Raw genomic sequence first — 57,671 nt, 5'->3', positions numbered from 1 at the left:
ATGGTTTCTGAATTGATTGGTCAGCAGGAAATCGTCATGAAACCGTTAGGAAGTTATCTTGAGGGAATTCGTGCGATTTCAGGTGCGACGATTCTGGGTGACGGGCAAGTTGCGTTAATCATTGACAGCAATGCACTGTTACGAAAGTGAGGGAATGAAAAATGGAACAGAAATGGGTCGTCTTTCAATTAGAAGAAAATGCATACGGGATTGATGTACAATCGGTCCGTTCAATCGAGCGTGTCATTCCGATTACACGCATTCCGAACGCAGCATCTTATGTCAAAGGTGTCATTAACCTGCGTGGCGTCGTGACACCCGTGATTGATTTGCGGACACGTTTAGGATTTGAGGCCGTTGAGGAAACAGAAGAAACACGCATCATCATCGCGACACTGGAGCACGGGGATGCAGGATTCATCGTAGATTGTGCAAACGAAGTCGTGGAAGCAGCAGATGTCCGGATTGAACCGCTGACAGATCAAAAACAAGACGAAACGACTTATTTGACGGCCATCGCTAAAGGAGAAGATCAACTATTCTCTTTACTTGAACCAAACCGTTTATTTGAAGAGATCATCCATGCTTAATCGGATGGAACAGGATGTCTTTCGGGAAATCGGCAATATCGGGGCAGCGCATGCGGCGACCGCATTATCCACTTTACTCGGACAACCGATTGAAATCGCAGTGCCTTCAGCGGACTTAGAAGGATTCACGACTATCATCGAACGGGTGGGAGGTGCTGAAGCGTATACAGCAGGAGCACTCCTTCGGTTTTCCGGTGATATTAAAGCATCCTTACTGTTTTTGATGCCGCTTCACGATGCTGAAAAACTGATTTCACAGTTGTTGCAACAGCCGTTTCAATTTTTCTCGGATCACCATGCGCTCGGCGTTTCAGCATGGGAAGAAATCGGAAACATTTTGATCGGAGCGTATGCCCGAGCGATTTCGGATTGGTTGGATTTATCCGTTCATGTCACGGTTCCGGCATCAGCTTTTGATATGGTGGGAGCAATTTTGGAAGTCGCCTTACTTGAGTCGACAAAATTTGGTAACATGGCAGTATATATCGATACACGTTTATCCAGTTCAGGTAATGATTTGAATGGTCATTTACTGTTACTACCTGAAGAAGGTGCCTTTAGTTCGGTCTTTCAGCGATTGGGTGTGGATATTGATGGATGAAGTCGTTCGGATTGGAATTGCAGAATATGCAGTCAGCCAAAAACCAATCATTCTTCGGACGGCTGGACTAGGTTCTTGTGTCGGTGTCATCATCTACGACCAAGAACGTGGACTGTCGAGTATGGCCCATGTCATGTTGCCGGATTCGACCATCAGCCGGAATATCGCACTGGAAATCGGAAAGTTCGCCGATACAGCCGTCGTCGAGTTGGCACGTCGTCTTCGTCAAAGCGGAGCGATTCGTCTTCGGGCGAAAATTGCCGGTGGTGCACAGATGTTTCAATTTAAATACGAACACGAATCGATGCGAATCGGCGAACGGAATATTGCAGCTGTAAAATTGGCTTTACGAAAAGCGAACGTCCCACTCGTTGCGGAAGACGTTGGTGGAACAAACGGTCGAACGATCGAGTTCCATTCTCAGACAGGCCGGTTAGTCATCCGGACGGTTAACGTCGGAACGCTGGAAATTTAGAGGAGGAATGGTCATGCGTGAGGAATTACAACAACTTTGGAATCAATGGCTATCGACGCGTGATATAGCGGTAGCTGACCGGTTACTGCAGAATTATGAACCTCTTGTGCACTACCACGTTCAGCGTCTCAGCGCGACACTTCCGAAAAGTGTCGATCGTGATGAATTAAAGAGTCTTGGAATGATGGGGCTGTATGATGCTCTTCAAAAATTTGATCAAAATCACAACAATAAATTCGATACGTATGCAGCTTTCCGGATTCGTGGCGCCATTTTGGACGGATTACGAAAAATTGACTGGTTACCCCGGTCGTTACGGGAAAAATCAAAACGGGTCGAAGCCGCTGTCGAGATTTTAGAACAAAGTCTTCAACGGACGCCGACGATTGATGAAGTCTCGTCGATTGTTGACATGAGCCCGGAAGAAGTCAAGACGGCACTCGCTGAGAGTTATTTTGCGAATATTCTTTCGATCGACGAAGCCGTGACGCTTCAAGACGAAGGGAAGGCGATGGCTGTTTCCTACCTCGATCCGGATGCCGCGACACCTGAAGATACACTTTTGATGCGGGAATTGATTTCAAAGCTTGCGGAAGAAGTGGAACAGTTGTCCGAAAAGGAACAGTATGTCGTGTCCCTCTTTTACTTTGAAGAACTGACATTGACGGAAATCGGCGAAGTCCTCGGATTGTCCACTTCACGGATTTCCCAGATTCATTCGAAAGCGCTCAGAAAACTGAAACAAGCACTTGGAAGCGCCTATCTTTCTGACCGCGTCGCGATGTGAAAGGACAGACCATGACACTTTTTTATATTTTACTGGCAGCACTCATTTGCTACGGCCTTTTATTATTATTTAAGCAACAGGCACTGTTGAAGGACCGCGTTACCGACCTGGAACGACAGAAGCAGGAAACGGAAGCAATTCTGTTACAATTCATGCAACAAGTGAATGAGTTGACGGACGGGGAAGAAAAATCCCGCCCAACGGCTTCTGTCCAACAGCAGTCTCATGGCGAGGTCGTTTTAGCAGAAGAATCAGGACTACCGGAGCATCCGTCTGATCTGAAAGAAGCGTCTCCGCGAGAAGACGGATCAGACGACCGAATGGAAGAACCGGAACTGTTAGACGTAAAAGACCAGCTCGAAAAAGGTGCTGATTTGGATCAGTTGGCACGTTCATTGAATCGGGGAGCAGGGGAAGTCGCACTGATTGCTAAACTTTCTCGGAAAACGAAGGTTGCCCGGCGTTAAACTTTATGCTATATTAGTCTACGGTGTTAATTACGCACGCATGTATCGCCGGCTGCGGTGCCTTTAATAGGTTAGCTGGAACAACGATCATCGCGGAGGACATCCAAAACCCAAAAGGAGGAATTCATCATGGCAGTAATCTCGATGAAACAATTGTTAGAAGCTGGTGTACACTTCGGTCACCAAACACGCCGTTGGAACCCAAAAATGGCAAAATACATCTTCACAGAACGTAACGGAATCTACATCATTGACCTACAAAAAACGGTTAAAAAAGTAGACGAAGCTTACAACTTCATCCGTGAAGTAGCGTCTGAAGGCGGAAACGTTCTTTTCGTTGGTACGAAAAAACAAGCTCAAGACACTGTGAAAGAAGAAGCGATCCGTGCAGGTCAATACTTCATCAACGAACGTTGGTTAGGTGGAACACTCACGAACTTCTCGACAATCAAAAAACGTATCAACCGTTTAAAACAACTCGAAAAAATGGAAGAGAACGGTACATTCGAAGTTCTTCCTAAAAAAGAAGTCATCATTCTTAAAAAAGAAATGACTCGTCTTGAGAAATTCCTCGGCGGTATCAAAGATATGCCAGGCGTTCCAGATGCACTCTTCATCGTTGACCCACGCAAAGAGCGTATCGCGATTGCAGAAGCACACAAACTCAACATCCCAATCGTTGCGATCGTTGACACAAACTGTGATCCGGACGAAATCGACTACGTCATCCCAGCAAACGACGATGCGATCCGTGCAGTCAAATTGCTTACTGGTAAAATGGCTGACGCAATCCTCGAAGTTAAACAAGGCGAAGATAACGTAGCACCTGAAACTACTGAAGAAGTAGTAGCAGACGCTGAGTAATTCGTGATGCCAGGTGATAAAGGGAATTGACCTTTTATCACCTTTTTTTTGAAAATAAGGACCTTATAAGGAGGAATATCGAATGGCTATTACAGCAGCTATGGTAAAAGAACTTCGTGAAAAAACTGGTGCAGGGATGCTTGACTGCAAAAAAGCACTCGTCGAAGCTGATGGGGACATGAACGCAGCAATCGACTTCTTGCGTGAAAAAGGAATCGCGAAAGCGGCAGCTAAAGGCGACCGGATTGCAGCAGAAGGTTTGACAGCTGTTGCCGTTAACGGAAACAAAGCAGCACTTGTTGAAATCAACTCAGAAACTGACTTCGTTGCGAAAAACGAACGTTTCCAATCACTCGTTCAAAACATTGCAGACGCAGTACTCCGCAATGGTTCTGAAACGGCTGAAGCAGCACTTGCTTCTGAATACGAAGCAGGAAAAACAATCGACACATACATCTCAGAAGAAGCATCAACAATCGGAGAGAAAATTTCACTCCGTCGTGTAGCACTCTTCGCTAAAGAAGACAACGCAGCATTCGGTTCTTACCTCCACATGGGCGGTCGTATCGGTTCTGTCGTCGTCGTCGAAGGCACAACAGACGAAACGGTTGCAAAAGATATCGCAATGCACATCGCTGCAGCACGTCCACTTTACGTCGATCGTTCTTCTGTCACAGAAGAAGAAAAAGCACGTGAAGAAAAAGTTTTGACAGAGCAAGCACTCAACGAAGGCAAACCTGCTAACATCGTTGAAAAAATGATTGCTGGTCGTATGAACAAATTCTACGAAGAAATCTGCCTCGTTGACCAAACATTCGTCAAAGATCCAGACTTCAAAGTTGGTAAATACGTAGAATCTAAAGGCGGAAAAATCGTTTCATTCGTACGCTTCGAAGTTGGAGAAGGTATGGAAAAACGTGAAGAAAACTTCGCTGAAGAAGTAATGAACCAACTTAAAAAATAAGAATCAGGATTTCCTGATGACAAGAGAAGGAACACGTATGCTTCAATCCACTTTCGTGTGGAAGTGGGTCGTGTTCCTTTTTTACGGAATTTAGCAAGGGGGACATAGTCATGCAACCGAAATATAACCGGATTGTGTTAAAATTGAGCGGAGAAGCGCTCGCAGGAGATCAAGGGTTCGGAATTCATCCTGGTATTGTCAATTCGATTTCGAATCAGATTAAGGAATTAGTCGAATTGAACGTAGAAGTCGCAGTCGTCGTAGGTGCAGGAAATATTTGGCGCGGTAAGACGGGAGCGGAGCTTGGGATGGACCGGGCAAATGCCGATTATATGGGAATGCTTGCGACCGTCATGAACTCGCTTGCTTTACAAGATAGCCTGGAGTCCGTTGGTGTCGAAACACGTGTTCAGACGTCGATTGAGATGCGACAAGTCGCTGAACCTTACATCCGCCGCCGGGCAATGCGTCATCTTGAAAAAGGACGGGTTGTTATCTTTGCAGCCGGAACAGGAAATCCTTATTTCTCAACAGATACGACAGCAGCGCTTCGGGCAGCTGAAATCGAAGCGGAAGTCATCCTGATGGCGAAAAACAACGTCGACGGTGTCTATTCAGCTGATCCAAACGTTGATCCGGACGCGAAGAAATTTGAGACATTGTCTTACCTCGACGTTCTTAAAGACGGGCTTCAAGTCATGGATTCAACGGCAACATCACTTTGTATGGATAATGATATCCCGCTCATCGTCTTCTCGTTGATGGAAGAAGGAAACATTAAACGGGTCGTCACCGGTGATGAAATCGGGACACTTGTAAGGGGGAAATAACATGTCACAAGCAATCATGAAACAAGCAGAAGAGCGGATGGAGAAAGCACATCTGTCATTAAAAAAAGAACTTGCAACGTTACGTGCAGGACGTGCAAACGTCTCAATCCTTGATCCGGTTCAAGTGGACTACTACGGTTCACCGACACCACTCAATCAAGTCGCAAACGTCAATACGCCGGAAGCGCGTTTGATTTTGATTACACCATGGGATAAATCGATGGTGACAGAAATCGAAAAAGCGATTCAACGTGCAGATCTCGGACTGGCTCCTTCTTCAGACGGAACAGTCATTCGTTTGGCGATTCCGCCACTGACAGAAGATCGTCGGAAAGAACTCGTGAAACTTGTCAAGAAGTACACGGAAGAAGGAAAAGTCGCACTTCGGAACATCCGTCGTGATACGAACGAACAATTGAAAAAACAAGAAAAAGACGGCGCGTTGACGGAAGACGATCTACGCGGTTACACGGAAGATGTTCAAACCTTGACGGATAAATTCGTTAAAGTACTTGATCAAACTGCCGCGGATAAAGAACAAGAAATTATGGAAGTATGACACGTTATATCGTCAGGTTGGGGACTCTTTGTCACACGAAGAGTCCCTTTCTTCTTAAACTAAACGAGGGGAGGAAGAAGTAAATGTTTCAATGGTTAAATCAGACTAAAGAAGTAATTGAACAACAAGTTCCTGAACACATTGCGATTATCATGGATGGAAACGGACGTTGGGCAAAAAAACGAGGCCTTCCCCGGATCATGGGGCATCGTGAAGGGATGAAATCTGTCCGGGAAGTTGTTCGGACGGCAAATGAATTAGGTGTGAAAAGTTTGACGTTATATGCTTTTTCGACCGAAAATTGGACGCGTCCTGAAGAAGAAGTCAGTTTCCTGATGAAACTGCCGGCCCAGTTTTTAGAATCCGATTTAAAGGATTTAAATGAACGTAATGTCAAAGTCGAAGTGGCGGGAGAAGTGTCACGTCTGCCGATTTATACGCGGGAAGCCGTTCAACAAGCGAAAACAGATACAGCAAACAATACAGGACTTCGGCTGATTTTCGCCCTCAATTACGGAGGACGGGATGAAATCGTCCAAGTCATGCAGAAAATTGCTGAAAAAGTCCAGGCCGGTTTGTTACAACCCGACATGATTACAAATGAAATCATTGAACAGGAATTGATGACAGGTTCGATGACGGATGTCGATCTCGTCATCCGGACGAGCGGGGAACAACGACTTTCAAACTTTTTATTATGGCAAGCTGCCTATGCCGAATTTTACTTTACTGATGTCTTATGGCCAGAGTTCCGGCGTGACCAGTTCTTAGCGGCAATTGAAGACTATAATCAACGGACCCGTCGTTTTGGCGGAGTCTGACTAAACGAGGACATTTCTTATGAAAACACGAATTATTACAGGAATCTGGGCAGGTGCCATCTTTTTAGGTTTGCTTTATCTAGGAGGACTCCCATTCCTTGCTTTCATGGCAATCTTGACACTCATCGGGTATACCGAACTGGTTAAAATGCGGCAATTGTCGTTTAAGTCGATTCCGGTGCTGTTGTTTGGAGCAAGTACATTACTTCCGTTCATCAGTTTGTACGAACAGGCAAGCGACCAGTTGCTGTCACTGGGACTGACACCGATTGCTTGGGGAATGTTGATTGTCTTGATCGGGTTATTTTGGACAGTCTTCTCAAAGAACGTGTTCACTTTTGACGATGTCGCCTTCCTGTTGCTGACTGCTGTATATGTCGGTGTAGGATTTGCATCGTTTACGTACATTCGTCTGCTTGAAAACGGATTAATCTTTTCTTTACTGATTATTCTGCTGATCTGGTTTACGGATTCGGGTGCTTACTTCGTCGGAAAAAGTCTCGGGAAAACGAAACTGTGGCCGGCAATCAGCCCCAATAAGACGGTTGAAGGGGCACTTGGCGGTGTTGTTCTTGCCATTTTGCTCGGAGTAGTCTTTGAACTAATTCATCCAACAGTCGGCATGGGAACAGTTGTATTATTGGCATTGATCGTTGCCGTAGTCGGCCAACTCGGGGATTTAGTTCAGTCCGCGTACAAACGTCATTACGGCGTAAAAGATTCCGGAGCATTATTACCCGGACACGGTGGGATTCTTGACCGGTTCGACAGTATGATCATTGTGTTTACCGTTCTGATCGTACTCGGTATATTCGGATAAGGAGGAAAAAGGATGAAACAGGTTAGTATCATTGGGGGAACCGGATCAATCGGCACCCAGACGTTAGATGTCATCGCAGCAAATCCGGACCGCTTCCAACTGGTCAGCTTTGCGTTCGGGAAAAACATCGAGGTTGCTTTACCCTGGCTGAATCGTTTACGTCCGGAACTGGTAGCGGTCTTAGACGAGACTGTAAAAGAACAATTGGAAGCGGTTCTTGACTATTCGCCGACAGTGCTTGTCGGAGAAGATGGATTGATTGCTGTTGCGACAGCCGAACAAGCAGATATCGTCATTACAGCCGTCGTCGGTGCAGTAGGTCTTCGACCGACATTGGCCGCAATCGAAGCGGGAAAATCAATTGGATTGGCAAACAAAGAGACATTGGTGACTGCCGGACATCTCGTTATGAAAAAGGCGCGCGAAAAAGGTGTCGCGATTCTTCCGGTCGACAGTGAACATGCTGCCATCTTCCAATGCTTGAATGGTGAACGGCGTCAGGACGTCCGACAAATCATTTTAACCGCATCGGGCGGCAGTTTCCGTGACCAAACACGAGAACAGTTGGCAAACGTGACGGTGGAACAGGCGCTGAATCATCCGAACTGGTCGATGGGGGCCAAAATCACGATTGACTCGGCGACAATGATGAACAAAGGGTTTGAAGTCATCGAAGCGCACTGGTTATTTGATGTCACGTATGACGAAATTGATGTGGTCCTCCACCGGGAATCCATCATTCACTCGATGGTCGAATTCAATGACGGTGCAGTGATGGCACAACTCGGGATGCCGGATATGCGTGAACCGATTCAATATGCCCTTACATATCCGTCCCGCCTTGAAATCAAAGGGGGAGAACGGTTAAACTTAAAACAAATCGGACGCCTAAATTTTGCGGAAGCTTCATTTGAACGATATCCATTGCTTCGTCTTGCGTTTGAAGCAGGACGTGCCGGTGGATCGATGCCTTCCGTGCTCAATGCTGCGAACGAACAAGCTGTCGACCGTTTTTTAAAAGGGGAAATCAGCTTTTTAGAAATTGAAGCGAGCGTCGAGGCGGCTCTTCAAGCACATGAAAACATCGAAGATCCGTCTTTGGACCAGATTTTAGAGTCGGATCGTTGGGCCCGTGCGTTTGTTGCTTCCCTCTCACTCGCTAACTAAGGATGGGATAACAATGACGACCTTTATATCAATCGTATTGATGTTCGGTGTACTTGTTGCCGTACATGAATGGGGTCATCTCGTCATGGCCAAACGGGCAGGAATTCTCTGCCGCGAATTTGCCATCGGATTTGGTCCGAAAATTTTTTCTTTTTTCAAAAATGAGACGTTGTACACGGTTCGTCTGTTACCAATCGGCGGATATGTCAAAATGGCCGGTGAAGAACCGGAATTCGTCGAAGTTAAACCGGGACAGACCATCGGCTTAGGACTTCGTGACGGTGTCATTGAGACGATGTATCTGGATGCTTCCCGTCCGGAAGCGGATCAAGTCGTAACGGTTGAAAAAATTGATTTGCTGCACAAGTTAGAAGTCATCGCCTTACAAGACGAGGTGTCAACACGTTATCCGGTCTCAAAGACGGCTTTTCTTGTCGAGGGACAAACGAAAACACAGATTGCGCCATATGATCGAACGTTCGGATCAAAATCAGTTTTCAAACGTGTCTTAGCCATCGCTGCAGGTCCGGCAATGAACTTTGTCCTCGCGTTTGTTATCTTGTTCGGCTTAGCATTGTATAACGGTTCACCGACCGGAGACAGTGTCATCGGAACGGTACAAAAAGGATCTCCGGCCGACAAAGCAGGTCTTGTCGAAGGGGACCGGATCGTTTCCGTCGATGGAACAGAAACGGACAAATGGACGGATTTACGTGCTGGCTTCCAAGATCAGGCCGGGAAAAAGACGACCGTCGTCTACGAACGAGATGGTCAGGAACAAACGACGTCCATCACACCGAAAGTCCAACAGCAAGGTGATCAGAAAGTCGGAATCATCGGTGTGACGAACGAAACAGAAAAATCATTCGGAACTGCTTTACAGACAGGGGTTTCTGAAACATGGCGGATGTCGACTTTAATCGTCGGAGCGGTCGGAGATCTCGTAACAGGTGTCGTCGGCGTCGATCAATTATCCGGTCCAGTCGGAATCGTCAAGATGACGGATCAAGTCGCGGACAGCGGATTTTCGATGTTGCTCACGTGGACTGCACTGCTCTCGGTTAACTTGGCTGTATTCAACTTATTGCCGTTACCTGCTTTAGACGGCGGCCGATTATTGTTCCTGTTTTTAGAAGCGTTACGCGGGAAACCGGTCGATCCGCAAAAAGAAGGGCTGGTCCATTTTGTTGGATTTGCACTGTTGATGCTCTTGATGCTGGTCGTCACATGGAACGATATTCAGAAGTTCTTTTAAATTATTAGTCAAAGGGGTTCACGACTCACATGAAACAATCCAAACTATTTATGCCAACTTTACGTGAAGTACCATCCGATGCAGAAGCCATCAGTCATCAGCTTTTGTTACGGGCGGGATTCATGCGTCAAAATGCTGCGGGAATCTACTCCTATCTCCCACTGGCGAAACGTGTCCTGTCAAAAGTCGAGACGATCATCCGTCAAGAGATGGAGAACGCGGGTGCACAGGAACTGTTGATGCCAGCCATTCAGCCGGCAGAACTATGGGAAGAGACCGGACGCTGGGACATTTACGGTCCGGAACTGATGCGTCTGACTGACCGTCACGATCGACGGTTTGCGCTGGGTGCGACACATGAAGAATTGATTACGTCCATCGTCCGTGATGAGCTGAACTCCTATAAAAAATTACCGGTTAACCTGTTCCAGATTCAAATGAAATACCGAGATGAACGGCGTCCGCGGTTCGGATTACTCCGTGGCCGTGAATTCATCATGAAGGATGCGTATTCATTCCATTCGACGCAAGAGAGTTTGGAAGAAGAGTATCAAAACATGTTTGATGCCTATACAAAAATCTTCACGCGTGTTGGACTTGAATTCCGTCCAGTCGTCGCAGATTCCGGTGCAATCGGTGGAAGTGGAACACATGAGTTCCATGCGTTAGCTGCAATCGGAGAAGATACAATCGTCTACTCTGATCAGTCGGATTATGCTGCGAACTTGGAAATGGCAGAATCAGTCGATCAGTATACGAAGCAGGATAAAGCACCGGAAGCGTTGGAAGAAGTCCACACAGGAGACGCCAAAACAATTGAAGCAGTCAGTGCAGTGCTTGGATTACCTGAACAGGAGTCCATTAAGACCGTTGTCTTCAAGACAGAACAGGGTCTCGTGATGGCGCTTGTTCGTGGTGATCATGAAGTCAACGACATTAAGCTGAAAAATTACCTCGGAGCACTTGATATCATGATGGCAACAGACGAAGAAATCGAACAGGCCCTCCATTCGACGCCGGGCACGCTCGGACCGATCGGAGCCGACATGAAGGTTGTGGCGGATTATGCAGTTCGGGCATTGACGAATTCGGTTTGCGGCGCAAACAAGTCGGAAACACACTACGTGCATGTCGATTCAAGCCGTGATTTTGAAGCGGAGTATACGGATTTACGATTCGTCGAAGAAGGGGACGTGTCACCAGACGGACAAGGGCACGTGAAGTTCGCCCGGGGAATCGAAGTCGGACAAGTCTTTAAACTCGGAACTCGTTATTCAGAAGGCATGAATGCGACCTTCCTCGATGAAGGCGGAAAAGCCCAACCGTTGATCATGGGTTGTTACGGAATCGGCGTTTCGCGGACGATGTCTGCCGTCGTCGAACAACATTACGACGAGCGGGGAATCATCTGGCCGAAAGCAATCGCACCATTTGATGTTCATTTGATTGCCGTTAACGGTAAAAATGCAGAGCAGTTGGAAGTGGCAGAAACGGTTTACCGTGAACTGACGGCTGCCGGTTTCTCGGTCCTCTTTGACGATCGCAAAGAACGTGCCGGTGTCAAATTTGCCGACGCAGACTTGATCGGACTGCCTGTCCGGATCAATGTCGGTAAAAAAGCACCGGACGGTATCGTGGAACTGAAAGCACGACGCGGCGGCGAAGCAGAAGAAATTCAACAAGCAGATCTTCTTGAAGCTGTTCGTTCGCTTTATGAAGGTTTACAATAAGTAATGGGAACGGTCACTTTTCGTAAAGTGACTGTTTTCTTGTCTCACACCCATTCGCCCCTTGGGCAATCTGCAAGAGGAGGAGGAGTGGCTGTCATGGTGTGAAGCAACAACGACAGCACAAATGCGAGTGGATACACAACAACGCATGGCGCTCTTGATGAGCGATTTAGAATTACCGACCGGCATCGTCGAAGAGTTTTTTACAGATGCTTCACTTGAAAAATTACGGGTCCAAAAAGCAACTGCAACGTGGACTTTCCATATTCGGCTGCCACAAATTTTACCCCAGAACGTCTATCAGATGTTTTACAGTCGGTTGAAGAGCCGTTACCAACAGTTTGCAGAGGTCAAACTGCTGCTTGAATCCGAGCAACGTCCCGATGCCAAACTGTTTATTGATTATTGGCCGTATATCGTTGAAGACCTGGCCGATGCTTCGTCAGCGATGCGGAGTCATCTGAGTCGGGTTCTACCGGAATACCGGGACAATAAATTGTTTATTCCGGTCCGCAGTGAACCGGAAGCCGGATTCCTGAAAAACGATTTGTGCGGTGAAATGCAATTGTTATACGGGGCATACGGGTTCCCGAAATTTGTGTGTGAACCGGTCGTCCAAATGGACCAGACCGAGCAGGAAGAGTTACGGAACCAGGTCAAACAAGAAGATATTGATGAAGCAAAACGGATGCTTGAACTGCAATTCAAACGGGAACAATCCCGTGACGATGATGAAGGTCCGATTGATATCCGGATTGGAAAACCGATTCAGGATGAAGTTGTACCAATCAAGACGATTCAAGATGAAGAGCGCCGGATTGCTATCCGCGGACTTGTTTTTGCGGCGGAAAGCCGTGAACTCCGCAGCGGGAAAACAATCTTTACTTTTAAACTGACCGACTATACGGATTCACTTGTCGTCAAAATGTTTGCCCGGGACGAGACGGATGTCAAAATCTTGTCGGCGATCAAAAAAGGCATGTGGATTCAAGTGGCGGGTCGTGTTGAATTTGATACGTTCTTACGTGACTTATGTATGATGATTGCCCAATTGTCCGAAGTCAAAATGGAATTGCCGGCTGATCCTTGGGCCGGTGAAAAACGGGTCGAGTTGCATGCCCATTCACAAATGAGTCAGATGGATGCCGTCATGAACGTGACGAAATACGTCGAACGGGCGGCTGCCTGGGGACATCCGGCAGTTGCCATCACGGATCATGCCGGGGCTCAGAGTTTTCCGGACGCGTATTATGCCGGAAAGAAAAATGATATCAAGATTTTATACGGGATTGAAGCGAACGTCGTCAATGACGGGGTGCAAGTCGCCTATCATCCGGTGGATCAAGAATTAGAAAAAGCAACATTCGTCGTCTTTGACGTCGAGACGACCGGGTTGTCTGCCATGTACAACAAAATCATCGAGCTCGCTGCCGTTAAAATTTATGACGGTGACGTCATTGACAAGTTTGAAGCTTTTGCCGATCCGAAACATTTATTGTCGGCGACGACGATTGACTTGACGGGAATTACCGATGAAATGGTCCGCGGAAAACCGGATCCGGAACAAGTCGTCAAGGAATTCATGGACTGGGCCGGCGACTCGATTCTCGTCGCCCATAATGCGTCTTTTGATATCGGCTTCCTGAATGCGACACTGCGGTCCGGTAATCATGAAGAATCAACGTTACCGGTCATCGATACGCTGGAACTGGCACGGGTCCTGATGCCGAGTCTCAAGAATCACCGGCTGAATACGCTCGCGAAACGCTTTGATATCGAATTGACCCAGCATCACCGGGCGATTTACGATGCGGAAGCAACCGGGTACTTGATGCTCAAACTACTGCAGATGGCAGATGAGATGTTTAATATGAAAACGCACCTTTCGCTGAACCGGGAAATGGGGAAAGACATATCGCGGGCTCGTCCGTATCATGCGACGGTCTATGCGAAAAACCGGACCGGGCTCAAAAATCTGTATCAATTGATTTCGCTTGCGCATACGAAACACGTTCACCGGGTCGTCCGGACGCCGCGTTCGCAACTGGTCGCACACCGGGACGGATTAATTATCGGTTCCGCTTGTGACAACGGGGAAGTGTTTGATGCTGCCCTCAACAAGTCGGACGAAGATTTAGCGAAGGTCATGCGTTTTTATGATTTCATTGAAATTCAGCCGCCGGCGATGTACGGTCATTTGATTGAACGGGAAATCGTTCAAAATGAACTGGAGCTGCGGGAACTGATCAAAAAAGTTATCCGCGTGGCGGAAGAAAATGATATCTTGCCGGTTGCGACAGGAAACGTTCATTACCTCGATCAACATGATGCAACGTACCGGGAAGTCTTGATTCGGACCCAAGGCGGCGCCAATATGCTCAATATGAGAAAACAACTGCCGCCGGCTCATTTCCGGACGACGCAGGAAATGATGAGTGACTTTAAATTTTTAGGACCGGATGTATCGGAACGACTCGTCATTACGAACAGCCAGCAAGTGGCCGGCTGGTTCGAAAATATCGATATCATTCCAAAAGATCTGTTCACTCCGAAAATCGAAGGTGCCGATGAAGAAGTCCGCTCACTGTCATATGATATGGCGCATCAGATTTACGGTGATGTGTTGCCGGAAATCGTCGAGGCCAGACTGGAAAAAGAACTCAAGTCGATTATCGGACACGGATTTGCCGTCATCTATCTGATTTCGCACAAACTTGTTAAGAAATCCCTTGATGACGGATACCTTGTCGGTTCGCGGGGGTCAGTCGGGTCAAGTCTTGTCGCGACGATGACGGAGATTACGGAAGTGAATCCGTTGCCGCCGCACTATGTCTGTCCGAATTGTAAGGAATCGGAATTCTTTGATGACGGATCGGTCGGTTCCGGATTCGACTTACCGGATAAAACGTGTAAGACGTGTGATGTGCCGTTAATTAAAGACGGGCATGACATTCCGTTTGAGACTTTCCTCGGATTCAAAGGGGATAAAGTTCCAGATATCGATTTGAACTTCAGCGGGGAATACCAGCCGAAAGCCCACGCCTATACAAAAGTTTTGTTCGGAGATGATTATGTCTACCGGGCCGGAACGATCGGTACGATTGCCGAGAAAACGGCATATGGGTATGTCAAAGGGTATCAGTCAGAAAATGATCTCAATTACCGGAATGCCGAAGTCGACCGGCTCGTCAGCGGAGTGACCGGTGTCAAACGGACGACCGGACAGCACCCCGGGGGAATCATCGTTGTTCCGGACTATATGGACATTTATGATATCAGTCCGATCCAGTTCCCGGCGGATGACATGGGATCCGAGTGGAAGACGACTCACTTTGACTTCCACTCGATTCACGATAATTTGTTGAAACTCGATATTCTCGGACACGATGATCCGACGATGATCCGAATGTTACAGGATTTATCGGGACGTGATCCGAAAACGATTCCGGTCGATGATGCCGAAGTCATGAAGATCTTCAGTTCGACAGAATCAATCGGCGTGACGCCGGAACAGATCGATTCGAAAACGGGGACACTCGGAATTCCCGAGTTCGGAACTAAATTCGTCCGGCAGATGCTCGAAGAAACAAAACCGACGACGTTTTCAGAGCTCGTCCAGATTTCCGGTCTGTCCCACGGAACGGATGTCTGGCTCGGTAATGCCAGTGAACTGATTTATAACGGAACATGTGAACTAAAAGACGTCATCGGGTGCCGGGATGATATCATGGTCTATCTGATTTACGCCGGTCTTGAACCGTCGCTGGCCTTTAAAATCATGGAGTCGGTCCGTAAAGGGAAGGGTCTGTCGATTGAGATGGAAGAAGCGATGATTGAGAACCATGTCCCGCTCTGGTACATCGATTCGTGTAAAAAAATCAAGTACATGTTCCCGAAAGCCCACGCCGCAGCCTATGTATTGATGGCTGTCCGTATTGCCTATTATAAAGTCCATCATCCGATGTACTACTATGCTTCTTACTTCACGGTCCGGGCCGGTGATTTTGATATCGGTGCGATGAATAAAGGATCGGCCGCGGTCCGGAAAGTGTTGCAAGACATCAAGGACAAAGGATTTGAAGCGACAGCGAAAGACAAGGGACTCTACACTGTCCTTGAAATTGCGCTTGAAATGATCGAACGTGGTTTTACCTTCAGCAAAGTTGATTTGTATAAATCGAGTGCATCTGAATTTCTGATTGATGGAGACGCATTGCTGCCGCCGTTTGACGCCGTCACCGGACTCGGGACGAATGCGGCGAAACAGATTGTCGAAGCCCGAAAAGGCGGCGAGTTCTTATCGAAAGAGGATCTTCAAAAACGGGCGAAACTGTCCAAAACAATCATCGAAACACTCGATAATCTCGGGTGCCTCGAAGGTCTTCCGGATGAGAACCAGCTCTCGTTATTTGACCTCTAAAGCCTTGCGGATGCTTGCTTAAGACGGTGCATTATGCTATATTGAGTGAGGAAATGTTTTTTATACTACGACTTGGAAGGAGTAGGGGGACCTGCTCCTTTCTTGTTGGTTTTTTGAAGGAGGATGAAGATGACGAACGTAACTGAGAAGGTCGAACAACTCGCAAAACCGATCGTAGAACGTGAGGGGATGGAGCTTGTCGACGTCGAATTCGTCAAAGAGGGGGCGGATTGGTTCCTACGTGTCTCCATCGATAAAGACGGTGGCGTTGACCTGGAAGACTGTGTCAACATCAATGAAAAGTTGTCGGAAGCATTGAACCAGGATGATCCGATCGACGAACCCTACTATTTAGATGTTGCGAGTCCAGGTGCCGAACGACCACTCAAAAAAACTGAGGATTTCGAAAAGGCGATCGGGAAACATGTCTACATCAAAACCCATGACCCGGTTAAAGACGCAACAGAATTCGAGGGCACATTACTGACTTATTCTGAAGAGTTGCTTGAACTCGAAGTCCGTGTGAAGACACGTAAATTGAAAATTGAAATACCGGTGAACAAGATCGCGATGGCGCGGCTTGCGGTAGTGTTCTAAGGAAAGGAAGAGAACGATGGGACCACAGTTACTTGAAGCAATCGAACAAATCGCTAAAGAAAAAGAGATTGATAAGAATATCATCATCGATGCGCTCGAACAGGCATTGATTTCCGCTTACCGTCGCAACTTTGGAAAAGAGTCGGAGGCAGTAAAAGTCGAGTTTGACCAGCAGACAGGAGATATCCGTGTCTTCGCCTTAAAAGAGGTCGTTGAACGCTTGACGCAGCCGGAAGAACAGCTTTCACTCGAGGAAGCACACGAAATCGATCCGACGTATGAACTGGGTGATTTCCACAAAGTTGAAGTGACACCGGGTGATTTTGGACGTGTTGCAGCACAAACAGCCAAACAAATCGTCACACAAAAGATGCGCGAAGCAGAACGGGAACGCATTTACAATCATTTCGCCGACCGGGAAGATGAAATCATGACGGGGATGGTCGAACGTCAAGATGCACGTAATCTCTACGTTAACCTCGAAGGTATTGAAGCAGTCTTGACGACACATGAACAGATGCCGAATGAACGTTTTGGAATTCGGGAATACATCAAAGTATACGTGACGAAAGTCGATCCGATGGTCAAAGGATCAGGCGCATCGATTCTCGTATCGCGGACGCACCCGGGCTTATTAAAACGCCTGTTTGAAATCGAAGTACCGGAAATCGCGAGCGGCGAAGTCGAAGTGAAGTCGGTGGCACGTGAAGCCGGCGACCGTTCGAAAATTGCCGTTGCTTCTGACGAAATCGATCCTGTCGGAGCATGTGTCGGTCAAAAAGGCGCGCGTGTTCAACGTATCGTCAACGAATTAAACGGTGAAAAGATTGATATCGTCCGTTATTCAGATGATCCGAAAGAATATGTTGCCAATGCTTTAAGCCCGGCACAAGTTGTTGCTGTATACGTCAACGAACCGGCTAAAGCAACAATCGTCGTCGTCCCTGACTTCCAATTGTCACTCGCAATCGGAAAACGCGGTCAAAATGCCCGTCTGGCTGCTAAGTTGACAGGATGGAAAATCGACATCAAGAGCGAATCAGAAGCAGAATCGATGGAATTGAAGGATGTCTTCATGAAAGTCGAACCTGCGACAGCAGAAGCAGTTGACGTGGAAACGGTCCAAGTCGAAGGCGAGGAATAATTCGTGCAAAAAAAGGTACCATTACGCAAATGTGTCATCACACAAGAAATGCGTCCTAAAAAAGAGTTAATTCGGGTCGTCCGGACACCTGACAGTGAGGTTGTCGTCGATCTTAATGGTAAAATGAATGGGCGAGGCGCCTATTTGACGAAAGATGCAACTGTCATTGCGACAGCCAAAAAGAAGCGCACACTCGATCATCATCTGAAAGTCAAGACAACAGATGCATTATATGATCAATTGCTTGCGATCGCGGGAGGTACACATGAGTAAATGGGAATCGCTCCTTGGTCTCGCGAACCGAGCGCGGAAAGTGACGACTGGAGAAGAACTCGTACTGAAAGAAGTACGGGGAGGACAAGCCAAACTCGTCCTCTTAGCAGCAGATGCGGGGGCTGCCACGCGTAAGAAAGTGACGGATAAATGTACAAGTTATCGTGTTCCGTACATCGAAGTCGGAGATCGAAACATTCTTGGACATGCACTTGGGAAAGACGCGCGTGTTGTCGTGTCAGTCAACGAAGCCGGATTTGCGAAAAAGCTAACGGAACTCCTCTCGAACGATTAACTGGAGGTGGATCTTTTGGGTAAACGTGTATACGAATTCGCGAAAGAACAGAATGTAACGAGTAAGCAGGTCATCGCCCAGCTCGAAAAGCTGGAAAAACCCGTTAAGAATCATATGGCGGTTTTAGATGAACAGACAGTACAGCAACTCGACAAAGTATTTAATCCCGAGAAACATCGGGTCCAAAAAACGGAGGCTCCAAAACAAGTGAAATCAGACAATAAACCGAACAGACCAGGAACAACTAACAAACCAGCAGGTAACCAATCACGCAATACAAAAGGCGGACGTCCAGAATTCGGAAACCGCAATAACCGCGGTGGAAAACGCCGTCCACAGAAAAAAGTGGAACCACGTAAACTAGAAGTAGCAGATCCAAACTCAAAATCAAGCCAACGAAAAGCAGCACGTCGGGCGCAAGAAGAAGCAATGGCGAACGTCGTTCAATATGCAGACAACTTAACAGTCGGCGAATTGGCTGAAAAAATGGATAAAAAACCAAACGAACTTATCATGAAATTAATGGGAATGGGCGTTATGGCGACCATTAACCAAGATCTTGATGATGAGACAGTTGAATTGCTTGCTTCTGACTTCGGATTTGAAGTCGAGAAAACAGTCAAAGTTGATGAAACAGACTTCGATGCATACGAATTGAATCTCGATAACTACGAATTGTCAGAACGCCCACCGGTCGTTACGATCATGGGACACGTTGACCACGGTAAAACAACATTGCTTGACTCGATCCGAAACACGAAAGTCACAGCAGGCGAAGCCGGCGGAATCACACAGCACATCGGGGCTTACCAAGTTGAAATCGAAGGAAAGAAAATCACGTTCCTCGATACACCGGGTCACGCCGCGTTTACAACGATGCGGGCACGTGGAGCAGATGTCACAGACATCGCAATCATCGTCGTCGCAGCGGATGACGGTGTCATGCCGCAAACGGAAGAAGCCATCAGCCATGCGAAGGCAGCCGGTGTTCCAATCATCGTTGCCGTCAACAAGATGGATAAAGAAGGCGCTAACCCGGACCGTGTTAAACAAGAATTGACGGAATTCGAACTCGTTGCCGAGGACTGGGGCGGCGATACGATTTTCGTACCGGTTTCAGCACTTAAGGGAGACGGAATCGACGAGTTACTCGAAATGATTCTGCTTGTCTCGGAAGTCCAAGAATACAAATCAACACCGGACATGCACGGACGCGGAACAGTCATCGAAGCGAAACTCGACAAAGGACGCGGACCAGTCGCGACATTGCTTGTCCAACACGGAACACTTCGTGTCGGAGATCCAATCGTTGTCGGTCATACGTTCGGTCGTATCCGGGCCATGGTCAACGATATCGGTCGTCGTGTCAAAGAAGTTGGTCCATCGACACCAATCGAAATCACAGGATTAAACGACGTGCCAAAAGCCGGCGATCAATTCTTTGCGTTTGAAGATGAGAAAAAAGCCCGTCAAATCGGGGAAGCCCGCTACCAACGCGAAATCGAGGCACAACGCCGCGATTCAGCGAAGGTCAGCTTAGAAGATCTCTTCGACCGGATCAAAGAAGGCGAAGTCAAAGACCTTAACATCATCATCAAAGGTGACGTTCAAGGTTCTGTCGAAGCACTTGCCGGTTCACTCAAGAAAATCGATGTCGAAGGCGCGAAAATCAACATCGTCCACTCGGGTGTCGGTGCGATTACAGAAGGTGACGTCATCTTGGCTTCAGCAGCCAACGCGATCATCATCGGCTTTAACGTCCGTCCGGATGGTAACGCTAAATCGATGGCAGACCAAGAGAAGGTTGAGATTCGCCTTCACAAAATCATCTACAATGCCATCGAAGAAATCGAACAAGCGATGAAAGGTCTTCTTGATCCTGAATTCGTTGAGAAAATCATTGGTCAAGCTGAAGTTCGCGACGTCATCAAAGTCTCGAAAGTCGGAACGATCGCAGGTGGTTATGTCACAGAAGGTAAGTTAACACGTGCTGCAGGTGTTCGTGTCGTCCGTGACAGCATTGTTATTTACGAAGGAAAACTCGATACGTTGCGCCGCTTCAAAGACGATGTCAAAGAAGTCGCAGCCGGTTACGAGTGTGGAATCAAGATTGAACGGTACGACGATATCAAAGTCGACGATGTCATCGAAGCGTTCATCATGGAAGAAGTAAAACGGAAGTAACAGAACGGATCAGAATCCGAACTGGAGGGATATAGAATGAGCGTACGTTCCAATCGTGTAGCAGAACAGGTGCGTAAAGAAATTACGCAAATGTTGATCAAAGATGTGAACGATCCGCGTGTCAAGGCGGTTACGGTAACTGGTGTTGAAGTCACAGGCGACTTACAACAAGCAACGATCTTTTATTCGGTGCTCGGTGATGAAACAGTGCGCGAAGAAGCGCGCGTTGGTCTTGAAAAGTCAAAAGGGTTCATGCGTAAAGAAATCGGATCACGCATCCGTTTACGCAAGACACCTGAATTGCTGTTTGAGATCGATACATCTGTCGAGTATGGATCACGGATTGATGAGTTGCTCCGGAACTTGAACAAGGATTAACAAGACGAGGGCAACCACAGGTGTGGTTGCCCTTTTTTAGGAGGGAAAAAGATGGAACCCATTGGAGTATTACCGCTGGACAAACCGGCAGGCATGACGAGTCACGACTGTGTCTTTCGACTGCGCCGGCTCTTTCAGACAAAAAAAGTCGGGCATACCGGAACACTTGACCCGGAAGTGACAGGTGTCTTACCGATCTGTCTCGGACGAGCTACAAAACTTGCACGTTTCATTACAGACGAAGGAAAGAGGTATGTGGCAGAAGTGACAATCGGATATGCGACGACGACCGAAGATGCCCACGGTGAAACCGTCCGCGAAACACCGGTCACGCCCGCGTCAATTACGGAGCAACAAGTGGATGAAATTCTACAGCAGCTGACCGGACAGATTGAACAGACCCCACCGTATTATTCGGCGGTCAAAGTAAACGGGAAAAAATTGTATGAATATGCCCGTAAAGGCATCGAAGTGGAACGACCGACTCGGATCGTCCAAATTGATACGTTGGAACGGACATCCGGGCTGACTTTTGCAGACGGACTCTGCCGGTTTCAAATCGAGATTGCTTGCGGAAAAGGAACCTATATCCGAACGCTTGCCGTTGAAATCGGTGAACGGTTGGGTTATGCGGCTCACATGAGTGAGTTGCGCCGGACGAGTTCAGGATTGATGTCTGAAACAGAAGCCGTGACGCTGGCTACGCTTGAAGCCTGTGAGACTGTCGAAGAGCGGATGCAGTACGTCTTACCGATTGAACAAGTCATTCAAAAGTGGCCGCGGTTGACTGTAGATGCCGAGACGGCGGCCCGTGTATTGAATGGGGCTAAGTTATCAGGCATTCCGGTCGAATTTGAACGATTTACTGTCTATAATGAAGAGGGCATCCCTTTAGCGATCTACCGGCTTGATTCCGAGATCAATATGGGACGCGTTGAAGTCATGTTACAAATCGATTAAGATCGGAGCGATCAGGAATGGACATCATTCATTTAACATATCCAGAACAACCAACAGAAGATCCGGCGGTCATCGCACTCGGATTTTTTGACGGCGTTCATCTTGGACACCAACGTGTTTTACAAACCGCAATTGAAAAAAGCCGTGAACTCAATCTGCCAGTAGCAGTGATGACGTTTGATCCTCATCCGAAACAAGTCCTTGGCAACGGAACGGAACAGATTCTCTACATTACGCCGCTTGACCGGAAACTCGAAAAGATGGCACAACTCGGCATCGACCGGGTGTATGTCATCGAATTTACAGTCGCTTTTTCCGAACTGTCTCCACAAGATTTCGTCGATCATTATTTAATTGCTGCCGGAGCACGCCATATTGTGGCCGGATTTGATTATTCGTATGGACGGTTCGGGGCAGGCAAGATGGCGACGCTTGATTTCCACAGCCGTGGACGATTTGATCATACGACGGTTTCCGAACATCAGGCAGACGATGAAAAGGTCAGTTCGACACGGATTCGTCGTTTGCTTGCAGATGGAGCGGTCGCGGAAGCAGCCCTGTTATTAGGGGAACCGTATCAAACGAAAGGGATTGTCATTCATGGTGACGCCCGGGGTCGGCAGATTGGTTTTCCGACGGCCAACATCCGTCCGGAATTTGCCTATGTCATTCCGAAACTCGGGGTCTATGCGACGTTTGTCCATCTTGAAGACGGACGTAAGTTTCCGGCGATGACGAATATCGGACGGAGACCGACGTTTTATGAGACGGGAGAAGTCAGTATCGAAACCCATTTGCTCGCCTTTGACGAGGATTTATACGGACAAGAACTGAAACTCGAATGGATGGCATACTTACGCGATGAACGTGCGTTTGACGGGATTGACAGCTTAAAAGCACAGCTTGCCCAAGATAAAATTCATGCGATGCAGGCATTAACGGTTTGACAGAAGATGACGGGTTCGTTATGATGAGTCAGTACGAATACGTACAGCCGGTTGGCTTGGCATCAGGTCTCACCATCCGATGCTCGGCAACACGGTCATTCAAAAGATGGAGGTGGAGTGACAATGGCACTCACTAAAGAACGTAAAAATGAAATTATCGAAGCTTATGCTACGAAACAAGGCGATACTGGTTCGCCGGAAGTACAAGTTGCTGTTTTAACTGAACAGATCACAACTTTAAACGATCACTTACGTACACACAAAAAGGATCACCACTCACGTCGTGGTCTCTTGAAAATGGTTGGTCGTCGCCGTAACTTGCTCACATACCTTCGTAACAAGGATGTTTCACGTTACCGTTCATTGATCGAGCGTCTTGGTCTTCGTCGCTAATCCGAACAGATCAACAAGGAAGCAGGAGCATCGTCTCCTGCTTCTTTTTTTTTGCCGATTCATGGACATTTGGCGCAAGAACATCCATAATTAGATTTGAATGAAAAAACGGATAGAAGTGAGAGGGGATTTGTGCATGTCACAAACAAAGCAGACGTTTTCGACCGAACTCGGTGGACGTCCATTAACAATTGAAATCGGTCAACTGGCCAAACAAGCAAACGGAGCAGCATTGATCCGTTACGGTGAGACGGCAGTCCTTGCGACGGTCGTAGCATCCAAACAACCAAAAGACTTAGATTTCTTCCCATTAACTGTGAACTATGAAGAAAAACTATATGCAGCAGGTAAGATTCCAGGCGGTTTCCTAAAACGCGAAGGACGTCCGGGTGAAAATGCGATTTTGACATCACGTTTGATTGACCGTCCGATCCGTCCGTTGTTCCCAGACGGTTTCCGTCATGATATCCAAGTCGCAACGACAGTCTTGTCTTCTGACGAAGATAATTCACCGGAAGTGGCAGCAATGATCGGGGCATCAATTGCCTTGTCGATTTCAGACATTCCATTTGACGGTCCGATTGCCGGCGTGACGATTGGTCGTGTGAACGGTGAGTTCATCATCAATCCGACGATGAGCCAAGCAGCTGAAAGTGATATCGACCTTCAAGTTGCCGGAACGAAACATGCGGTCAACATGGTAGAAGCCGGAGCAAAAGAAGTTTCGGAACAAGCAATGCTTGAAGCGATTCTCCTCGGACATGACGTCATCAAGGAATTGATTGCGTTCCAAGAAGAAATCGTCGCAGCGGTCGGACGAGAAAAGTTCGTCTATACGGTTTCTTCGTTTGACGAAACACTCGTCAACCGCTTGAAAGCAGAGGCGCTTGCAGAAGTCACGACAGCCGTTCAAGTCGAAGAAAAACAAGCACGCGATCTTGCTATCAATGAAGTCATTTCGAAATACATTGATCAGTACGCAGCGGATGACTCGATTACGGAAGCGCAATTAGCCGAAGTATCCGGTGTCTTAAATAAATTTGTTAAGACAGAAGTCCGCCGCTTGATCACAGAAGATAAAGTCCGCCCAGACGGTCGTGGTCTTGCTGAAATCCGTCCGCTTGATTCGGAAATCGGACTGTTGCCACGGGCACACGGTTCAGGTCTGTTCACACGCGGTCAAACACAAGTCTTGTCCGTCGCAACGCTCGGTGTTGCGGGAGATGCGCAAATCATTGACGGTCTTGGACTTAAAGCAGAAAAACGCTTCATGCACCATTATAACTTCCCGCCGTTCTCTGTCGGGGAAGCCCGTCCGATGCGCGCACCAGGTCGTCGTGAAATCGGTCACGGAGCACTCGGTGAACGTGCCTTGTTACCGGTTCTTCCGTCAGAAACAGATTTCCCGTACACGATTCGTCTCGTCTCGGAAGTCCTCGAATCAAACGGTTCGTCTTCACAGGCGTCAATTTGTGGATCGATTCTTGCGATGATGGATGCAGGTGTGCCGCTGAAAGCACCGGTTGCCGGAATTGCAATGGGCTTGATCAAAGAAGGCGAAAATTACTCCATCTTGACAGATATCCAAGGAATGGAAGATCACCTCGGCGATATGGACTTTAAAGTTGCTGGAACAAAAGATGGTGTGACGGCCTTACAAATGGATATGAAGATTGGTGGAATCACGCGTCAGATTTTAGAAGAGGCGCTTGAACAAGCACGTCTTGGTCGTTTACACATCCTGGAACACATGAATTCAGTCATTGCTGAACCACGTGTCGAGTTGTCTAAATATGCACCGAAAATCGTCACGTTGAAAATCAATCCGGATAAAATCCGTGATGTGATTGGACCCGGCGGTAAAGTCATCAACGGTATCATCGATGAGACAGGTGTCAAAATCGATATCGATCAAGACGGTACAGTCTTTATCGCGTCAACGGATCAAGACGGTATCAACCGTGCGCGTCAGTTGATTGAAGATATCGTTCGTGAAGTCGTCATCGGAGAAGAATTTGACGGTACAGTTCGTCGCGTCGAAAAATTCGGAGCTTTCGTCGAATTGTTCAAAGGGAAAGATGCCCTCGTGCATATCTCGGAACTCGCGCTTGAGCGTGTCGGTCAAACCGAAGACGTCGTCAAATTAGGCGATAAATTGAAAGTACGTGTCACGGAAGTCGATGATAAAGGACGTGTCAATGCGTCGCATAAAGTCCTTCTCGTGGAAGGTATGAGTCCAGAAGATCGTGCTGCATACGATGAAAAGAAAAAAACAGAGCGTGACAACCGCCCGCCGCGTCGGGATACCGGATCTCGCCCACCACGTGACGGACAACGTCCACCACGTCGTAACTAATGAAAACAAAGGTGGCTCAACGGTGCGAATACGTGCACCGCGGGCCACCTTGTTTCATATTTCAAGGAGGAATGAACGATGGTCGAAAGACTCGTATTAGAGAACGGCGTTCGAATCGTCAGTGAACGGATTGAGAACGCGCGAAGTGTGGCAACCGGGATTTTCATTAAAGCCGGTTCACGGACGGAAACAAAAGATGAGCATGGAATCAGCCATTTGATTGAACATATGATGTTTAAAGGAACAAAAAAACAATCGGCAAAAGAAATTGCCGTTTATTTTGACCGCTTGGGTGGTAATATTAATGCATTCACGAGTAAAGATCAGACCTGCTATTATGTGAAGACGTTAGACGAGCATGCCATTACGGCATTTGATGTTTTAGCAGACATGTTTTTGGAGTCGACCTTTGATGAAGAGGAACTCGAAAAAGAAAAACGGGTCGTGATTGAAGAAATTAAAATGTATGAAGATACACCGGACGACTTGGTACATGAACTGTTAGCGGTTGCGGCTTACGGAGAAGACGTGATGGCCCGCCCGATTCTCGGGACAGAGGAAAGCGTCAAACAACTCAGCCGGAAAATGATTGTCGAGTATCTGCAAGAAGCCTATGCGCCGGAACAAATCGTCATTTCGGTTGCGGGTCATGTGACAGAGGAACTGATTACAAAAATTAAAAATCGATTCGGTTCGCTGCAGTCAAGTGGCACGATCCGACAAATTACTGAACCTGTCTTGAAAAGTGACGCGTTACGAAAAGAAAAAGACACGGAACAAGTGCATGTCTGTTATAATTTCCGGGCGATTCCGTCTGCCGATGACCGTTTACCGACGCTTGCTTTACTCAATAATGCGTTTGGGGCGACGATGTCGAGCCGTTTGTTCCAATCGATTCGTGAAGACCGCGGATTGGCGTATTCCGTCTTTTCGTACTATACGACGTTTGATGATCATGGAACGTTTACGATTTATGTCGGAACATCAAAAGAAACGCTGGAAGAAGTCGAAACCGTTCTTTCGGCGGAAATTAAACAGTTGCTCGAACACGGTCTCTCAACGAAAGAGCTGGAAGACGGCATCGAGCAGCTAAAAGGATCATTGATTTTAGGAAATGAGAGTATATCGAGTCATATGAACCGTAATGCCCGGAATGAACTCCATCTTGGTATGCATCCGACATTAGAAGATGTCCTTGCAGAAGTGGAGCAGATTACGCCTGCTGACGTTCAGGAAATGATTGCGTATATCTTTAGTGAACCACCGGCGAAAGCGTACATCCTGCCGGAAATCGATGAGGCAGACCTTGAAACCGAGTGAGGCTTACCCTACACTGAAATAGCATGTAATTGAAAAACAAGTTGTTGAGAAAGAAGGAATACCCTTGAATTTAGCTGAACTAATCGAAGTCATTCAGACTCAAAAAACGGAACGTATGGTAGAGGCAGTCGTGACCTCCTTAACAACCGATTCACGTGATGTGAAGCCGGGGACGTTATTTGTCGCCATTAAAGGTTATACAGTGGATGGACACGATTATGCCAAACAGGCCGAAGCACAGGGGGCTGTCGCCATCGTGTCAGAACGTTTGCTCGATGTGACGATTCCTGTCATTCTTGTCCGGAGCACGACCCGAGCGATGGCAGAACTTGCCGGGAAGTTTTACGATTATCCTTCTGAAAAGATGCGGATGATCGGAATCACCGGAACGAACGGAAAAACAACGACGACGACCATCGTACGTGATGTCTTGGCTCAGCTAGGGCGGAAAACGGGAATCATCGGTACCGTTGAAGTCAAAATCGGGGACCGGGTCGTTCCGAGTCGCAACACGACACCTCAAAGTTCGGAATTACAGGCCTTTTTCCATCAGATGCATCAAGAGGGCGTTGAAGACGTCATCATGGAAGTTTCTTCGCATGGATTAGAGCTCGGTCGTGTGACCGGAACGGATTTTGATGTGGCTGGGTTTACGAATTTGACGCACGACCACCTGGATTTCCATAAGACGTTCGAAAACTATGCACGAGCAAAAGGTTTGCTTTTCGCACAACTCGGACAACGGCTGTCAGATAAGAAAGTAGCGGTCTTGAATGCAGATGATGAGATCAGTCATTTATTTGAGATGATGACGGGTGCCCGCGTACTGACATACGGCATTGAGCAACCGGCCGACTTACAAGCTAAAAATATTACACAAACCCTTCAGGAAACGACCTTTACGATGGTCTATCAAGAGCAGTCAGTCGAATTGACCGTTCAGTTTATCGGTCGATTCAATGTCTATAATTTACTGCTTGCAACGGGTATCCTGCTGTCAATCGGCTACAGTTTAACTGAGATTTCGAATGCGATCACTCAGATACAGCCGGCAAAAGGCCGGATGCAACGATTGCCGATCGACGGGTACAACATTTATGTGGATTATGCCCATACGCCGGACGGCATTGAACAATGTCTGAAAGCACTGGTCGATGTTCCGAAAGAAAACATCATCTTCTTGATCGGAACAGGCGGTAATCGCGATGTGACGAAACGACCGATGATGGGGCAACTTGCATCGACGTATGCGGGAACTGTCGTCATCACGACGGACGATCCCCGTTTTGAATCGTATGAGTCAATTACATCCGGCATCGCATCCGGGATGCTCCACGATCAATTCGTTGAAATCGGAGACCGGGAAGAAGCGGTCCGCTATGCAGCGAGTCTTGCCCGCCCGGACAACATCGTTATCCTGGCAGGAAAAGGGCATGAAAAATATCAAATCATTGGGGATGAGAAAACACCCCTCGACGAAGAAGCACTCGTCAAAGAGATGATACGCCAATTGGAGGAAAAGAAGTGACTTATCAACAACTTGAAATTGAACAGGCTCAGTTTGAACAGTTTGTAAAAAACCATCCTAAAGGAGACCTCTTGCAGTTACCGGCTTGGGGATCCGTCAAGGCAGCGACCGGTTGGACACATGAACGGATTGCGGTCGGGACATCGAGTGGTCAACTGGTCGGCGTTGCACTGTTATTGTTTAAAAAAGTTCCGAAATTACCGTTTACGTTATGTTATGCTCCGCGCGGGTTTGTCGTCGACTATACGGATCAGGCAGCCGTTGCGGCATTACGGGATGCAGCGATCCAAGTCGCGAAAAATCGGAAGGCGATCACCATTAAACTCGATCCAAACGTTGATCGGACGGAATATCCGAATTTACTTCAAGAAATGAAGGCGTTAGGGTTTAAGCACAATGGATTCGGAGGCGGATTTGATTATGCGCAACCGCGTTTTACGATGGAGACAAGTCTTGAAGGGTCGGAAAAAGAAATCTTTGACCGCTTCCATTCGAAGTTCCGTTACAATGTCCGTTTGGCTGAGCGAAAAGGTATCGTTTGTTACGAAGCATCACGGGAAGAGTTGAAAACATTCGCCAATCTGATGGTCGAAACGGGTGAACGTGACGGATTCTCCATCCGCGGTCTTGATTACTTTGAAAATCTATACGACCATCTTCGTCCGACCGGAGACGCGGCATTGTTTTTGACGAAATTGGATGTCGTCCGGGCGCTTGAAAATACGGAAACGGCCTTATTACAAGCAGAGAAGGAATTGGCGAAGATTCATCGTCAACTCGAAAAAGAAACGGTCGAGAAAAAAATCAACAGTTTGAATAATCGACTGGAACAAACGACTGCTCAGATTGAAAAAGCAGAGAAGTCGAAAACTGAATTGATGGACATCGCGGCAAAACACCCGAACGGAGTTATTCTGTCGGGGGGCTTGTTGACGTTAGCCGGTCGACGGTCGTATTACCTGTACGGTGCGTCGTCAAACGAATACCGTGAGTTCATGCCGAACCATTTAATGCAGTGGACCATGATGCGTCATGCGAAAGCGCACGGCGCCATCTCATACGACTTTGGTGGTGTCAGCGGGTCAACGGATCCGGATGACCATTATGCCGGATTGTATGCCTTTAAGTCCGGTTGGGGCAGTGAAATGATTGAAAAAATCGGAGAGTTTGACTATGTCCTGAACAAGCCGTTGTATCTGTTACTTGAAACAGGATTACCGATTCTTCAAAAAATCCGGAAGAAGTTACGCCGCTAATGAAGCGGGGAACAATCTTCATTTGGATTTTGTTCCTGCTGGTCATGTTTGCCATCGGCTCCTTTCTGGCAGCATCGACTAATCGAATGCCGAGCATTTTGATCGATCAGCCGGAGCTGGGACTGGAGAGTTGTCCCCGAGACCGCGCCGGTGAGAACCGTCTCATCAACGACAGTGCGGATCAGTTAAAGCAACTTCATCCGGCAGTCCGCGCAGGTGCCAAGGATTTGATTCGTCTCAGTCATTCCTGCTACAACATCGACATCCGGATCACCCAAGGATACCGGACGAAAAAACAGCAGGATGCATTGTATGAACAAGGACGCTCGCAAGCCGGAGAAGTCGTGACGAACGCCCGGGGCGGGGAATCGATGCATAACTATGGTTTAGCGATTGACTTCGTTCAAATGATAAACGGGGACATTTCTTACGATTTAGAATATGACGGAAATCAATCGGGTAAAAGTGACTGGCGTGAGGTCGCTGCTGTTGGAAAGGCGCTTGGCTTTGAATGGGGTGGGGACTGGAAACGTTTTGTTGACTATCCGCACTTCGAGATGACATTCGGCTATTCCTTGAATGAACTTCAAGCAGGTGAAAAACCAAGCAGACAGGAAAAAGCGAACCGAACAGAAGAAATCGAGAAGCTGTTGAATCCGTAAAACGAACATCGTGTGGACCGAAAGAAGGTCCGCGCGATGTTTTTTTTCGTTTTCACCATCCCTGTTGTTGGCAGAATGGCAAAGTTCGGCTAGAATAGTGATAGTGATAAGTGGACGGCTCACGAAAAGTGAATACAAATAGGAGGTCATATCGTGTCAAAGAAAAAGACGGAAAAGGTAAGCGTCTTTGCTCTTGGTGGCGCCGGTGAAATCGGTAAGAACATGTACGTCGTCGAACTCGACGAGGACATCTTCGTAATCGATGCCGGATTAATGTTCCCAGGAGATGAGATGCTTGGAATCGATAAAGTCATTCCAGACATTAGTTATTTAAAAGAAAACAAAGAGCGGATTCAAGGAATTTTCATCACGCATGGACACGAGGACCATATTGGTGCTCTCAGTTATGTCTTACGGGACTTAAAAGTGCCGGTGTATGGAACACGCTTAACACTTGGTTTAATTGAAATTAAATTAAAAGAAGCCGGTTTATTGAAAAAGGCAGATCTTCGTCCAATTGATGCCAAGACGAAATTAACCGTAGCAGGTCATTTCATTACATTTTTCCGTGTCAATCACTCGATTCCGGATGCAGTCGGGGTATGTATCCAAACATCGCAAGGGGCAATCGTACACACGGGAGACTTTAAATTTGATTACACACCGGTTGACGGAAAACAAGCTGATTTCGGAAAAATTGCCGCAATTGGTCAGCGGGGAGTCCTTTGTCTCTTATCAGACTCAACTAACGCTGAACGTCCCGGAATGTCCGGATCGGAATCAACGGTCGGGTCGGAACTCAACGACGTCATCTACGAGGCACCGGGTCGCGTGATCGTTGCGTCATTCGCATCAAACGTCCATCGTCTGCAACAAGTCTTTGCAGCGGCAGAAGCCAACAACCGTAAAGTAGCTGTTGTTGGTCGCAGCATGGTCAACATCGTCGAAGTGGCACAACGCCTGAACTACTTGCGTTTCAAACAAAAGACGTTGGTCGAACTGTCGGATATCAATCGACTCGATGACAATCAAGTCGTGATTTTAACAACTGGCTCGCAAGGCGAACCGATGGCAGCACTCACACGTATGGCACGGAATGCGCATAAGCAGGTCAACATCCGTTTAAACGATACAGTCGTCGTTGCGGCATCTCCGATTCCCGGAAACGAAAAATCCGTTTCGAAAACGATTGACTTGTTGTTCCGCGCCGGTGCAAACGTCATCTATAACCAGCGGAAAGTGCATGTATCCGGTCACGGACATGCCGAAGACTTGAAGTTGATGCTGAACTTGATCAAACCAAAATTCTTTGTTCCGATCCATGGAGAATTCCGGATGCAGAAGGCACACAGCCGTTTAGCACAAACAGTTGGTGTCAATGCAAACAACATCTTCATCATTGAAAATGGGGATGTCGTCGAGTTCGAGAAACGTAAAGCCCGGATGTCACGTAAAGTGAATGCCGGAAACGTCTTGATTGACGGAATCGGTGTCGGTGATGTCGGAAACATCGTGTTACGTGATCGTCGTCTTCTGTCGCAAGACGGTGTCGTCCTTTGTGTCATCACAATCAGCCGTAAAAACAAAACGATTGTCTCCGGACCAGAAATCATTTCACGTGGATTCGTCTACATGCGTGAATCAGAAGATATGATCAACGAAGCGAACCGGATTGTTGCCAAGCAACTGCAAGGTAAATTAACAGGTGAGCTTGACTGGACGGAAATGAAGTCATTGATTCGTGACAAGTTAAGTTCGTATCTCTATGAACAAACAAAACGTCGTCCGATGATTTTACCGATCATCATGGAAATTTAACAAAAGGAGCGACTCAGGGAGGCCGATGGATGGTCAGCTGAGTCGTTTTTTTATCAGGAGGTCAGAAAAAGATGGCAACGACAAAAAAAGGACCGGTCCGGAAAACCCCGCCGCGAAAACGCACACCGGCAAAAAAACGGCCACCAGCGAAAAAGCAACGTCAGCCGATTCAATACCGTACATATGCAGCCATCATTGCGGTCCTATCGCTGCTTTCGTATGTATTGGCACTTGGACAGTTTGGACGTGTCGGAGAAGTACTGGCCGAGTTTGCGAAAGATCAAGTCGGACAGTTTGGTTCACTCCTGTACGGATTGATTGGCGGACTGCTGTTGCTGATTTTGTCGAATCAACCACGGTTAAACAAATGGGCCTGGTCGTTTTTGATTCTCGGCGGGTTAATCTGGATTGACTTGCTGCTTGGTCAACCGCGCGGAGCTGTGAATGCATGGTTGTATCAAGGTTCGTCCTATTATATTTCGAGTTTTGGCGCCTTCATGATTGGTTTATTTCTGATTGTGACAGGGATTCATTTGCTGCACCCGACGTTTTTCAGTGAGCTGGCTTTAGGAATCAGAGAACGGATTCAAGAATTCCAGCAACGTGAACGGCAGACCGTCGCAAAAGAACGTCCTGAGAAAAAGAAACCGGTCCAGTCAGAAGCGGTGGCACAACCGGTCAATGACAAGAAGACACTGAAAAAACAAGCCATTGAAGAGATTGTGTCGGAAGAAGCCCCGGTCAATCTTCAGGACGTTCCGATCATCGGCTTTGCAGACCATGTCGAACCGCAAGCAAAAGAAACACAAGGACCGTTGACGATGACGGAGACGCCGGACGGCTATCAGTTGCCGTCGCTTGATCTACTGGCAGAACCTGTCACAAAAGATTTATCAGGAGAAAATAAACGATTAAAAGATAATGCGACAAAATTGATTGCGACGTTAAAATCGTTCGGAATCGGAGCAAAAGTCTTAAAAATTCATCTCGGTCCCAGTGTGACAAAATATGAGATTGAACCGGATCAAGGTATCAAACTGAGTCGGATTACCGGACTGGCCGATGATTTGGCGCTTGCGCTCGCGGCAAAAGATATCCGGATCGAAGCACCGATTCCCGGTAAGGCTGCCGTCGGAATCGAAGTTCCGAACCGGGAAGTTGCCATGGTTTCCTTACGGGAAGTGTTAGGAGCAGAGAGTGTCCAGGCCGACCCGGACCGCTTGCTTGTGGCACTTGGTCGAAGCATTTCCGGTGAGACGGTCACGGCGAAACTGAATAAGATGCCGCACGTCTTAGTCGCCGGTTCAACCGGATCAGGAAAATCCGTCTGCATCAACGGGATGATTGTCTCCATTTTGATGCGGGCCCGCCCGGATGAAGTCCGGTTGATGATGATCGATCCGAAAATGGTTGAATTGAATGTCTACAACGGTATTCCCCATCTGCTGGCACCGGTCGTGACCGATCCGAAGAAAGCGGCTCAAGCATTAAAACAGGTCGTATCGGAGATGGAACGGCGTTATGAAATCTTCAGTCAGAACGGGGCGCGGAATATCGAAGGGTACAATGCCCTGATTGATAAGATGAACGCTGAAGAAAAAGTCCATCAACGTCTGCCGTACATCGTCGTCATTGTCGATGAGTTGGCCGATTTGATGATGGTCGCCTCAAACGAAGTCGAAGATGCCATCATGCGTCTTGCCCAGATGGCACGGGCAGCCGGAATTCATATGGTCATTGCGACGCAACGGCCGAGCGTTGACATCATTACCGGTGTCATCAAGGCAAACATCCCGTCGCGGATCGCCTTCAGTGTCTCGAGCGGGACAGATTCCCGGACGATTCTCGATACGAGCGGGGCAGACAAACTGCTTGGACGGGGAGATATGCTGTTGCTTGGAAACGGCATGAATAAACCGGTCCGCGTCCAAGGGGCGTTCTTGTCGGATGAAGAAGTCGAAACAATCGTCAACCATGTCATCTCCCAGCAAAAAGCCCAGTATGTTGAAGCGATGATTCCAAAGGATCTTCCGGAAGGGGAAACGGAAGTCGACGATCCACTATATGATGAAGTCGTCCAGTTCATTTTGACGCAAGGAACAGCGTCAACTTCGATGATCCAACGGAAATACCGAATTGGTTACAACCGGGCCGCCCGTCTGATTGATGCACTAGAAGAAAATGGTTTAATCGGTCCGTCGGAAGGCTCAAAACCACGGCGCGTCATGGGTCACTAATCATCGGAAAGAGGATAAAGCCGGGTGCTTTATCCTCTTTTTGACGGTGAAAACCAAAAAAAGAAAACTTAAACCGTTTTCATGAAAATAGTTGTCAGACGTCTGTTGATTTTGCGCGCAATATTTGTCATACTCAGTCATATGAGTTGGCGTACCCGATAAAAGGTACGTGAGCGACTTTTTCACAAATAGATAATGAAAGCGCTCACATAATAGGAAGAGGAGTTGGCGATGATGAAAAAACAGTATGCATTCGTATCAATGATGACTGTTGCGACAGTCGGATTAGCAGCGTGTGGAGGTTCAGCAGACAAAGATTCGAGTAAAAAGGATGAATTTTCTGTAGCAATGGTTGCCGATAAAGGCGGAATCGACGACAAGTCGTTTAACCAATCAGCCTGGGAAGGTCTTCAGGCATATGGAAAAGAAAATCAACTCAAGAAAAACGAAGGCTACTCTTATCTTCAATCGAAATCCCAACAAGACTACCAACCGAACTTGTCTCGACTTGCACGAAGCGGGGAAGACTTAGTATTCGGAATCGGGAATACCTTTAACGAGGACATCGAAACGGTATCAAAACAATTCAAAGACACACAATTTGCAATCGTGGATAATGTCGTTCCGGGTAAAAACGTCACATCGATTACATTCAAAGAGAATGAAGGCGCTTATCTTGCGGGAATCGTCGCCGCAATGCAGACGAAAACGGATCATATCGGTTTTGTCGGCGGCATGAAGATGGATGTCATTGAACGGTTCCGTGCCGGATTTGAAGCAGGTGCAAAATCCGTGAATCCGAAAATCAAAGTCGATGTACAATACGCGGAAGACTTTGCGGCTCCGGAAAAAGGACAGGCAATCGCAGCCGGAATGTACGGAAAAGGCGCAGACATCATTTTCCCGGCAGCTGGCGGAACAGGAAACGGTGTCTTCACAGAAGCGAAGAACCGTAAGAAAAACGGGGAAGACGTTTCAGTGATCGGAGTCGACCGAGACCAAAAAGAAGAAGGTATGCCGGAAGACGTAACGCTGACATCGGTCATCAAACGAGTGGACCGTGCAGTGGAAGATACAGCGAATGCAGCCAAAGACGGAAAACTAACGGGTGGAAAAACAATCCGTTACGGTTTAAAAGAACAAGGTGTCGATTTAGTGGAGTCAGACAAGTTGTCAAAAGAGACGTTGAAAAAAGTTGAACAAGCGAAAAAAGCGGTTGTTCAAGGGAAAACAGTTGTTCCTGAACAATAAGCGGTAAGAGAAAAGAGGGTGTTCTTAGGTAGAATGCCCTATTTTCTTCCAAAGTTATTTACGTTATGAAAAGGGTTACAAAAGCGCCAGAAGTCAGACTTCTAACCTGTTACAAAATGATTGCAGGATTGAGTCCGGCATCATATACTTATCTTGGCTGGAGTTCTCATACGTCAGAAGTCTGAGCACTGGTTACAACTAGATAGAGGATGGAGATGCGTCATGTCGATTAAATTAGATCATCGTTTGCTTTATTTACGTGTGATTGAAAAAATCAAGTCTGACATCGATGACGGCGTTTACAAGGAAGGCGAAAAGCTACCTTCAGAGTTTGAACTTTCAAAGCAACTTGGCGTTAGTCGAGCGACTCTTCGAGAGGCTTTACGAATTCTTGAAGATGAGAACATCGTCATCCGTAAACACGGTGTCGGTACGTTTATCAATGCAAGACCACCGTTTACTTCAGGGATTGAGGAGCTTTACAGTGTTACGGAGATGATTGCACGTGCAGGTATGATTCCGACCTCAGAAGTATTGTCATCAGAAATGGTGCAACCAACTGAACGTGATCGAGAACGTTTTCAGTTAGGACCGGATGAACTGGTTTATCGAATCGAACGAATCCGACTTGCGGGAGATGTTCCTGTCGTCTATTGTGTCGATAAGATTCCGAGCCATTATATTAAAAACGAAGAACAGTTTACGTCCTCGACGTCCCTGTTTGACGCACTAGAAAAAGAATTAGGACGCCGTGTCACTCATGCGGTTACGCATATCGAGCCGCGGATTGATCCAAAGATCGCTGAACAATTACATACGGACCAACCGTTACTCGTACTGCGCCAGACGCATTATGATGAGCTTGACCGATCCGTTCTTTATTCAGCGAACTATTTCCGTGCGGACAAGTTTGATTTCCATGTCATCCGTAAGCGTGTTTAACCACTCGTTTTAGGGGTTTTACTGAAAGCGCTTTCCACCTACCTACGTAACGCTCCTCATCACCAGCCTCAGGTGCTTGACGTAGTCAGGAACTTTGTATGACCATATTCGAAAGGGGATTATTTCAGATGAAAAAGAAGTCACTTCTCGCATTAGCAGCAACAGGTTTAGCAATGAGTTCGGTACTCGCAGCATGTGGTGGTAACGATGATTCGAAAGATTCAAGCGGCGGGGACGACAAAGCAGGCTTCAAAGTAGGTATGGTTACAGATACAGGCGGTGTTGATGATAAATCATTCAACCAATCAGCGTGGGAAGGAATTCAAAAATTCGGTAAAGACAACGACTTAAAAGAAGGTACTGGCTACAAGTATCTTCAATCAGCAAAACAGTCGGATTACCAACCGAACCTTCAGCAATTGGCGCGTGCGAAATATGACTTGATTCTCGGTATCGGATTCTTGATGGCAGAAGATATCGGTAAAGTTGCCGATCAATTTAAAGATAACAACTTTGCACTTGTTGATATGGTTGTTGACAAACCAAACGTCGCGTCGATCGTCTTCAAAGAAAACGAAGGATCATTCCTCGTGGGTGTCGTAGCCGGTTTGACTACGAAATCAGACAAAGTTGGTTTCGTCGGTGGTGTTAACTCAGACTTGATCAAAAAGTTCGAAAGTGGATTTAAAGCCGGCGTTAAGGCCGTCAATCCAAAAGCGGATATCCAAGTTCAATACGCAGAAGATTTCAATGCTGCTGAAAAAGGACAAGCGATCGCTTCAGGTATGTACGGTAAAAAAGTTGACGTCATCTATCACGCTGCCGGTGGAACAGGACAAGGTGTCTTCACTGAAGCGAAAAACCGTAAGAAAAACGGCGAAGATGTTTGGGTAATCGGTGTTGACCGTGACCAAGTAGAAGAAGGTATGCCGGAAAACGTTACATTGACTTCGATGGTCAAACGTGTTGATACAGCAGTTGAACAAGTAGCAAAAGATACAAAAGACGGCAACTTCCCAGCGGGTAAAGTCGTTGAGTTTGGTCTTAAAGACGGCGGAGTTGACATCGCGCCATCACAAGACAATATTGCGAAAGACGTCTTGACGAAAGTGGAAGACTACAAAAAACAAATCATCGCTGGTGACATCAAAGTTCCGTCTACTGACGACGAGTACAAAGAATACGAAGCGTCACTGAAATAAACTGGAAGCGGGGGTCGCTAGTACTGCGGCCTCCCCTTTTAAACTAAACATGGGAGTGGATTTTCTTGGAATACGTCATTGAGATGCTAAACATACGAAAAGAGTTTGGCAGTTTCGTCGCAAATGATAACATCACGCTCCAGCTTCGGAAAGGTGAGATTCACGCTTTACTTGGTGAAAACGGTGCCGGAAAATCGACGCTGATGAACGTCTTATTTGGTTTGTATCAGCCTGAGGCTGGAGAGATTCGTGTACGTGGTGAAAAAGTGAATATTACGAGTCCGAACGTTGCGAATGATCTGGGAATCGGAATGGTACACCAACATTTCATGCTCGTTCAAAATTTCACGGTAACAGAAAACATCATCTTGGGTGCAGAGCCGAAAGCCGGTCTGAAAATCGACCGAGCAGCAGCACGGGAAAAAGTCCGTCAAATTTCGGAACAGTATGGTCTTGCCGTTGATCCAGATGCAAAAATCGAAGATATTTCGGTCGGGATGCAACAACGTGTTGAAATTTTAAAAACACTATACCGCGGTGCTGATATTCTAATCTTCGACGAACCATCTGCTGTTTTGACCCCACAAGAAATCAAAGAATTGATTCAGATCATGAATCGCTTGATTGCTGAAGGAAAATCGATTATCTTGATTACCCACAAACTGAAGGAAATCATGGAAGTCGCCGATCGCTGTACGACGATTCGTCGTGGTAAATACATCGGAACAGTGGATATCGATGAAACGATGACCCAATCAAGATTAGCCGAGATGATGGTAGGGCGGGAAGTAAACTTTAATGCGGAGTATTCCAAGGCAACTCCACAAGAACTGGTGCTCGACATCAAAGACTTGGTCGTCAAAGACAGTCGCGGCATCAAGGCAGTAGACGGATTAAACCTCGATATCCGGGCCGGTGAAATTGTCGGGATCGCTGGAATCGACGGAAACGGACAAACGGAATTGATCGAAGCCATTACCGGTTTGCGTAAAGCGGACAGCGGAGAGATTTTCCTCAATAACAAATCCATTAAAAACTTAAAACCACGAAAAGTGACGGAAGCCGGAGTCGGACATATCCCACAAGACCGTCATAAGCACGGACTGGTCCTCGATTACTCAATCGGTCACAATATGGTATTGCAAACGTATTATCAAAAACCGTATTCAAAAGCAGGCATCATGAACTACGGTCAGGTCATGGATAAAGCCAAAACCTTAATCGAGAAGTTCGACGTCCGAACTCCAAGCCCGGAAACATTTGCCCGCGCTCTGTCAGGCGGAAACCAGCAAAAGGCGATCATCGCTCGGGAAGTGGACCGTTCACCTGACTTATTGATTGCAGCACAGCCGACCCGTGGACTGGACGTCGGTGCCATTGAATTCATTCACGAGCAATTGGTCCTCGAACGCGAAAAAGGCCGCGCTGTTCTTCTGATTTCATTTGAACTAGAAGAAATCCTTCAAGTATCGGACCGGATTGCGGTTCTTTATGAAGGACGGACAGTTGCCTTCCTTGATCCAAAAGAAACAAACGAAATCGAACTTGGCTTCTTGATGGCCGGCGGTAAGAAAGAGGAGGTCGGTCGTTCATGAAACTAGAACGTTTTTACGGAATATTGATTCCGATTCTTTCCATCATCTTGGGAATGGTTGTCGGTGCGATTGTTATGCTCGCCGGCGGTTACAATCCGGTTGACGGATTTGATCAATTGTTTTACGGCATATTCGGGGAACCGTACAGTATCGGTGAAACATTGCGAGCTGCTGCCCCGTTGATTTTTGCAGGTCTTGCCGTTGCCTTCGCTTTCCGGACTGGATTATTCAACATCGGAGTCGAGGGACAAGTATTGGTCGGCTGGATGGTTGCCGTCTGGATCGGGATTGAGTTTGATCTCCCGACAGCGATTCACCTGCCGCTCGCTTTAATCGGAGCAGGACTCGCAGGAGCACTGTGGGCATCGATTCCGGGTATCCTAAAAGCGAAATTCCATGTCCACGAAGTTATTACATCCATCATGATGAACTATATCGCACTGTATGTGACAAACGATATTCTCCGGAATGTCATCGGGATTGAAAATGAACGGACGGAATCTGTAAAAGAATCCGCTTCGCTTGCCTCACCGTTCCTGCAAGAGTTGACAGATTTCTCACGTCTTCATAACGGGATTTTCATTGCCGTGATCGCAGCACTCGTCTTCTGGTTCATCCTTTGGAAAACGACGCTTGGTTACGAATTACGGGCCGTTGGTTTCAACAAGAGTGCCGCAGAATATGCCGGTATGGGCGTCAATAAGAACATTGTTCTTTCGTTCGTCATCTCAGGTGTATTTGCCGGACTCGCAGGAGCAATGGAAGGTTTGGGGACATTCCAGAATATGACGTTAAACGCGTCATTCACGGGTGTCGGATTTGACGGGATTGCCGTTGCCTTACTGGGTGCCAACAATCCGATTGGTGTCGTACTCGCCGCCTTGCTGTTTGCCGGTCTGAATATCGGTGGCCTTTCGATGCAACAAATCGGAATCCCGCCGGAGTTAATTAAAATCATCATCGCGTTTATCATTATCTTCGTCGCTTCTGGTTATGCGATCCGTCTCTTGATCGAGAAATTCACGGTCAAGAAATCCGAAGATAAAAAAGTGAAAGGAGCCGATAAATAATGGGCTTTTTAGAAGTACTGTATATTATCGTACCGATCGCACTTGCCTATTCGGCTCCGTTGATCATTGCGGCACTCGGCGGAATTTTCAGTGAGCGCTCCGGCGTCGTCAATATCGCACTTGAAGGACTCATGGTCATGGGGGCGTTCTCGGGTATCGTCTCAGCCTTGACGTTATCGAAGATGGGCTTAGGTGCTGCCAGTCCTTGGATTGCCATGCTGATTGCAATCGTTGTCGGAGCAGTGTTCTCCTTGTTCCTCGCGATTCCAGCGATTTTGTTCCGGGCCGATCAGACGGTTCTTGGAGTAGCGATTAATATGTTAGCAGTTGGTCTCGCAATTTTCCTTGTCCGGGCATTCTACGGAAAAGGGCAGACTGATTCGATTCCAAACCGGATTTCGAAAGAAAATGTTCCGTTTTTATCGGATATCCCGGTACTGAAGATGTTTTTTGCCAACGTCTATTACACATCGTACATTGCGATTGCCTTAGCATTCGTTGCATGGTACGTCATCTTTAAAACACCGTTTGGTCTTCGTCTTCGTTCAGTCGGGGAACACCCGATGGCAGCGGACACGATGGGAATCAACGTTACAAAAATGCGTTTCATCGGTGTCATGATTTCAGGTGGTTTCGGTGGTCTTGCCGGCGCTGTTTACGCGACATCGATTTCACTGAACTTCAGCGTGACGACGATTCTTGGACAAGGTTTCCTCGCTATTGCAGCGATGATTTTCGGGAAATGGAATCCACTCGGCGCGATGGGAGCGGCCCTGTTCTTCGGATTCGCTCAAGCGATTTCGATTATCGGGCAACAGTTACCGCTTCTTGATCAAATTCCACAAGTTTACTTGTTGATTGCACCATATCTGTTGACGATTCTTGCCCTTGCCGGTGTCGTTGGACGGGCGGATGCACCGAAAGCTGTTGGTGTACCGTATATTAAAGGAAAACGCTGACGTTTTCTGACGATCACTTTTCTGCGCTTGTCGCAGGAAAGTGATTTTTTTTACGACAAAAAAAAGATCTGCTCGTATAAGAGCAGACCGGTGAAGCGAATATTATTCGTATTTAAGTGCGTCGCCTTCAAACGATTCATCTGCGACTTTGATTGAATCCGTCGGGCATCCTTCGAAAGCATCAATCATATCATCGAATAATGCTTCTGGAATTTCAGCTGTTCCCTTGTTATCATCTAAAATGACGTAAGCCAAGCCCTCATCATCGTAATCATAAATATCAGGGGCAGCTGCGCCGCAAGCACCACATGCGATACATGTGTCTTTGTCAACAATTGTAAATTTAGCCATCGGTCATTCTCCTTTCGATTCGAAAACATTGGAAACTAAGTACTGTTCTCATCTATAAGTCATTGTATCGGACTCATGCGTGCATTTCAATGAGGAAGAGGCAGAAGTATGTGAATAAACCGATTGTCGGAGCGAAATCACCTTTTCTGTTTCTTTAATCGATTCAACATGGCATAAATCTGATCGGAAATGTAAAATAAGAACAAGTGTACGAAACAGGAGTCGGATGTATCCTGATGATAAACTAAAGTGAAAACGGGCGATGTGACGGAAGGGAGGATTGACATGGAAAAAACGATTGTGAGACAGGTGATACTGGAAGCCATTAGTCGATTACAAAATGAACGGACGGATCGAAGCTTATTTCATCTGCTACAAGGAAAGCGGTCCGCTACTTCCTTACAAGATGCACACTTTTATGGACTGGAAGCAATTTTTGGAATGCTTCCATTAAAAAAAGACCGGTTTGAGCAAGTCTTACAAGAACTGGAGCATGCCGGATGGATTAAGCGGGAACAAAACCTGCTGATGACAGATGCCGGAAAAGCACAACTCGATTCGCCTTTTCTACTGGATGACTTAGGTGGAGAACTGCGCGGCTATCCGATGCAGTTGTGGAAACGGGTCAGTCTGATGATCCAATCAATCGTTTGTCTGGATGAAAAAACCTTTTTTATTCCGGTGCAACAAGACAGCGGCGTAAAGGAATGGGTCAAACAACAAATCCGTCAGGTAGCTGACCGGTCCGTCTGGAAATCGGCCGTCTATCAGGAACTGAATCAGGCGTTACATCAATTGACAGAACGAGAAGCGATTCTGATCACTTACCGGTTGTCCGGATTAAAGACAGGATTATCGTTTCCTCAATTGAGTGAACGGCTGGGAACGGATTTACTTTCACTCCAGTTGGAATTTGTGATGGCATGGCGAAGATGTTTGCGTGTCTTATCCGAAGACAGTCTGATTTTATCTTTAGGAAACGACATCAATCATTTCAAAATGACACAGTCTGCGCAAAAAACCTGGGATCTGCTGAAACAGGGCTACACGGTTTCGCAAATTGCTGAACGACGGCGTTTGAAAAAAAGTACGATGGAGGATCATCTGGTGGAAATTGCGATGTATGCTCCTGTTTTCCCAATCGAGCAGTTTGTTGCTACTGCACAGTATGAAGAGGTCATTCAAATCACCGACCGGCTCCAAACGTTTTCGCTGAAACGGATCAAACAAGAGTTGACACAGGAAATGGACTATTTTCAAATTCGTATCGTTTTAGCAAGAAAGGTGGTTCATTCATGATGGAGGAAGTATTAAAACGAGTCTTTCGGTATGATGCGTTTCGGGACGGACAGCGGCAAATCGTGGAGTCGGTCCTCGCCGGTCATGATACAGTCGCCATTCTGCCGACAGGAGGCGGGAAATCAATTTGTTACCAACTGCCGTCTTATCTGCAACCGGCTGGATTGACGGTGATCGTATCCCCGTTATTATCGCTGATCGAAGATCAGGTCATGCAGATTAAACGTCGTGGGGAACGAGCCGTCGCTAAGTTGACGTCTCTTGAATCCCGTGATCAAAAGGAAGAGATTTTACGTCATCTGAATCAATTGCGTTATTTGTATCTGTCACCCGAACAATTGGCCGCCCCGCAAATTCAACACCGATTAGCGGAAATTAAAATTAATCTGTTTGTCGTTGATGAAGCCCATTGTATCTCGCAGTGGGGACATGAGTTCCGAACGGATTACGCCAAACTGGGTGAGATTCGCCAACGACTCGGAAATCCAACTTGCTTGGCCTTGACGGCAACGGCAACGGCGCAAGTCGAACAAGACATCATTCGGGGACTGGCACTGACGCAAGCGAAGCGGATTCGCCATTCCGTCAATCGGCCGGAAATTCAACTCATCGTCGAGCAAACCAATCCGAGTGAAAAAGATGAGGTCTTGAGAAGGCGATTGGAAACCGTCAATCGTCCATGCGTCATTTATACGACGACACGCAAAGAAGCTGAACGGATTGCTTCTTTTGTTCCTCAGGCCGCTTATTATCACGCCGGTCTTGAACCGGAAGATCGACAACTAATCCAACAACAGTTTCTGCACGACGAAATCGACTGTCTCGTCTGTACCAGTGCATTTGGTATGGGGGTCGACAAAGGGAACGTCCGGACGGTTATTCATTATACGATGCCGGCGACGATTGAAGCCTATATGCAGGAAATCGGCCGAGCGGGACGGGACGGGCAACCATCGACCGCAGTATTGCTTTATGCACCGGGAGATCAGCAACTTCAACAATTTTTAGTAGATAAACAATATGCGTCCCTTCTTTGGATTGATCAAGTGACGCAACACCGCGGACGAGGAGAGTCGTTTGAGACGATTGAGCAACGTTTGCATCTCGAACCGGATGATCCGGCCTATCGTCTGCTAAAAGGTCAGCTTATGGAAGGGAAAACAAAATCACAAATTATGGAGTGGCAGGAGGAACGAAAAAAAATACGTTTACGTGAACTCATGCAAATGATAAATTATATTCAAAATACGTTTTGCCGCCGAGCATTCATATTGGAACATTTTGACGAGCATCCCTTTGTGCAAGACCGGTGTTGTGACAATTGCGGCACGATTACGATGGACGAACCTGTCGTCCGGACCGGTTTCGCCCAACTGGACTGGAAGCACCGGCTAGAAGAAGTCTTTTTTTCATCCCATCCTTCAGTGTAAACTAGTAGTAGTGCTTATTTTTTAGAAAAGGTGATGAAATTGAGTAAACAGGATCAACGAAAAAATCGGCAAGATGAACAACAACGCACGTCCTTACCTCCTCGATCCTCAAGAATCGAACACGTTCGTAATGAACGATTAAAACAACCATTTGCTAAAAATCCACTCGCGATTACACTCACAGTTTTGATGATTACAATTATCATCGCCTTTGTCTCCATCGGTTTCATGATGTAAGCGCACATTATGAACGGAGATTTTTTTCCTTTACGGGTATACTAAAGGGAAGAAGAAAGGAGGCACGGTGCATGGATCGTGGGAAATATAATATCAAAGCAGTTGCTGCATTGGTGGGACTCAATCCGACGACCATTCGTGCTTGGGAACGGCGGTATCAAGTATTGGATCCGGATCGTAGCGAATCAGGCCATCGTATTTACAGTGATAATGATGTTGCCAAGCTGCGTTGGATCGTTGATAAACAAAAAGAAGGGCTGTCGGTCTCAAAAGCCATTCAATTATATGAAATGCCAGTGAATCGAGCGGAGGTTCCGATTGATTATGGAATCGAGCTGCGGGATCAATTGTTCGAAGCACTCACGAATTTCGAAGAACGACATGCCCATGACATCATGAACAAAGCATTTTCGATGTTCAGCTTTGATAAGGTCATCCAAGACATCGTCGGTCCGTTGTTACATGAAATCGGGATGCGATGGGAAAAGGGAACGATTACGATTGCCCATGAACATTTCGCGACCGCTTTTTTACGGGCACGTCTCTCGACGTTGTCTCTTCAAATGCCAATTAATCCATTTTTACCACGCATCTTGTGTGTCTGCGCGCCGGAAGAAGAACATGAGCTCGGACTGCTGTTTTTTACGCTGTACCTCCGTCAGAGCGGATTCGATGTCATCTTCCTTGGAGCGGGTATTCCAGTGCCGGATCTCGTAGCAGTGACGAAACAGCTGACGCCTCGAGCAGTCGTTTTATCATGTACGATTTCAGATCATTTGAAGGACTTAGATGAAGCAATTGACCAGATTCAAAAGCAGGCACCACAAACGGAAATCGGTTTAGGCGGCTATGCCGTTGACCAGCATCCGGAAAAGTACGGAGATATGTTACTTGGATCCGATGACAACGCTTGGAAAAGTTGGTTAAGTCGACTCACTCCGACAACTGGTGTATAGTGTGAGTCATATCGAACGGAGAGCATTTGTACTCTGCCGAGTAACTGGAGGAGTCTAACATGAGGTTTGAGCAATTTAAGCAAGGTCACTTACGGGTCTTCGTATCAAAACAAGAACTGTCGGTCCATGACGTTCGACCGGAGACATTGGCTGTCGGCAAAGGCCAGGCTTTATTACGTAATTTACTGGAAGAAGCTGAATCGAATTATGGATTTCATGCCGTCGGGACACTCGACTTTTTTGTAACATTTTTCCCGAACGACGGTATGTTGGTCGACGTTCGGCGTGAAGGTACCCTGCCGGAAGAAACGTTTGAGGAATTTGATCAAGTTGAGATACGGATGACAGTCGATATCGTCCACCATGTCCTCTATCAACTCGACCAATTGGAAGATGTCATTCAGGCGAGCCATAGTTTGGCGCGTCACATCGATCAAACGGAAACGGGTGGCACACTGTATTTCTTCGAAGACCGCTATTATTTATATTTCCAAGAACAAATGAAGCAACACGTCGAGCAGACGGTGACGACGATTTTGTCGGAATACGGTGTACCCAGTCCGAAAAGTCCGTTCGTGATGTCCGAATACGGAAAAACCATCCTATTGGAACAAGCCGTTCCAACGCTGATCGCAAGCTTTACACCTTGATTCCGATGACTGTCGTTAACAGGAAGCTTCAAGATGTAACTAAAAAGTCACTTCACCGAACGTAATCGGGAAGTGACTTTTTATATGTCCGGACGGTTGTTGCGACCAATTTGTGTTTTTTCATACAAAAAGTGATGGTATGATAAGCATTGAACGTAAGATGAAGGAGTGAACAAGATGAAAGTGGCAGTATTGTTTGGAGGAATTTCCGGTGAACGGGAAGTTTCATTAAATAGTGGGAAATCGGTAATTAATGCGCTGGAAAGTAAAGGGCATGAAGTCGTTGCCGTCGACTTTCATCCAGAGCGTGCAGAGGAAATTTTAAATCTACAAGTAGAGGCCGCTGTCATTGCCCTTCACGGCAAATTTGGTGAGGATGGTCGTGTCCAGGCGCTGCTCGAGATGGCGGGTATTCCATATACCGGTTCAGGAGTGCTGGCATCCGCGTTAGCGATGGATAAAGCGCGCTCTAAGGTACATTTTGAAAAAGCGGGAATCCGCATCGCGCGTGATGTTTTGGTTGAACGCGGAGATGACATCGAACAAAAAATTAAACAGTGGGACAGCCAGTTTCCTTGTGTCGTTAAACCGGCTCAAGAAGGTTCTTCGAATGGGTTGACGATTGCGATGGATGAACAGATGTTACGTCAAGGCATTGAACTGGCTTTCCAGGCGGACGATGCCGTCTTGATCGAACAATTCATCAAAGGACGGGAAGTAACGGTACCGGTTCTAGGGGCAAAAGGACAAGAAAAAGCCTTGCCGGTCATCGAGATTATTCCAAAAAACGAATTCTATGACTATGAGTCGAAATATGCCATCGGCGGATCGGAACACATCTGTCCGGCACAGTTCGATGAGAAGACGACGCAAACGTTACAGGAATGGGCTGTTTTAGCCCATCAAGTATTAGGGTGCGCCGGCTATTCACGGACCGATTTCCTTGTTCCTGACGAGGGGGCACCGGTTATTTTAGAGACGAATACCTTACCGGGGATGACCTCGACAAGTCTTTTCCCGGACGGTGCACGAGCTGTCGGAATCGACTATCCGGAACTTGTGGAAACGTTTATTGAACTGGCAATTACACGTCACGAAAGCGAATCGGCCAGCAGAAAAAATTGAAAATGAAGTAGATGGTAGAAAGCGCTTACAAATATGGCGGTAACCCCTTTCATTACGGCTCGGAAAAAGGTATACTTTATCCGAACAAGGAAACGGCATAGGGGATGCCACTTATGGGGAGGAACGTTGGAATGATCACTGACCAACAACACGCAAATCATCGCAAGAATGTACTCGAAGCAACACAAGAAATCGTCAAGGAAGCCCTTGAGAAGCTGGGTTATCCAGACGAAATGTATGAATTGTTGAAAGAACCACTTCGGATGCTGACGGTCCGGATTCCGGTTCGGATGGATGACGGATCGACAAAAATCTTTACCGGATACCGTGCCCAGCACAATGATGCGGTCGGTCCGACAAAAGGCGGAATTCGTTTCCACCCGAATGTAACGGAAGTCGAAGTCAAGGCCTTGTCCGTCTGGATGAGCCTAAAAGCTGGAATCGTCGATCTTCCTTATGGTGGTGGTAAAGGCGGGATCATTTGTGATCCGCGTGAGATGAGTTTCCGTGAGATTGAACGATTAAGCCGCGGTTATGTCCGTGCCATCAGTCAAATCGTTGGTCCGACGAAAGACATCCCAGCACCGGACGTCTTTACGAATTCACAAATCATGGCTTGGATGATGGATGAGTACAGTCGAATCGATGAATTCAACTCACCAGGCTTCATTACAGGGAAACCATTAGTCCTTGGTGGTTCGCATGGTCGTGAGACGGCGACGGCGAAAGGTGTCGCCATCATGATTCGTGAAGCAGCTGCTAAAAAAGGAATTACACTTGAAGGAGCACGTGTTGTCGTTCAGGGATTCGGTAATGCCGGAAGCTTCTTGTCGAAGTTCATGCATGATCTTGGTGCGAAAGTCATCGCCATCAGTGATGCGTACGGTGCGTTACACGATCCGAACGGTCTTGATATTCCGTATCTGCTCGATCGCCGTGACTCATTTGGTACCGTCACGACACTTTTCAAAAATACCATTTCGAATAAAGAGTTGCTTGAACTGGAATGTGACATTTTAGTACCGGCAGCCATCGAAAATCAAATTACAGAAGACAACGCCCATGACATTAAAGCAAGTATCGTCGTCGAAGCGGCGAACGGTCCAACGACTAACGAAGCGACGAAAATTTTAGCGGAACGTGAGATTTTGATTGTTCCGGACGTCCTTGCTTCAAGTGGTGGCGTCACCGTCTCTTACTTTGAATGGGTTCAGAATAACCAAGGGTATTACTGGACGGAAGAAGAAGTTCATGAAAAACTTGAAAAAGTGCTTGTGAATTCCTTTAACCAGGTGTATCAGACGGCACAGACAAGAAATGTTGACATGCGACTTGCGGCATACATGGTCGGTGTCCGGAAAATGGCGGAAGCATCACGATTCCGCGGTTGGGTTTAATCTAAGTCAAGTCCACTTCGTCTAGAAGTGGGCTTTTTTTTGTATGGTTATTTCTTTCTTCGACGGGAAAGATTTGCTAAGATGAAAAAAAAGCAAGTGGAAGAGGCGAAAGAGATATGTTGGATTGTATCGTCATCGGCGCAGGACCTTGCGGATTATCCGCGGCAATTGAAATGCAGGATCGGGGACTGACTGTCGAAGTGATTGAAAAAGGAAACATCGTGGAAGCGATTTATCAGTATCCGACACACCAGACGTTTTTTTCAAGCAGTGAAAAATTAGAAATCGGCGGTGTGCCTTTCATCAATAAAGAATTAAAACCGAAACGGCAAGATGCCCTTGTCTATTACCGGGAAGTGGTACGGCGAAAAGAGGTCACTGTGCGACCGTTTGAGACGGTTCAAGAGGTCGCGCGCATCGAAGGTGGGTTTAACGTGACATCGCTCCGTAATGGGCAAGTCGTGACGCGCACTGCCAAATCGGTTGTACTGGCGACCGGTTACTACGGATTGCCGAATCTGATGAACATCCCGGGCGAAGACTTACCGCATGTCTTCCATTACTTTAAAGAAGGCCATCCGTTTTACGGTCAGGATGTCGTCGTCATCGGCGGGAAAAATTCGAGTGTCGATGCGACCATCGAGCTCGAAAAGGCAGGTGCCCGTGTGACGATGTTGTATCGCGGGGAATCCTATAGTCCGTCCATCAAACCGTGGGTCCTGCCGAATTTCGAATCGTTGGTACGGGCAGAAAAAGTAACGATGGTGTTCGACGCGACGATTGATGAAATTACAAATGCGGAAGTCAGGTATTCCGTTCGTGGTGAACAGTCGGCTGTCAAAGCAGATTTTGTGTTTGCGATGACGGGATATACACCGGACATCGGTCTGTTTGCTGATGCGGGCATCGAAATCGATCCGGAAACAGGGATTCCTGCATTTGACGAAACGACAATGGAGTCGAACGTTCCGGGAATCTACATTGCTGGTGTCGTGGCAGCTGGGTATGATGCCAATAAAATCTTCATTGAAAACGGACGATTCCACGGCGGATTGATTGCAGATAGTCTCAAGCACCGCCTGAAACCAGAAACAGCTCGACCGTGATTTATAGGCAATAAAAGGGAGAGGCCTCTACGGAAGCCTCTCCCTTTTGCCTGCATAATTTTATTCGACGCGGAAAGATTCTTCCAAAGCATGATGATTGGCACCGATTTCAAGTTCAATCATTAACTTTAGCCGTGCTTTTTGAGAATTCAATCCATTCGAGAAGATCACGCCCAGTTCTTTTAACTGTTGACCGCCTCCCGTATAACCGTATACGTCCTGGACAATCCCGTTAAAACAACGGCTGACGATGACGACAGGCATCTGTTCGGTTAACGACTGGATCGCATCGACCAGGCTTGGCGGCACGTTTCCTTGACCGAGAACTTCGAGTACAAGACCGTCGTATCCGAGTTCGCTGATCGCAAGCAGTAAATCCGGTTCCATCCCGGCGTACACTTTCAAGACGGCGACACGTTTACTCAATTGTGTCACCATATGAGTCGGTTTAAGAAGCGGAGTATTAAATAAGTAAACGTGATCTTTTGTGACCATCCCTAAATTTCCGAAATGAACGGATTTGAACGTATCGACTGAAGAAGTATGGGTTTTCGTGACATTAAACGCCGAGTGGATTTCTCCGTTGAAGACGACGAGGACGCCTTTGTCTTGAGCAGCTGCACTGACGGCAACCCGTAAGGCGGTAATCAAATTAAATTCACCGTCAGATCCGACTTCGTTGGACGAACGCATGGCACCGGTCAAGACGATGGGGATAGGAGCTCCGATTGTGAGCTGGAGAAAATAGGCGGTTTCTTCCAATGTATCTGTGCCGTGCGTGATGACGACTCCGTCATATCCGCCGGTCTGTAACTCCTCTTTGATGAAATGAGCCAGCCGCAACATGATTTCCGGTGTGATGTGTGGAGACGGAAGGTTCGAGAAGTGACGCGTCGTAATGTCGGCGATATCGGTCGCCCGTGGCAACGAGGCGTCCAGAGGATTGATCTCATTCGGTAAAACGTGACCGGAATGATTTTGCGCCATCGCGATGGTGCCTCCGGTATGAATCAAAAGTAATTTTTTCATTAAGCAGTTGTCGTCGGATAACGAACAACCTTCACCTTCTTTCCGGTCATTTTCATTAACATTGTACCCTTTTTTTCAAGAGAAACAATGGGTGCGGTTTTCTTTTCCGAGAGAAACCTTTATTCTAAGAGAATAGGAAGGGGGAGGAGACGTGTTACCAATCGTTTTCTCAGGAATTGCCCCAGGAATTGCATTGCTGACATATTTTTATTTACGCCACGAACACGAGTCAGAACCCGTAGGCTATATCCTACGTAGTTTTATTTTCGGGATACTTCTTGTTTTTCCTTTAATGTTCGTTGAATACATCATCCAAAGTGAATTTGGTGGACTCGAATCGATTCAATTGGTTCGTTCGGCCGTGACGGAAGAGTTTGCAAAATGGTTTGTTGTCTTTTATACCGTGTATATCCACCAACGGTTTAATGATTATTATGACGGAATCATTTATGCGGTCGCTTGTTCCTTAGGGTTTGCGACACTGGAAAATATTTTATATTTAATGGTTAACGGGACGGTTGAACATATGATTTTCCGTGCCTTGTTACCGGTCTCGGGGCATGCTTTATTTGCAGTCATCATGGGATTTTTTATGGGGAAAGCCAAGTTCTCGACACATCCGTATCGTTGGCTCGCCTTATCGATTTTCGTTCCCATGGTTGTACACACTATCTTTAATTTGTTAATATTGGAAAATGGTGGTATATCGGTCGTGCCGATTTTATTTATGATCGGATTATGGATTGTCGGCCTGTATCAAATTCGAAGCGCCAATCGCTTGAACCAACGACACAACAGAAAAAGTAACTGAATAGAATGGGCTGGGAGAGAGTAAGATGATAGAAACTGGAGATTTAGTCATGTTGACTAACCAAGAGGACCGTCAAGGACGGACGAAAGTGACGGCCGTGACCAATCGGTTGATCTGGATCGAGGCACCGAGTGAAGTTTCGACGTTAAAAACCTTTATTTTATCGGATCAGGAACAAGTCGGATTTTACTTTTTTAAGGAAAAAGGAAAGCTGTATGGATTTGAGACCGAAGTCGTCGAACGTCAAAATGATCCGTTAAGAGGCCAGCGTTATGCCTTACGCCGGCCGAAGGAAGAAATGATCCAGCGTGTTCAGCGCCGACAGTTCGTCCGGGTGCCTCAATTGCTGGACGTAGCCGTTCACCCGCACAAAACAGCGTTTGAACCGTTCACTTCCGTCACGCTCGATTTATCGGCAGGCGGTATTTTAGTGTTGGCAAATCAAATTCCGATCGAAGTAAAGGATGAGCTCGAATTAACCTTCTTACTGCCGACGGGAGATGGTGCGACACATACGGTCGATGTATTGGCAGAACTTGTTCGTGTTGACCCGCGAGAGACGCGGTATGAACTGGCCTTTCAATTTACCCGGATCAATGACCGGAGTCGGGAACTGGTCTTACGGCACTGTTACCAAGCGCAAATGAAAAATTCACGGCGTGGAACGAATCCATTCACGTAAGCGTATTTTTTTGCTATGATAACGGTCGATACTATACACCACTTACGTTTTACGTTGGTGAAGATGGAAGGAACGAAGTCACTCATGAAGAAGATTCAAATTGCCTTAGACGGACCTGCAGGTGCCGGGAAAAGTACGATTGCCAAACAGTTAGCATCACATCTCGATTATGTTTATATCGATACGGGAGCCATGTACCGTGCGGTCACGCTTGCTGCGTTGGAACAAGGACTTGATTTAGAGAACGGACCTATTCTTGGAGAATTGATGAAATCACTTGATATCCGACTGACACCGGGCGAACAGGGACAACGTGTGTTCATCGGAGAACGGGAAGTGACGGATGCGATTCGAACAAATGAAGTCACGAATAATGTTTCATTTGTCGCCCGCCAAGCAGAAGTCCGGTCAGCACTGGTCGTCGCACAACGTAAACTGGCGGAGCGGGGAGGCATCGTCATGGATGGACGTGACATCGGGACGGTCGTTTTGCCGGAAGCCGAGCTGAAGGTCTTTTTGACGGCATCGGTCGAAGAACGCGCCAGCCGCCGTCACCGGGAGAACATCGCCCGTGGAATGGACAGCGATTTAAAAGGATTACAGGATGAAATCGCGCTGCGCGATAAACGGGACAGTGAACGAACGGTCTCACCGCTTAAACAGGCGGATGATGCGATTTATCTCGATACGACAGAACTGAACATTGATCAAGTCGTTGCACGACTGACTGAACTGGCAGAGGGTGCCTTAAAATGAAACGAAACGAATTTGTCTATCGGCTCGCACGATTCATCGTTCTGATCATTGCCAAAACGGTGTTTCGTTTAAAGGTGACAGGTAAGGAAAATATTCCGTCGGACGGATCGCTCTTAGTCTGTGCCAATCACAGTTCCAACTGGGATCCGGTGTTCTTGGTCAGTGCCATTCCGACAAGCCGCTCTGTCCGCTACATGGCGAAAGAGGAACTGTTCAACATTCCGGTTCTCAAACAAATCATGATTTCAGCCGGAACGTATCCGGTCGGTCGCGGACAAGGAGATCGCCAAGCATTGAAGCGGACGATTGAATTGCTGAATTCGGATGAAACAGTCGGAATTTTCCCGGAAGGAACGCGGTCGGCTCCCGGCGAGTTTATATCTGCTCAACCCGGCGTCGGATTTTTTGCTTTGCGTTCGCCGGCCCAAATCTTACCGATCGCCATCATCGGCGATTACCGCCCGTTCCGCCGGATGCGTGTTGCCATCGGAAAACCGGTTGATATTTCGGATTTAAGAGATCAACGGGGAGCGGCAAAGGCAATTTCTGAACGTATTTTGGAAGAAATTAAAACCGTCTACTTCAATCACGCGTAATGCCTTGACAAATAGTCAGAATTGTAAGAAGTTAGAAGAAGGTTAAACGTAGTCATACGTTTCTTGTACTCATCGTGAGGAGGTTGTGTTGGAATGGTCGAAGAAATGAAAGATATGCCTGATTTTGAAATTCATCGGGACCAGGTAGTAACCGGAACGGTCGTGAAGATTGAAGACAAGCAAGCACTCATTGATATCGGATATAAGACAGAAGCAATCCTGCCGATTAGCGAAGTATCGAGTCTCCATCTGGATGACATTCAAGGTGCACTCAAAGTCGGTGATGAACTACAAGTAAAAGTTAAGAAAATTACAGATGAAGAAGTAGTCGTTTCCAAACGTGAAGTCGATGCCTTACAGGCATGGGAAAAAGTTGAGGCGAAATACGCATCGGGTGAAATTTTTGAAGTCGTTGTGAAAGATATCGTCAAAGGCGGACTGGTCGTTGATATCGGTGTTCGCGGATTCATTCCTGCTTCGCTCGTCGAACGCCACTACGTGGAAGACTTTTCGGATTATATCGGTCGGACGATTGCTGTTAAAGTCGTCGAACTGGATCAAGAAAAAAATCGTGTCATTCTTTCGCATAAAGCTGTTGTCGAAGGCGAGCTGAACGCAAAGAAAAAAGAGACACTGGAACATCTCGAAGTCGGACAGGTGCTAGAAGGAACTGTCCAGCGTCTGACGGACTTCGGAGCATTCGTTGACATCGGCGGTGTTGACGGGTTGGTTCACATTTCAGAAATGGCACACCACCGCGTGGAACGTCCATCGGATATCGTGACGGAAGGTCAAAAAGTCGAAGTGAAGGTCCTTGGTGTTGATCGGGACACGGAAAAAGTGAAACTCTCGATCAAAGAAACACAACCGGGTCCATGGCAACAGATGGAAGGCAAAATTGAAGCGGGAGACATCGTCAAAGGACGTGTCCGCCGGATCGTTCAATTTGGTGCTTTCGTCGAACTGGCACCTCAAGTGGAAGGATTACTTCACATTTCGCAAATTGCCAACCGCCATATCGGATCGCCATCCGAAGTGCTTGAAGAAGGTCAGGAAATTGAAGCAAAAGTTCTCGAGGTTCATCTTGCAGAACATAAGATTTCCTTGTCGACACGTGTGCTTGAACAGGAAGATTCGTCGAATGATGACTACTCTCAGTATACGGATCAAAACGAAGGATTTTCGGTAGCCGATCTTTCGGAGAAGGAATCGGATACAAAAGAATAAAGCAGTAAAAGTGAACACGAAACGTGTTCACTTTTTTTATGTTCGGATAGATATGGTATAAAACCGCTTCATTTGGTACAATAGAACGGCTATGAAGCGAGAGAAGAGAAAGAAGGTGTTGGGATGGCAATTCCAGTAGTGGCGATCGTAGGTCGCCCAAATATCGGAAAGTCGACGATTTTTAACCGGGTGATTGGAGATCGGGTTTCGATCGTAGAAGACAAGCCAGGTGTTACCCGCGACCGTATATACGGAACTGGAGAATGGCTGAATCGTCATTTTCATTTGATTGATACAGGTGGAATCGAAGTCGGGGATGAGCCCTTACTTCAAATGATGCGTCATCAGGCGGAGCTCGCCATTGATGAAGCGGACGTCATTATCTTTATGGTCAACGGCCGTGAAGGCATTACATCAGCGGATGAAGAAGTAGCAAATATGTTATTCCGTTCAAATAAACCGGTTGTCATTGCGGTCAATAAAGTCGATAATTTTGAAATGCGCGATTTAATGTATGAATTTTATTCGCTTGGATTCGGTGATTTATATCCGATTTCCGGTACACATGGTTTAGGACTCGGAGATATGCTCGACCGTGTGCTTGAACTGGCACCGGATAAGGAAGATATCGAGTACGATGAGGATACAATTAAATTTGCTTTAGTCGGACGTCCGAACGTCGGGAAATCAAGTATGACGAACTCCATTCTCGGTGAAGAACGGGTCATCGTGTCAAGTGTCGCCGGTACAACCCGCGATGCAATCGATACGCCGTTCTCACGGGATGAGCAGGAATATGTCATCATCGATACAGCCGGTATGCGTAAACGCGGAAAAGTCTATGAATCAACAGAACGATTCAGTGTCATGCGTGCACAAAAAGCCATCGAACGGGCGGATGTCGTCTGTGTCGTATTAGATGGTGAAGAAGGAATCATCGAGCAAGATAAAAAAGTTGCTGGTTATGCCCATGAAGCAGGCCGTGCCATCGTCATCGTCGTCAACAAATGGGATGCCGTTGAAAAAGACGATAAGACAATGAAAAAAATGGAAGAAGAAATTCGCGAAGAATTCCGATTCCTTGATTATGCGCCAATCGTCTTCGTCTCGGCGAAAACGAAACGTCGTTTACAGACGTTACTTCCTGTCATCAAACAAGCGGCGAAGAGTCATGCACAACGTATTCAAACAAGTGTCTTGAATGATGTGATCGTCGACGCTGTAGCGATGAATCCTGCACCAACGGATAAAGGGGTTCGTCTGCGGATCAACTATGCGACACAGGTCGCTTCCCGTCCGCCGACATTCGTTTTATTCGTCAATGATCCGGAATTGTTACACTTCTCATACAAACGTTATCTGGATAACCGGATTCGTGAAGCCTTTGATTTTACAGGAACACCGATTCGGATTCTGGCACGTCAAAAACAATAAGGACAAGGTGAATCATGATGAAAAAAATTGCAGTCATTGGAGCTGGGAGCTGGGGAACCGCACTCTCACTCGTTTTAGCCGATAACGGTCATGAGGTCACTCTCTATGGGCGGGATCAAAAAAATGTTGATGCCATTAATCAAAATCATGAAAATACGCAGTTCTTACCAGGTGTGACGTTGCCGGAATCACTTCGGGCAACTACTGTTTTAAGCGAAGCCGTCGAAGGGGTATCCCATATCTTGATTGTGACGCCTTCTTCTGCGATTCGTTCTGTATCGCGTCAATTAAACGAGTTGTTGACGGAACCGGTTGTGCTGATTCACGCCTCGAAAGGGATTGAACCGAAAACACACTTACGGTTGTCGGAACTGATGGAGCAGGAGATCGATGCCTCCAAACGTTCGGCGATTTGTGTGTTGACAGGTCCATCCCACGCGGAAGAAGTCGCATTACGGAAGCCGACGACCGTGACGGTTGCTTCCACTGACATGGAAGAGGCGGGACGGGTGCAGGAATTGTTTACGAATGATAACTTCCGTGTCTATTTAAACGCCGATATTATCGGAGCAGAACTGGGCGGAGCGTTCAAAAACATCATTGCCTTAGCAGCCGGTATGGCTGATGGATTAGGGTACGGTGATAATGCCAAAGCAGCCTTGATCACCCGCGGGATGGTCGAAATTGCCCGACTCGGAACATTGTTCGGTGCCAATCCGATGACGTTCACCGGGTTAACGGGAATGGGCGACTTAATCGTGACCTGTACATCGGTCCACAGTCGGAACTGGCGCGCCGGAAATGCGATCGGCCGGGGCGAAAAACTTGAAACCGTTCTTGAGAACATGGGAATGGTCGTCGAGGGCGT

At 47.1% G+C, this 57,671-nt stretch carries 55 protein-coding genes (2 of these 55 cut by a window edge); 53 read left to right on the top strand and 2 right to left on the bottom strand.

Translation table 11 applies throughout. The features are described 5' to 3' along the window. The 38 genes from R7V76_RS04830 to R7V76_RS04645 form a co-directional block, all read left to right on the top strand. A protein-coding gene (locus tag R7V76_RS04830; RefSeq protein ID WP_318091467.1) for a chemotaxis protein CheA crosses the window boundary here: on the top strand, window positions 1–150 show its final stretch. It extends 1,842 nt beyond the left edge of the window; only the last 150 of its 1,992 coding nucleotides appear in the window; the start codon falls outside the window, past its left edge; the stop codon is at window positions 148–150. Between the two features lie 11 nt (window positions 151–161). Further along, window positions 162–590: a chemotaxis protein CheW gene (locus tag R7V76_RS04825; RefSeq protein ID WP_318091466.1), complete on the top strand. Its 429-nt coding sequence runs from the start codon at window positions 162–164 to the stop codon at window positions 588–590. After that, window positions 583–1,191, top strand: a complete 609-nt coding sequence (locus R7V76_RS04820) for a chemotaxis protein CheC (protein ID WP_318091465.1) — start codon at window positions 583–585, stop codon at window positions 1,189–1,191. The genes R7V76_RS04825 and R7V76_RS04820 overlap by 8 nt, the downstream gene beginning before the upstream one ends. After that, window positions 1,184–1,666: a chemotaxis protein CheD gene (locus tag R7V76_RS04815; protein ID WP_012370724.1), complete on the top strand. Its 483-nt coding sequence runs from the start codon at window positions 1,184–1,186 to the stop codon at window positions 1,664–1,666. Before R7V76_RS04820 ends, R7V76_RS04815 begins: the two co-directional genes overlap by 8 nt. A 13-nt stretch (window positions 1,667–1,679) precedes the next feature. After that, on the top strand, window positions 1,680–2,453 hold the full coding sequence (locus tag R7V76_RS04810; RefSeq protein WP_318091464.1) for a FliA/WhiG family RNA polymerase sigma factor: 774 nt from the start codon (window positions 1,680–1,682) through the stop codon (window positions 2,451–2,453). A gap of 11 nt (window positions 2,454–2,464) precedes the next feature. Then, window positions 2,465–2,920: a hypothetical protein gene (locus tag R7V76_RS04805; protein WP_318091463.1), complete on the top strand. Its 456-nt coding sequence runs from the start codon at window positions 2,465–2,467 to the stop codon at window positions 2,918–2,920. Window positions 2,921–3,049: 129 nt separating this feature from the next. Beyond that, entirely contained in the window at window positions 3,050–3,784 is a 735-nt protein-coding gene (gene rpsB, locus R7V76_RS04800; protein WP_012370721.1) for a 30S ribosomal protein S2, read from the top strand. A gap of 82 nt (window positions 3,785–3,866) precedes the next feature. Then, window positions 3,867–4,748 (top strand): translation elongation factor Ts, encoded by an 882-nt coding sequence (gene tsf / locus R7V76_RS04795; protein WP_114595518.1) that lies wholly within the window; start codon window positions 3,867–3,869, stop codon window positions 4,746–4,748. Window positions 4,749–4,858: 110 nt separating this feature from the next. Further along, complete coding sequence (pyrH, locus tag R7V76_RS04790; protein ID WP_012370719.1) at window positions 4,859–5,578, top strand: UMP kinase; 720 nt, start codon at window positions 4,859–4,861, stop codon at window positions 5,576–5,578. Window position 5,579: 1 nt separating this feature from the next. Beyond that, window positions 5,580–6,137 (top strand): ribosome recycling factor, encoded by a 558-nt coding sequence (gene frr, locus R7V76_RS04785; protein ID WP_290828784.1) that lies wholly within the window; start codon window positions 5,580–5,582, stop codon window positions 6,135–6,137. An 83-nt stretch (window positions 6,138–6,220) separates the two neighbouring features. Beyond that, window positions 6,221–6,958: an isoprenyl transferase gene (locus tag R7V76_RS04780; RefSeq protein WP_012370717.1), complete on the top strand. Its 738-nt coding sequence runs from the start codon at window positions 6,221–6,223 to the stop codon at window positions 6,956–6,958. Between the two features lie 19 nt (window positions 6,959–6,977). After that, window positions 6,978–7,778: a phosphatidate cytidylyltransferase gene (locus R7V76_RS04775; protein WP_318091462.1), complete on the top strand. Its 801-nt coding sequence runs from the start codon at window positions 6,978–6,980 to the stop codon at window positions 7,776–7,778. Between the two features lie 12 nt (window positions 7,779–7,790). Further along, on the top strand, window positions 7,791–8,945 hold the full coding sequence (locus R7V76_RS04770; protein ID WP_214764091.1) for a 1-deoxy-D-xylulose-5-phosphate reductoisomerase: 1,155 nt from the start codon (window positions 7,791–7,793) through the stop codon (window positions 8,943–8,945). 13 nt (window positions 8,946–8,958) lie between these two features. Beyond that, on the top strand, window positions 8,959–10,200 hold the full coding sequence (gene rseP, locus R7V76_RS04765) for an RIP metalloprotease RseP (protein WP_318091461.1): 1,242 nt from the start codon (window positions 8,959–8,961) through the stop codon (window positions 10,198–10,200). A gap of 29 nt (window positions 10,201–10,229) precedes the next feature. Further along, complete coding sequence (locus tag R7V76_RS04760; protein ID WP_318091460.1) at window positions 10,230–11,930, top strand: proline--tRNA ligase; 1,701 nt, start codon at window positions 10,230–10,232, stop codon at window positions 11,928–11,930. 124 nt (window positions 11,931–12,054) lie between these two features. After that, window positions 12,055–16,350, top strand: a complete 4,296-nt coding sequence (locus R7V76_RS04755) for a PolC-type DNA polymerase III (protein ID WP_318091535.1) — start codon at window positions 12,055–12,057, stop codon at window positions 16,348–16,350. Window positions 16,351–16,479: 129 nt separating this feature from the next. Further along, window positions 16,480–16,947 (top strand): ribosome maturation factor RimP, encoded by a 468-nt coding sequence (rimP, locus tag R7V76_RS04750; RefSeq protein WP_318091459.1) that lies wholly within the window; start codon window positions 16,480–16,482, stop codon window positions 16,945–16,947. A 16-nt stretch (window positions 16,948–16,963) separates the two neighbouring features. Continuing rightward, window positions 16,964–18,091 carry a transcription termination factor NusA gene (nusA, locus tag R7V76_RS04745; RefSeq protein WP_214764120.1) on the top strand — a complete coding sequence of 376 codons (1,128 nt, stop codon included), beginning with the start codon at window positions 16,964–16,966 and terminating at the stop codon, window positions 18,089–18,091. Window positions 18,092–18,094: 3 nt separating this feature from the next. Further along, window positions 18,095–18,364 carry an RNase P modulator RnpM gene (gene rnpM, locus R7V76_RS04740; protein WP_012370709.1) on the top strand — a complete coding sequence of 90 codons (270 nt, stop codon included), beginning with the start codon at window positions 18,095–18,097 and terminating at the stop codon, window positions 18,362–18,364. Further along, the gene (locus tag R7V76_RS04735) at window positions 18,357–18,659 is read left to right on the top strand and encodes a YlxQ family RNA-binding protein (protein ID WP_012370708.1); all 303 of its coding nucleotides are present in this window, start codon (window positions 18,357–18,359) and stop codon (window positions 18,657–18,659) included. The genes rnpM and R7V76_RS04735 overlap by 8 nt, the downstream gene beginning before the upstream one ends. A gap of 15 nt (window positions 18,660–18,674) precedes the next feature. Further along, window positions 18,675–20,843 carry a translation initiation factor IF-2 gene (infB, locus tag R7V76_RS04730; protein ID WP_026828043.1) on the top strand — a complete coding sequence of 723 codons (2,169 nt, stop codon included), beginning with the start codon at window positions 18,675–18,677 and terminating at the stop codon, window positions 20,841–20,843. 36 nt (window positions 20,844–20,879) lie between these two features. Continuing rightward, complete coding sequence (gene rbfA, locus R7V76_RS04725) at window positions 20,880–21,221, top strand: 30S ribosome-binding factor RbfA (protein ID WP_012370706.1); 342 nt, start codon at window positions 20,880–20,882, stop codon at window positions 21,219–21,221. Between the two features lie 51 nt (window positions 21,222–21,272). Then, window positions 21,273–22,181 (top strand): tRNA pseudouridine(55) synthase TruB, encoded by a 909-nt coding sequence (truB, locus tag R7V76_RS04720; RefSeq protein ID WP_318091458.1) that lies wholly within the window; start codon window positions 21,273–21,275, stop codon window positions 22,179–22,181. Window positions 22,182–22,198: 17 nt separating this feature from the next. Continuing rightward, the gene (locus tag R7V76_RS04715; RefSeq protein ID WP_318091456.1) at window positions 22,199–23,128 is read left to right on the top strand and encodes a bifunctional riboflavin kinase/FAD synthetase; all 930 of its coding nucleotides are present in this window, start codon (window positions 22,199–22,201) and stop codon (window positions 23,126–23,128) included. Window positions 23,129–23,251: 123 nt separating this feature from the next. Next, window positions 23,252–23,521 carry a 30S ribosomal protein S15 gene (gene rpsO, locus R7V76_RS04710; protein ID WP_012370703.1) on the top strand — a complete coding sequence of 90 codons (270 nt, stop codon included), beginning with the start codon at window positions 23,252–23,254 and terminating at the stop codon, window positions 23,519–23,521. A 136-nt stretch (window positions 23,522–23,657) separates the two neighbouring features. After that, a complete protein-coding gene (gene pnp, locus R7V76_RS04705; protein WP_318091455.1) occupies window positions 23,658–25,877 on the top strand; it encodes a polyribonucleotide nucleotidyltransferase in 2,220 nt (739 codons plus the stop codon). Window positions 25,878–25,955: 78 nt separating this feature from the next. Next, window positions 25,956–27,197: a M16 family metallopeptidase gene (locus R7V76_RS04700; RefSeq protein WP_318091454.1), complete on the top strand. Its 1,242-nt coding sequence runs from the start codon at window positions 25,956–25,958 to the stop codon at window positions 27,195–27,197. Between the two features lie 64 nt (window positions 27,198–27,261). Continuing rightward, on the top strand, window positions 27,262–28,725 hold the full coding sequence (locus R7V76_RS04695) for a UDP-N-acetylmuramoyl-L-alanyl-D-glutamate--2,6-diaminopimelate ligase (protein WP_318091453.1): 1,464 nt from the start codon (window positions 27,262–27,264) through the stop codon (window positions 28,723–28,725). Continuing rightward, window positions 28,722–29,981: a lipid II:glycine glycyltransferase FemX gene (locus R7V76_RS04690; protein WP_318091452.1), complete on the top strand. Its 1,260-nt coding sequence runs from the start codon at window positions 28,722–28,724 to the stop codon at window positions 29,979–29,981. The genes R7V76_RS04695 and R7V76_RS04690 overlap by 4 nt, the downstream gene beginning before the upstream one ends. Next, window positions 29,981–30,643, top strand: a complete 663-nt coding sequence (locus R7V76_RS04685; RefSeq protein WP_318091451.1) for a M15 family metallopeptidase — start codon at window positions 29,981–29,983, stop codon at window positions 30,641–30,643. Before R7V76_RS04690 ends, R7V76_RS04685 begins: the two co-directional genes overlap by 1 nt. Window positions 30,644–30,796: 153 nt before the next feature. Continuing rightward, window positions 30,797–32,461 (top strand): ribonuclease J, encoded by a 1,665-nt coding sequence (locus tag R7V76_RS04680; protein WP_026828051.1) that lies wholly within the window; start codon window positions 30,797–30,799, stop codon window positions 32,459–32,461. A gap of 71 nt (window positions 32,462–32,532) precedes the next feature. Continuing rightward, window positions 32,533–34,698, top strand: a complete 2,166-nt coding sequence (locus R7V76_RS04675) for a DNA translocase FtsK (RefSeq protein ID WP_318091450.1) — start codon at window positions 32,533–32,535, stop codon at window positions 34,696–34,698. Window positions 34,699–34,929: 231 nt separating this feature from the next. Further along, window positions 34,930–35,949, top strand: coding sequence for a BMP family lipoprotein (locus tag R7V76_RS04670; RefSeq protein WP_318091449.1), 1,020 nt, complete (start codon window positions 34,930–34,932; stop codon window positions 35,947–35,949). Window positions 35,950–36,171: 222 nt separating this feature from the next. Next, window positions 36,172–36,891: a GntR family transcriptional regulator gene (locus tag R7V76_RS04665; protein WP_012370694.1), complete on the top strand. Its 720-nt coding sequence runs from the start codon at window positions 36,172–36,174 to the stop codon at window positions 36,889–36,891. Between the two features lie 128 nt (window positions 36,892–37,019). Continuing rightward, window positions 37,020–38,093: a BMP family lipoprotein gene (locus R7V76_RS04660; protein WP_318091448.1), complete on the top strand. Its 1,074-nt coding sequence runs from the start codon at window positions 37,020–37,022 to the stop codon at window positions 38,091–38,093. A gap of 65 nt (window positions 38,094–38,158) precedes the next feature. Next, complete coding sequence (locus R7V76_RS04655; protein ID WP_012370692.1) at window positions 38,159–39,688, top strand: ABC transporter ATP-binding protein; 1,530 nt, start codon at window positions 38,159–38,161, stop codon at window positions 39,686–39,688. Continuing rightward, window positions 39,685–40,758 (top strand): ABC transporter permease, encoded by a 1,074-nt coding sequence (locus tag R7V76_RS04650; RefSeq protein WP_012370691.1) that lies wholly within the window; start codon window positions 39,685–39,687, stop codon window positions 40,756–40,758. Before R7V76_RS04655 ends, R7V76_RS04650 begins: the two co-directional genes overlap by 4 nt. After that, window positions 40,758–41,717 carry an ABC transporter permease gene (locus tag R7V76_RS04645; RefSeq protein WP_114595539.1) on the top strand — a complete coding sequence of 320 codons (960 nt, stop codon included), beginning with the start codon at window positions 40,758–40,760 and terminating at the stop codon, window positions 41,715–41,717. The genes R7V76_RS04650 and R7V76_RS04645 overlap by 1 nt, the downstream gene beginning before the upstream one ends. A gap of 102 nt (window positions 41,718–41,819) precedes the next feature. On the opposite strand, the gene R7V76_RS04640 is transcribed toward R7V76_RS04645, so the two are convergent. Continuing rightward, window positions 41,820–42,068 carry a ferredoxin gene (locus R7V76_RS04640; protein ID WP_012370689.1) on the bottom strand — a complete coding sequence of 83 codons (249 nt, stop codon included), beginning with the start codon at window positions 42,066–42,068 and terminating at the stop codon, window positions 41,820–41,822. A gap of 285 nt (window positions 42,069–42,353) precedes the next feature. On the opposite strand from R7V76_RS04640, the gene R7V76_RS04635 reads away from it, so the two are divergent. The 8 genes from R7V76_RS04635 (at window position 42,354) to R7V76_RS04600 (ending at window position 50,268) form a co-directional block, all read left to right on the top strand. Then, a complete protein-coding gene (locus R7V76_RS04635) occupies window positions 42,354–43,367 on the top strand; it encodes a helix-turn-helix domain-containing protein (RefSeq protein ID WP_318091447.1) in 1,014 nt (337 codons plus the stop codon). Further along, the gene (locus tag R7V76_RS04630) at window positions 43,364–44,797 is read left to right on the top strand and encodes a RecQ family ATP-dependent DNA helicase (RefSeq protein ID WP_318091446.1); all 1,434 of its coding nucleotides are present in this window, start codon (window positions 43,364–43,366) and stop codon (window positions 44,795–44,797) included. The genes R7V76_RS04635 and R7V76_RS04630 overlap by 4 nt, the downstream gene beginning before the upstream one ends. 33 nt (window positions 44,798–44,830) lie before the next feature. Further along, the gene (locus R7V76_RS04625; RefSeq protein ID WP_148206623.1) at window positions 44,831–45,034 is read left to right on the top strand and encodes a hypothetical protein; all 204 of its coding nucleotides are present in this window, start codon (window positions 44,831–44,833) and stop codon (window positions 45,032–45,034) included. Window positions 45,035–45,105: 71 nt separating this feature from the next. Further along, window positions 45,106–45,990 (top strand): MerR family transcriptional regulator, encoded by an 885-nt coding sequence (locus tag R7V76_RS04620; RefSeq protein ID WP_318091445.1) that lies wholly within the window; start codon window positions 45,106–45,108, stop codon window positions 45,988–45,990. A gap of 59 nt (window positions 45,991–46,049) precedes the next feature. Then, window positions 46,050–46,640 carry an adaptor protein MecA gene (locus R7V76_RS04615; RefSeq protein WP_318091444.1) on the top strand — a complete coding sequence of 197 codons (591 nt, stop codon included), beginning with the start codon at window positions 46,050–46,052 and terminating at the stop codon, window positions 46,638–46,640. A 177-nt stretch (window positions 46,641–46,817) separates the two neighbouring features. After that, window positions 46,818–47,765 carry a D-alanine--D-alanine ligase gene (locus R7V76_RS04610; RefSeq protein WP_318091443.1) on the top strand — a complete coding sequence of 316 codons (948 nt, stop codon included), beginning with the start codon at window positions 46,818–46,820 and terminating at the stop codon, window positions 47,763–47,765. A 131-nt stretch (window positions 47,766–47,896) separates the two neighbouring features. Further along, window positions 47,897–49,162 (top strand): Glu/Leu/Phe/Val family dehydrogenase, encoded by a 1,266-nt coding sequence (locus R7V76_RS04605; RefSeq protein WP_290828732.1) that lies wholly within the window; start codon window positions 47,897–47,899, stop codon window positions 49,160–49,162. A gap of 116 nt (window positions 49,163–49,278) precedes the next feature. Beyond that, entirely contained in the window at window positions 49,279–50,268 is a 990-nt protein-coding gene (locus R7V76_RS04600) for a YpdA family putative bacillithiol disulfide reductase (RefSeq protein WP_318091442.1), read from the top strand. 60 nt (window positions 50,269–50,328) lie between these two features. Here R7V76_RS04600 and R7V76_RS04595 read toward each other — a convergent pair whose 3' ends face one another. Continuing rightward, window positions 50,329–51,297 carry an asparaginase gene (locus R7V76_RS04595; protein ID WP_041261650.1) on the bottom strand — a complete coding sequence of 323 codons (969 nt, stop codon included), beginning with the start codon at window positions 51,295–51,297 and terminating at the stop codon, window positions 50,329–50,331. Window positions 51,298–51,448: 151 nt separating this feature from the next. On the opposite strand from R7V76_RS04595, the gene prsW reads away from it, so the two are divergent. The 7 genes from prsW to R7V76_RS04560 form a co-directional block, all read left to right on the top strand. Then, window positions 51,449–52,108 (top strand): glutamic-type intramembrane protease PrsW, encoded by a 660-nt coding sequence (gene prsW, locus R7V76_RS04590; RefSeq protein ID WP_290828725.1) that lies wholly within the window; start codon window positions 51,449–51,451, stop codon window positions 52,106–52,108. Between the two features lie 25 nt (window positions 52,109–52,133). Then, entirely contained in the window at window positions 52,134–52,790 is a 657-nt protein-coding gene (locus R7V76_RS04585; protein ID WP_318091441.1) for a flagellar brake protein, read from the top strand. Window positions 52,791–52,874: 84 nt separating this feature from the next. Continuing rightward, complete coding sequence (gene cmk, locus R7V76_RS04580; RefSeq protein WP_318091440.1) at window positions 52,875–53,546, top strand: (d)CMP kinase; 672 nt, start codon at window positions 52,875–52,877, stop codon at window positions 53,544–53,546. Further along, window positions 53,543–54,142, top strand: a complete 600-nt coding sequence (locus tag R7V76_RS04575) for a lysophospholipid acyltransferase family protein (protein WP_318091439.1) — start codon at window positions 53,543–53,545, stop codon at window positions 54,140–54,142. Before cmk ends, R7V76_RS04575 begins: the two co-directional genes overlap by 4 nt. Before the next feature lie 93 nt (window positions 54,143–54,235). Continuing rightward, window positions 54,236–55,369, top strand: coding sequence for a 30S ribosomal protein S1 (gene rpsA, locus R7V76_RS04570; protein WP_012370676.1), 1,134 nt, complete (start codon window positions 54,236–54,238; stop codon window positions 55,367–55,369). Window positions 55,370–55,492: 123 nt separating this feature from the next. After that, complete coding sequence (gene der / locus R7V76_RS04565; RefSeq protein ID WP_114595554.1) at window positions 55,493–56,803, top strand: ribosome biogenesis GTPase Der; 1,311 nt, start codon at window positions 55,493–55,495, stop codon at window positions 56,801–56,803. A gap of 17 nt (window positions 56,804–56,820) precedes the next feature. Beyond that, a protein-coding gene (locus tag R7V76_RS04560) for an NAD(P)H-dependent glycerol-3-phosphate dehydrogenase (RefSeq protein ID WP_318091438.1) crosses the window boundary here: on the top strand, window positions 56,821–57,671 show its 5' portion. It continues 175 nt past the right edge of the window; only the first 851 of its 1,026 coding nucleotides appear in the window; the start codon lies at window positions 56,821–56,823; its stop codon lies off the right edge, out of view.

Source organism: Exiguobacterium artemiae (assembly GCF_033342815.1).
GTDB lineage: Bacteria > Bacillota > Bacilli > Exiguobacteriales > Exiguobacteriaceae > Exiguobacterium_A > Exiguobacterium_A artemiae_A.
The sequence above is the reverse complement of the archived record's forward strand: the minus strand, read 5'-3'. Positions and strand labels throughout refer to the sequence as shown.

Bases quoted from the DNA above. Each gene is read 5' to 3' on its own strand.
- rpsA (WP_012370676.1), top strand. From the start codon at position 54,236: ATGGTCGAAGAAATGAAAGATATGCCTGATTTTGAAATTCATCGGGAC.
- R7V76_RS04610 (WP_318091443.1), top strand. From the start codon at position 46,818: ATGAAAGTGGCAGTATTGTTTGGAGGAATTTCCGGTGAACGGGAAGTT.
- R7V76_RS04675 (WP_318091450.1), top strand. From the start codon at position 32,533: ATGGCAACGACAAAAAAAGGACCGGTCCGGAAAACCCCGCCGCGAAAA.
- rimP (WP_318091459.1), top strand. From the start codon at position 16,480: ATGACGAACGTAACTGAGAAGGTCGAACAACTCGCAAAACCGATCGTA.
- R7V76_RS04700 (WP_318091454.1), top strand. From the start codon at position 25,956: ATGGTCGAAAGACTCGTATTAGAGAACGGCGTTCGAATCGTCAGTGAA.
- R7V76_RS04605 (WP_290828732.1), top strand. From the start codon at position 47,897: ATGATCACTGACCAACAACACGCAAATCATCGCAAGAATGTACTCGAA.
- cmk (WP_318091440.1), top strand. From the start codon at position 52,875: ATGAAGAAGATTCAAATTGCCTTAGACGGACCTGCAGGTGCCGGGAAA.
- rseP (WP_318091461.1), top strand. From the start codon at position 8,959: ATGACGACCTTTATATCAATCGTATTGATGTTCGGTGTACTTGTTGCC.
- R7V76_RS04735 (WP_012370708.1), top strand. From the start codon at position 18,357: ATGAGTAAATGGGAATCGCTCCTTGGTCTCGCGAACCGAGCGCGGAAA.
- R7V76_RS04635 (WP_318091447.1), top strand. From the start codon at position 42,354: ATGGAAAAAACGATTGTGAGACAGGTGATACTGGAAGCCATTAGTCGA.
- rpsO (WP_012370703.1), top strand. From the start codon at position 23,252: ATGGCACTCACTAAAGAACGTAAAAATGAAATTATCGAAGCTTATGCT.
- R7V76_RS04620 (WP_318091445.1), top strand. From the start codon at position 45,106: ATGGATCGTGGGAAATATAATATCAAAGCAGTTGCTGCATTGGTGGGA.
- R7V76_RS04640 (WP_012370689.1), bottom strand. From the start codon at position 42,068: ATGGCTAAATTTACAATTGTTGACAAAGACACATGTATCGCATGTGGT.
- R7V76_RS04600 (WP_318091442.1), top strand. From the start codon at position 49,279: ATGTTGGATTGTATCGTCATCGGCGCAGGACCTTGCGGATTATCCGCG.
- tsf (WP_114595518.1), top strand. From the start codon at position 3,867: ATGGCTATTACAGCAGCTATGGTAAAAGAACTTCGTGAAAAAACTGGT.
- rbfA (WP_012370706.1), top strand. From the start codon at position 20,880: ATGAGCGTACGTTCCAATCGTGTAGCAGAACAGGTGCGTAAAGAAATT.
- pnp (WP_318091455.1), top strand. From the start codon at position 23,658: ATGTCACAAACAAAGCAGACGTTTTCGACCGAACTCGGTGGACGTCCA.
- R7V76_RS04660 (WP_318091448.1), top strand. From the start codon at position 37,020: ATGAAAAAGAAGTCACTTCTCGCATTAGCAGCAACAGGTTTAGCAATG.
- R7V76_RS04805 (WP_318091463.1), top strand. From the start codon at position 2,465: ATGACACTTTTTTATATTTTACTGGCAGCACTCATTTGCTACGGCCTT.
- R7V76_RS04625 (WP_148206623.1), top strand. From the start codon at position 44,831: ATGAAATTGAGTAAACAGGATCAACGAAAAAATCGGCAAGATGAACAA.
- frr (WP_290828784.1), top strand. From the start codon at position 5,580: ATGTCACAAGCAATCATGAAACAAGCAGAAGAGCGGATGGAGAAAGCA.
- rpsB (WP_012370721.1), top strand. From the start codon at position 3,050: ATGGCAGTAATCTCGATGAAACAATTGTTAGAAGCTGGTGTACACTTC.
- R7V76_RS04615 (WP_318091444.1), top strand. From the start codon at position 46,050: ATGAGGTTTGAGCAATTTAAGCAAGGTCACTTACGGGTCTTCGTATCA.
- der (WP_114595554.1), top strand. From the start codon at position 55,493: ATGGCAATTCCAGTAGTGGCGATCGTAGGTCGCCCAAATATCGGAAAG.
- R7V76_RS04630 (WP_318091446.1), top strand. From the start codon at position 43,364: ATGATGGAGGAAGTATTAAAACGAGTCTTTCGGTATGATGCGTTTCGG.
- R7V76_RS04650 (WP_012370691.1), top strand. From the start codon at position 39,685: ATGAAACTAGAACGTTTTTACGGAATATTGATTCCGATTCTTTCCATC.
- nusA (WP_214764120.1), top strand. From the start codon at position 16,964: ATGGGACCACAGTTACTTGAAGCAATCGAACAAATCGCTAAAGAAAAA.
- R7V76_RS04815 (WP_012370724.1), top strand. From the start codon at position 1,184: ATGGATGAAGTCGTTCGGATTGGAATTGCAGAATATGCAGTCAGCCAA.
- R7V76_RS04820 (WP_318091465.1), top strand. From the start codon at position 583: ATGCTTAATCGGATGGAACAGGATGTCTTTCGGGAAATCGGCAATATC.
- R7V76_RS04670 (WP_318091449.1), top strand. From the start codon at position 34,930: ATGATGAAAAAACAGTATGCATTCGTATCAATGATGACTGTTGCGACA.
- R7V76_RS04665 (WP_012370694.1), top strand. From the start codon at position 36,172: ATGTCGATTAAATTAGATCATCGTTTGCTTTATTTACGTGTGATTGAA.
- R7V76_RS04585 (WP_318091441.1), top strand. From the start codon at position 52,134: ATGATAGAAACTGGAGATTTAGTCATGTTGACTAACCAAGAGGACCGT.
- R7V76_RS04755 (WP_318091535.1), top strand. From the start codon at position 12,055: ATGCGAGTGGATACACAACAACGCATGGCGCTCTTGATGAGCGATTTA.
- R7V76_RS04825 (WP_318091466.1), top strand. From the start codon at position 162: ATGGAACAGAAATGGGTCGTCTTTCAATTAGAAGAAAATGCATACGGG.
- R7V76_RS04575 (WP_318091439.1), top strand. From the start codon at position 53,543: ATGAAACGAAACGAATTTGTCTATCGGCTCGCACGATTCATCGTTCTG.
- R7V76_RS04775 (WP_318091462.1), top strand. From the start codon at position 6,978: ATGAAAACACGAATTATTACAGGAATCTGGGCAGGTGCCATCTTTTTA.
- R7V76_RS04760 (WP_318091460.1), top strand. From the start codon at position 10,230: ATGAAACAATCCAAACTATTTATGCCAACTTTACGTGAAGTACCATCC.
- R7V76_RS04810 (WP_318091464.1), top strand. From the start codon at position 1,680: ATGCGTGAGGAATTACAACAACTTTGGAATCAATGGCTATCGACGCGT.
- pyrH (WP_012370719.1), top strand. From the start codon at position 4,859: ATGCAACCGAAATATAACCGGATTGTGTTAAAATTGAGCGGAGAAGCG.
- R7V76_RS04715 (WP_318091456.1), top strand. From the start codon at position 22,199: ATGGACATCATTCATTTAACATATCCAGAACAACCAACAGAAGATCCG.
- R7V76_RS04645 (WP_114595539.1), top strand. From the start codon at position 40,758: ATGGGCTTTTTAGAAGTACTGTATATTATCGTACCGATCGCACTTGCC.
- R7V76_RS04770 (WP_214764091.1), top strand. From the start codon at position 7,791: ATGAAACAGGTTAGTATCATTGGGGGAACCGGATCAATCGGCACCCAG.
- truB (WP_318091458.1), top strand. From the start codon at position 21,273: ATGGAACCCATTGGAGTATTACCGCTGGACAAACCGGCAGGCATGACG.
- R7V76_RS04780 (WP_012370717.1), top strand. From the start codon at position 6,221: ATGTTTCAATGGTTAAATCAGACTAAAGAAGTAATTGAACAACAAGTT.
- R7V76_RS04595 (WP_041261650.1), bottom strand. From the start codon at position 51,297: ATGAAAAAATTACTTTTGATTCATACCGGAGGCACCATCGCGATGGCG.
- R7V76_RS04685 (WP_318091451.1), top strand. From the start codon at position 29,981: ATGAAGCGGGGAACAATCTTCATTTGGATTTTGTTCCTGCTGGTCATG.